General features: G+C 63.1%; 52 protein-coding genes, 5 tRNA genes and 3 rRNA genes (2 of these 60 cut by a window edge). 29 read left to right on the forward strand and 31 right to left on the reverse strand.

The window, feature by feature from the left end; genetic code table 11:
- Nucleotides 1–124, reverse strand: the beginning of a protein-coding gene (locus ACGHJ7_RS08005; RefSeq protein WP_390476300.1) for a class I adenylate-forming enzyme family protein. Its footprint begins 1,619 nt before the window's first position; only the first 124 of its 1,743 coding nucleotides appear in the window; it begins with the start codon at nt 122–124; the stop codon falls past the left edge of the window.
- Nucleotides 125–221: 97 nt separating this feature from the next.
- Between ACGHJ7_RS08005 and ACGHJ7_RS08010 the strand changes: the two genes are divergently transcribed.
- Nucleotides 222–1,466: a serine hydrolase domain-containing protein gene (locus tag ACGHJ7_RS08010; protein WP_390476170.1), complete on the forward strand. Its 1,245-nt coding sequence runs from the start codon at nt 222–224 to the stop codon at nt 1,464–1,466.
- A gap of 46 nt (nt 1,467–1,512) precedes the next feature.
- Nucleotides 1,513–3,549 carry a 3-hydroxyacyl-CoA dehydrogenase NAD-binding domain-containing protein gene (locus ACGHJ7_RS08015; protein ID WP_390476172.1) on the forward strand — a complete coding sequence of 679 codons (2,037 nt, stop codon included), beginning with the start codon at nt 1,513–1,515 and terminating at the stop codon, nt 3,547–3,549.
- Between the two features lie 219 nt (nt 3,550–3,768).
- Here the strand turns inward: ACGHJ7_RS08015 and ACGHJ7_RS08020 are convergent.
- From ACGHJ7_RS08020 to ACGHJ7_RS08045, 6 genes are all read right to left on the reverse strand, one after another.
- Nucleotides 3,769–3,845 (reverse strand) — tRNA-Met (locus tag ACGHJ7_RS08020).
- A gap of 102 nt (nt 3,846–3,947) precedes the next feature.
- Nucleotides 3,948–4,062, reverse strand: a 5S ribosomal RNA gene (rrf, locus tag ACGHJ7_RS08025).
- 116 nt (nt 4,063–4,178) lie between these two features.
- A 23S ribosomal RNA gene (locus tag ACGHJ7_RS08030) occupies nt 4,179–6,967 on the reverse strand.
- Nucleotides 6,968–7,234: 267 nt separating this feature from the next.
- Nucleotides 7,235–7,310: transfer RNA gene (locus ACGHJ7_RS08035), tRNA-Ala, on the reverse strand.
- 27 nt (nt 7,311–7,337) lie between these two features.
- Nucleotides 7,338–7,414 (reverse strand) — tRNA-Ile (locus ACGHJ7_RS08040).
- 203 nt (nt 7,415–7,617) lie between these two features.
- A 16S ribosomal RNA gene (locus ACGHJ7_RS08045) occupies nt 7,618–9,106 on the reverse strand.
- The 16S, 23S and 5S rRNA genes sit together here with 3 tRNA genes alongside, the layout of an rRNA operon.
- Before the next feature lie 587 nt (nt 9,107–9,693).
- On the opposite strand from ACGHJ7_RS08045, the gene ACGHJ7_RS08050 reads away from it, so the two are divergent.
- The 4 genes from ACGHJ7_RS08050 to ACGHJ7_RS08065 all read left to right on the forward strand — a co-directional run bounded on the left by ACGHJ7_RS08050 (nt 9,694) and on the right by ACGHJ7_RS08065 (nt 15,844).
- Nucleotides 9,694–11,187 (forward strand): lipopolysaccharide biosynthesis protein, encoded by a 1,494-nt coding sequence (locus tag ACGHJ7_RS08050; protein ID WP_390476174.1) that lies wholly within the window; start codon nt 9,694–9,696, stop codon nt 11,185–11,187.
- A gap of 67 nt (nt 11,188–11,254) precedes the next feature.
- The gene (locus ACGHJ7_RS08055; protein ID WP_390476177.1) at nt 11,255–12,259 is read left to right on the forward strand and encodes a retroviral-like aspartic protease family protein; all 1,005 of its coding nucleotides are present in this window, start codon (nt 11,255–11,257) and stop codon (nt 12,257–12,259) included.
- A gap of 94 nt (nt 12,260–12,353) precedes the next feature.
- The gene (locus ACGHJ7_RS08060; protein ID WP_390476179.1) at nt 12,354–14,198 is read left to right on the forward strand and encodes an ABCB family ABC transporter ATP-binding protein/permease; all 1,845 of its coding nucleotides are present in this window, start codon (nt 12,354–12,356) and stop codon (nt 14,196–14,198) included.
- A 152-nt stretch (nt 14,199–14,350) separates the two neighbouring features.
- Entirely contained in the window at nt 14,351–15,844 is a 1,494-nt protein-coding gene (locus tag ACGHJ7_RS08065) for a SulP family inorganic anion transporter (protein ID WP_390476302.1), read from the forward strand.
- Between the two features lie 95 nt (nt 15,845–15,939).
- On the opposite strand, the gene hslU is transcribed toward ACGHJ7_RS08065, so the two are convergent.
- The 3 genes from hslU to ACGHJ7_RS08080 form a co-directional block, all read right to left on the reverse strand.
- Nucleotides 15,940–17,241 (reverse strand): ATP-dependent protease ATPase subunit HslU, encoded by a 1,302-nt coding sequence (hslU, locus tag ACGHJ7_RS08070; protein ID WP_390476180.1) that lies wholly within the window; start codon nt 17,239–17,241, stop codon nt 15,940–15,942.
- A gap of 20 nt (nt 17,242–17,261) precedes the next feature.
- Nucleotides 17,262–17,819: an ATP-dependent protease subunit HslV gene (gene hslV, locus ACGHJ7_RS08075; protein WP_390476182.1), complete on the reverse strand. Its 558-nt coding sequence runs from the start codon at nt 17,817–17,819 to the stop codon at nt 17,262–17,264.
- 78 nt (nt 17,820–17,897) lie between these two features.
- On the reverse strand, nt 17,898–18,383 hold the full coding sequence (locus ACGHJ7_RS08080) for an outer membrane protein assembly factor BamE (RefSeq protein WP_390476184.1): 486 nt from the start codon (nt 18,381–18,383) through the stop codon (nt 17,898–17,900).
- Nucleotides 18,384–18,631: 248 nt separating this feature from the next.
- Here ACGHJ7_RS08080 and ACGHJ7_RS08085 point away from each other — a divergent pair, with 248 nt between their 5' ends.
- On the forward strand, nt 18,632–19,147 hold the full coding sequence (locus ACGHJ7_RS08085) for a ubiquinol-cytochrome C chaperone family protein (RefSeq protein WP_390476186.1): 516 nt from the start codon (nt 18,632–18,634) through the stop codon (nt 19,145–19,147).
- The gene (locus ACGHJ7_RS08090; RefSeq protein ID WP_390476188.1) at nt 19,144–19,689 is read left to right on the forward strand and encodes a YceD family protein; all 546 of its coding nucleotides are present in this window, start codon (nt 19,144–19,146) and stop codon (nt 19,687–19,689) included. The genes ACGHJ7_RS08085 and ACGHJ7_RS08090 overlap by 4 nt, the downstream gene beginning before the upstream one ends.
- Before the next feature lie 80 nt (nt 19,690–19,769).
- Here ACGHJ7_RS08090 and ssb read toward each other — a convergent pair whose 3' ends face one another.
- From ssb to ACGHJ7_RS08115, 5 genes are all read right to left on the reverse strand, one after another.
- Nucleotides 19,770–20,315 (reverse strand): single-stranded DNA-binding protein, encoded by a 546-nt coding sequence (ssb, locus tag ACGHJ7_RS08095; RefSeq protein ID WP_390476189.1) that lies wholly within the window; start codon nt 20,313–20,315, stop codon nt 19,770–19,772.
- Nucleotides 20,316–20,331: 16 nt separating this feature from the next.
- On the reverse strand, nt 20,332–22,176 hold the full coding sequence (locus ACGHJ7_RS08100; protein WP_390476191.1) for a ferrous iron transporter B: 1,845 nt from the start codon (nt 22,174–22,176) through the stop codon (nt 20,332–20,334).
- Nucleotides 22,177–22,189: 13 nt separating this feature from the next.
- Nucleotides 22,190–22,429 (reverse strand): ferrous iron transport protein A, encoded by a 240-nt coding sequence (locus ACGHJ7_RS08105; protein WP_390476193.1) that lies wholly within the window; start codon nt 22,427–22,429, stop codon nt 22,190–22,192.
- A 74-nt stretch (nt 22,430–22,503) separates the two neighbouring features.
- Nucleotides 22,504–23,166: a COQ9 family protein gene (locus ACGHJ7_RS08110; protein ID WP_390476195.1), complete on the reverse strand. Its 663-nt coding sequence runs from the start codon at nt 23,164–23,166 to the stop codon at nt 22,504–22,506.
- A gap of 3 nt (nt 23,167–23,169) precedes the next feature.
- Nucleotides 23,170–23,820: an ankyrin repeat domain-containing protein gene (locus ACGHJ7_RS08115; RefSeq protein ID WP_390476197.1), complete on the reverse strand. Its 651-nt coding sequence runs from the start codon at nt 23,818–23,820 to the stop codon at nt 23,170–23,172.
- Between the two features lie 119 nt (nt 23,821–23,939).
- On the opposite strand from ACGHJ7_RS08115, the gene ACGHJ7_RS08120 reads away from it, so the two are divergent.
- From ACGHJ7_RS08120 to ACGHJ7_RS08150, 7 genes are all read left to right on the forward strand, one after another.
- Complete coding sequence (locus ACGHJ7_RS08120; RefSeq protein WP_390476199.1) at nt 23,940–24,560, forward strand: SCO family protein; 621 nt, start codon at nt 23,940–23,942, stop codon at nt 24,558–24,560.
- Complete coding sequence (locus tag ACGHJ7_RS08125) at nt 24,548–24,991, forward strand: YcgN family cysteine cluster protein (protein WP_390476201.1); 444 nt, start codon at nt 24,548–24,550, stop codon at nt 24,989–24,991. The genes ACGHJ7_RS08120 and ACGHJ7_RS08125 overlap by 13 nt, the downstream gene beginning before the upstream one ends.
- Nucleotides 24,988–25,710: a M48 family metallopeptidase gene (locus ACGHJ7_RS08130; RefSeq protein ID WP_390476203.1), complete on the forward strand. Its 723-nt coding sequence runs from the start codon at nt 24,988–24,990 to the stop codon at nt 25,708–25,710. The genes ACGHJ7_RS08125 and ACGHJ7_RS08130 overlap by 4 nt, the downstream gene beginning before the upstream one ends.
- Nucleotides 25,711–25,761: 51 nt before the next feature.
- Nucleotides 25,762–26,598, forward strand: a complete 837-nt coding sequence (locus ACGHJ7_RS08135) for a DUF4402 domain-containing protein (protein ID WP_390476205.1) — start codon at nt 25,762–25,764, stop codon at nt 26,596–26,598.
- Nucleotides 26,599–26,667: 69 nt separating this feature from the next.
- Nucleotides 26,668–27,138 (forward strand): hypothetical protein, encoded by a 471-nt coding sequence (locus ACGHJ7_RS08140; protein WP_390476207.1) that lies wholly within the window; start codon nt 26,668–26,670, stop codon nt 27,136–27,138.
- Nucleotides 27,135–28,103, forward strand: a complete 969-nt coding sequence (ribD, locus tag ACGHJ7_RS08145) for a bifunctional diaminohydroxyphosphoribosylaminopyrimidine deaminase/5-amino-6-(5-phosphoribosylamino)uracil reductase RibD (RefSeq protein WP_390476208.1) — start codon at nt 27,135–27,137, stop codon at nt 28,101–28,103. The genes ACGHJ7_RS08140 and ribD overlap by 4 nt, the downstream gene beginning before the upstream one ends.
- Before the next feature lie 22 nt (nt 28,104–28,125).
- Nucleotides 28,126–28,743: a riboflavin synthase gene (locus ACGHJ7_RS08150; RefSeq protein WP_390476209.1), complete on the forward strand. Its 618-nt coding sequence runs from the start codon at nt 28,126–28,128 to the stop codon at nt 28,741–28,743.
- A 29-nt stretch (nt 28,744–28,772) separates the two neighbouring features.
- Here ACGHJ7_RS08150 and ACGHJ7_RS08155 read toward each other — a convergent pair whose 3' ends face one another.
- From ACGHJ7_RS08155 to ACGHJ7_RS08165, 3 genes are all read right to left on the reverse strand, one after another.
- Nucleotides 28,773–29,309 carry a GNAT family N-acetyltransferase gene (locus tag ACGHJ7_RS08155; RefSeq protein ID WP_390476211.1) on the reverse strand — a complete coding sequence of 179 codons (537 nt, stop codon included), beginning with the start codon at nt 29,307–29,309 and terminating at the stop codon, nt 28,773–28,775.
- A gap of 6 nt (nt 29,310–29,315) precedes the next feature.
- Nucleotides 29,316–30,509 (reverse strand): aromatic amino acid transaminase, encoded by a 1,194-nt coding sequence (locus ACGHJ7_RS08160; RefSeq protein ID WP_390476213.1) that lies wholly within the window; start codon nt 30,507–30,509, stop codon nt 29,316–29,318.
- 87 nt (nt 30,510–30,596) lie between these two features.
- On the reverse strand, nt 30,597–31,454 hold the full coding sequence (locus ACGHJ7_RS08165) for a DUF1134 domain-containing protein (RefSeq protein WP_390476215.1): 858 nt from the start codon (nt 31,452–31,454) through the stop codon (nt 30,597–30,599).
- 224 nt (nt 31,455–31,678) lie between these two features.
- Between ACGHJ7_RS08165 and ACGHJ7_RS08170 the strand changes: the two genes are divergently transcribed.
- Nucleotides 31,679–31,770 (forward strand) — tRNA-Ser (locus tag ACGHJ7_RS08170).
- Nucleotides 31,771–31,899: 129 nt separating this feature from the next.
- Here the strand turns inward: ACGHJ7_RS08170 and ACGHJ7_RS08175 are convergent.
- Nucleotides 31,900–33,912 carry a TonB-dependent receptor gene (locus ACGHJ7_RS08175; protein ID WP_390476217.1) on the reverse strand — a complete coding sequence of 671 codons (2,013 nt, stop codon included), beginning with the start codon at nt 33,910–33,912 and terminating at the stop codon, nt 31,900–31,902.
- A 145-nt stretch (nt 33,913–34,057) separates the two neighbouring features.
- Between ACGHJ7_RS08175 and ACGHJ7_RS08180 the strand changes: the two genes are divergently transcribed.
- The 3 genes from ACGHJ7_RS08180 to ACGHJ7_RS08190 all read left to right on the forward strand — a co-directional run bounded on the left by ACGHJ7_RS08180 (nt 34,058) and on the right by ACGHJ7_RS08190 (nt 39,476).
- Entirely contained in the window at nt 34,058–35,593 is a 1,536-nt protein-coding gene (locus tag ACGHJ7_RS08180) for a flavin-containing monooxygenase (RefSeq protein ID WP_390476220.1), read from the forward strand.
- A 54-nt stretch (nt 35,594–35,647) separates the two neighbouring features.
- The gene (locus tag ACGHJ7_RS08185) at nt 35,648–36,418 is read left to right on the forward strand and encodes a competence/damage-inducible protein A (protein ID WP_390476223.1); all 771 of its coding nucleotides are present in this window, start codon (nt 35,648–35,650) and stop codon (nt 36,416–36,418) included.
- A 73-nt stretch (nt 36,419–36,491) separates the two neighbouring features.
- Nucleotides 36,492–39,476: a DUF2339 domain-containing protein gene (locus tag ACGHJ7_RS08190; protein WP_390476226.1), complete on the forward strand. Its 2,985-nt coding sequence runs from the start codon at nt 36,492–36,494 to the stop codon at nt 39,474–39,476.
- A 27-nt stretch (nt 39,477–39,503) separates the two neighbouring features.
- Here ACGHJ7_RS08190 and ACGHJ7_RS08195 read toward each other — a convergent pair whose 3' ends face one another.
- The 3 genes from ACGHJ7_RS08195 to rplK form a co-directional block, all read right to left on the reverse strand.
- Nucleotides 39,504–39,674 (reverse strand): hypothetical protein, encoded by a 171-nt coding sequence (locus tag ACGHJ7_RS08195; protein ID WP_390476229.1) that lies wholly within the window; start codon nt 39,672–39,674, stop codon nt 39,504–39,506.
- 160 nt (nt 39,675–39,834) lie between these two features.
- The gene (gene rplA / locus ACGHJ7_RS08200) at nt 39,835–40,533 is read right to left on the reverse strand and encodes a 50S ribosomal protein L1 (protein WP_390476230.1); all 699 of its coding nucleotides are present in this window, start codon (nt 40,531–40,533) and stop codon (nt 39,835–39,837) included.
- Between the two features lie 2 nt (nt 40,534–40,535).
- Nucleotides 40,536–40,967 (reverse strand): 50S ribosomal protein L11, encoded by a 432-nt coding sequence (rplK, locus tag ACGHJ7_RS08205; RefSeq protein ID WP_390476233.1) that lies wholly within the window; start codon nt 40,965–40,967, stop codon nt 40,536–40,538.
- A 144-nt stretch (nt 40,968–41,111) separates the two neighbouring features.
- On the opposite strand from rplK, the gene ACGHJ7_RS08210 reads away from it, so the two are divergent.
- Complete coding sequence (locus ACGHJ7_RS08210) at nt 41,112–41,234, forward strand: hypothetical protein (protein ID WP_390476236.1); 123 nt, start codon at nt 41,112–41,114, stop codon at nt 41,232–41,234.
- 169 nt (nt 41,235–41,403) lie between these two features.
- Nucleotides 41,404–42,438: a retroviral-like aspartic protease family protein gene (locus ACGHJ7_RS08215; protein ID WP_390476239.1), complete on the forward strand. Its 1,035-nt coding sequence runs from the start codon at nt 41,404–41,406 to the stop codon at nt 42,436–42,438.
- Between the two features lie 23 nt (nt 42,439–42,461).
- On the opposite strand, the gene ACGHJ7_RS08220 is transcribed toward ACGHJ7_RS08215, so the two are convergent.
- The 3 genes from ACGHJ7_RS08220 to secE form a co-directional block, all read right to left on the reverse strand.
- Nucleotides 42,462–43,109, reverse strand: coding sequence for a septal ring lytic transglycosylase RlpA family protein (locus ACGHJ7_RS08220; RefSeq protein ID WP_390476241.1), 648 nt, complete (start codon nt 43,107–43,109; stop codon nt 42,462–42,464).
- 172 nt (nt 43,110–43,281) lie between these two features.
- Nucleotides 43,282–43,818 (reverse strand): transcription termination/antitermination protein NusG, encoded by a 537-nt coding sequence (gene nusG / locus ACGHJ7_RS08225; RefSeq protein ID WP_390476243.1) that lies wholly within the window; start codon nt 43,816–43,818, stop codon nt 43,282–43,284.
- A gap of 134 nt (nt 43,819–43,952) precedes the next feature.
- Nucleotides 43,953–44,183, reverse strand: coding sequence for a preprotein translocase subunit SecE (secE, locus tag ACGHJ7_RS08230; RefSeq protein WP_390476245.1), 231 nt, complete (start codon nt 44,181–44,183; stop codon nt 43,953–43,955).
- Between the two features lie 291 nt (nt 44,184–44,474).
- On the opposite strand from secE, the gene ACGHJ7_RS08235 reads away from it, so the two are divergent.
- A complete protein-coding gene (locus ACGHJ7_RS08235; RefSeq protein WP_390476247.1) occupies nt 44,475–46,010 on the forward strand; it encodes an alanine/glycine:cation symporter family protein in 1,536 nt (511 codons plus the stop codon).
- A 96-nt stretch (nt 46,011–46,106) separates the two neighbouring features.
- On the opposite strand, the gene ACGHJ7_RS08240 is transcribed toward ACGHJ7_RS08235, so the two are convergent.
- Entirely contained in the window at nt 46,107–46,256 is a 150-nt protein-coding gene (locus ACGHJ7_RS08240; RefSeq protein ID WP_390476249.1) for a hypothetical protein, read from the reverse strand.
- Between the two features lie 237 nt (nt 46,257–46,493).
- Nucleotides 46,494–46,569, reverse strand: a tRNA-Trp gene (locus ACGHJ7_RS08245).
- 114 nt (nt 46,570–46,683) lie between these two features.
- Here ACGHJ7_RS08245 and aat point away from each other — a divergent pair.
- A complete protein-coding gene (gene aat, locus ACGHJ7_RS08250) occupies nt 46,684–47,385 on the forward strand; it encodes a leucyl/phenylalanyl-tRNA--protein transferase (protein ID WP_390476251.1) in 702 nt (233 codons plus the stop codon).
- Here the strand turns inward: aat and ACGHJ7_RS08255 are convergent.
- The 4 genes from ACGHJ7_RS08255 to ACGHJ7_RS08270 all read right to left on the reverse strand — a co-directional run bounded on the left by ACGHJ7_RS08255 (nt 47,298) and on the right by ACGHJ7_RS08270 (nt 49,493).
- Nucleotides 47,298–47,894, reverse strand: coding sequence for a DUF2155 domain-containing protein (locus ACGHJ7_RS08255; protein ID WP_390476253.1), 597 nt, complete (start codon nt 47,892–47,894; stop codon nt 47,298–47,300). The two genes, aat and ACGHJ7_RS08255, sit on opposite strands and share 88 nt — an antisense overlap.
- A gap of 2 nt (nt 47,895–47,896) precedes the next feature.
- Entirely contained in the window at nt 47,897–48,319 is a 423-nt protein-coding gene (locus tag ACGHJ7_RS08260) for an NADH:ubiquinone oxidoreductase subunit NDUFA12 (RefSeq protein WP_390476255.1), read from the reverse strand.
- Between the two features lie 68 nt (nt 48,320–48,387).
- Nucleotides 48,388–48,903, reverse strand: coding sequence for a DUF192 domain-containing protein (locus tag ACGHJ7_RS08265; protein ID WP_390476256.1), 516 nt, complete (start codon nt 48,901–48,903; stop codon nt 48,388–48,390).
- Nucleotides 48,900–49,493 carry a regulatory protein RecX gene (locus tag ACGHJ7_RS08270; protein ID WP_390476258.1) on the reverse strand — a complete coding sequence of 198 codons (594 nt, stop codon included), beginning with the start codon at nt 49,491–49,493 and terminating at the stop codon, nt 48,900–48,902. The genes ACGHJ7_RS08265 and ACGHJ7_RS08270 overlap by 4 nt, the downstream gene beginning before the upstream one ends.
- Before the next feature lie 145 nt (nt 49,494–49,638).
- On the opposite strand from ACGHJ7_RS08270, the gene ACGHJ7_RS08275 reads away from it, so the two are divergent.
- The 6 genes from ACGHJ7_RS08275 to ACGHJ7_RS08300 form a co-directional block, all read left to right on the forward strand.
- Nucleotides 49,639–51,384, forward strand: a complete 1,746-nt coding sequence (locus ACGHJ7_RS08275; protein WP_390476260.1) for a fatty acyl-AMP ligase — start codon at nt 49,639–49,641, stop codon at nt 51,382–51,384.
- 81 nt (nt 51,385–51,465) lie between these two features.
- A complete protein-coding gene (locus ACGHJ7_RS08280) occupies nt 51,466–52,674 on the forward strand; it encodes a toxic anion resistance protein (protein WP_390476262.1) in 1,209 nt (402 codons plus the stop codon).
- Nucleotides 52,675–52,684: 10 nt separating this feature from the next.
- Nucleotides 52,685–53,455: a hypothetical protein gene (locus ACGHJ7_RS08285; protein WP_390476264.1), complete on the forward strand. Its 771-nt coding sequence runs from the start codon at nt 52,685–52,687 to the stop codon at nt 53,453–53,455.
- 4 nt (nt 53,456–53,459) lie between these two features.
- Nucleotides 53,460–53,762 carry a polyhydroxyalkanoic acid system family protein gene (locus ACGHJ7_RS08290; protein ID WP_390476266.1) on the forward strand — a complete coding sequence of 101 codons (303 nt, stop codon included), beginning with the start codon at nt 53,460–53,462 and terminating at the stop codon, nt 53,760–53,762.
- Between the two features lie 241 nt (nt 53,763–54,003).
- Nucleotides 54,004–54,513 (forward strand): hypothetical protein, encoded by a 510-nt coding sequence (locus ACGHJ7_RS08295; protein WP_390476267.1) that lies wholly within the window; start codon nt 54,004–54,006, stop codon nt 54,511–54,513.
- Nucleotides 54,510–55,693: the beginning of an HWE histidine kinase domain-containing protein gene (locus ACGHJ7_RS08300; RefSeq protein ID WP_390476268.1), read on the forward strand. The gene runs 1,375 nt beyond the window's last position; only the first 1,184 of its 2,559 coding nucleotides appear in the window; the start codon lies at nt 54,510–54,512; its stop codon lies beyond the right edge, outside the window. The genes ACGHJ7_RS08295 and ACGHJ7_RS08300 overlap by 4 nt, the downstream gene beginning before the upstream one ends.

The following is a 55,693-nucleotide window of genomic DNA, read 5'->3' on the forward strand; positions in this document are numbered from 1 at the left end:
CGTGTGTCTCCATCTCGAACGTCGCGCCCGGGGCGCAGAGAGCCGCTTCTATCTCTGGCATGGAACTGGCCGGCCAACCCGCAGGCGCCGTCCACTGCGCGCCGGCTGCTACCGTCGATGCGATCTCACTCAACTCGTCTCTCCCGATCGGGTATGTTTTATTGTGCAACCGATGCTAGGTCGGAATCAAAGCGCGCTCAAGCGCCAACCGGGGAGAGTTTATGCCGATACCCTTCGAATGTGCCGATGCGGCGGAACTGGGCTTTGATGCCTCACGATTGGAGCGCATCCCGCAGTTCCTGAAATCCGGGTATGTCGAAAACGGCCGCCTGCCCATGACACAGCTGATTGTCGCACGCGATGGCAGGCCCGTGTTCTATGACGCGCAAGGGACAATGGGCGAAGATCGCGAGGGATTGCGGGACGATGCGATCTTCCGGATCGCGTCCATGACGAAACCGGTGACCTCCGTCGCTTTCATGCAATTGGTCGAGCAATGCCGGATCGCCCTGGAAGATCCGGTCGCCAAGGTAATCCCCGAACTCGCCGACCTGCGCGTCTACGCAGGTGGCGGCGGGTCCGTGCCCTTCACGCCGGGCGAGCGGGCCAAGCCCATGCGGTTCGTCGACCTGCTCACCCATATGTCGGGCCTGACCTACGGCTTGCAGAACCGGACGAATATCGACGCCGTCTACCGCGACCATAATCTGGATTTCGCGAGAAACCGGCACGATTCCGACGAATATGTCGAGATACTGTCCACGCTCCCGCTTGAATTCGCACCGGGCCATGGCTGGAATTATTCGGTAGCGACCGATGTTCTGGGCATCGCGGTCGAACGCCTGTCGGGCATGCGGCTGGGGGAGTATTTCCGGCAGCATATCTTCGAACCGCTGGGCATGACCGATACGGCATTCGGAGTTGCACCGGATCAGGCGGAGCGGCTCGTCGACGCCTACCAGTACATCCCCGGCAAGGCACCGCGAATGATAGACGGCGGCAGGCAGAGCAGCCTGACACAGGACGGAAAATTCGACAGCGGCGGCGGCGGATTATGCGGAACGATCGCCGATTATCACCGCTTCGCCGCCATGCTTCTGAACGAAGGGACGTTGGGAGAGGCCCGGATCCTGAGCCCAAAGACCGTTCGCCTGATGCGCACCAATCACCTGCCCGGCGGCGCCGACCTGACCGAAATGTCGAGCAGCCTGTTTTCCGAGGCGAACAATGCCGGCACCGGTTTCGGTCTGGGTTTCGCCATGGTCATCGACCCGGCCAGGACCCTGATGCCTTCCAGCCCCGGCGAATTCTACTGGGGCGGTGCCTATTCGACCGCCTTCTTCGTCGATCCGCTGGAGGGGATCACCATGGTCTTCATGACGCAGGTCTACCCCTCCAGCATCTATCCCATTCGCCGCCAGCTGAAGACGCTGATCTATTCCGCGCTGACGGAAAGCCGCGCCTGACGCCTGACCCAGCACCTTTTCGATAACGAAACACAAGGAGAGACAAATGACTTCACCGATCCGCACAGTGCGACACGACGACGTCTTGGTCATCATATCGTACAATCCGCCGGTGAACGCGCTGGGCCAGAAGGTTCGCGAAGGCCTGAAACAGGGCATCGAGGAAGCCCTGTCGGACGACAGCGTGAAGGCGGTTGTCATCCGCTGCGACGGCCGGACTTTCTTCGCCGGCGCCGATATCACCGAATTCGGCAAGCCGCCCGTCGGCCCGAACCTGCCCGAAACGCTCAATGCGATGGAGGCCAGCGACAAGCCTGTAATCGCGGCGATCCATGGCACGGCCCTTGGCGGCGGCTGCGAGGTCGCGCTCGCCTGTCACTACCGCGTGGCGGTGCCCAGCGCGAAGCTCGGTTTGCCCGAGGTGAAACTCGGCCTGATACCCGGGGCCGCCGGCACACAGCGCCTGCCCCGCGTGGTCGGCGTGGAGAACGCCCTCCCCATGGTCGTCCAGGGAAATCCGATTCCGGCCGGCAAGGCACTGGATATCGGCCTGCTCGACAAGATCGTAAACGAAGACAGCCTCGAAGCGGACGCGATTGCCTTCGCCCGCTCGCGCATTGGCAGCCCCGTGCAGCGCAGTTCGGAAGGGACCGCGCATGAGGACGGGATCAAGAACCCCTCCCTTTTCGACGAGTTTCGGGCCAAGCATGCCCGGAAAATTCGCGGCGTCCATGCTCCGGAGGCGGCCATCCAGGCTGTGAAGGCGGCTACCGAGATGGACTATGCCGCCGCGGTCCGGAACGAACGGGAACTGTTCAGCGAACTGATGGTCGGCACGCAAAGTGCGGCAATGCGCCACTATTTCTTTGCCGAACGCGCAGCCAACAAGATCGACGACATCGATCCCTCCACCCGCCCTATCGAAATCGCAAAAGTCGGCATCATCGGCGCAGGTACCATGGGCGGCGGCATTGCGATGAACTTCCTTTCCGCCGGCATCCCGGTCACGATGCTCGAGATGAAGCAGGACGCGCTGGACCGGGGAACAGGCGTCATTCGCAAGAATTACGAACGCACGGCGGCCCGCGGACGGATGAAGCCGGAAGAGGTCGAAGAGGCCATGGGCCGGCTTTCGACGACGCTCGACTATTCCGATCTCAGCGAATGCGACCTGGTGATCGAAGCCGTCTACGAGAGCATGGACGTCAAGAAAGACGTCTTCGGCAAGCTTGACGACGTGATGAAGCCAGGCGCGATCCTTGCGTCGAACACCAGCTACCTCGATGTGGATCAGATTGCACAGGCGACGAAGCGCCCCGGATATGTGCTGGGCCTTCATTTCTTCTCGCCGGCCAACATCATGAAGCTGCTGGAAATTGTGCGCGGTGCAGAAACGCGCGACGACGTCCTGCTCACCGCCATGAAACTGTCCAAGACGATCGGGAAAGTGGCCGTCGTGTCAGGCGTGTGCCATGGCTTCATCGGCAACCGAATGCTCAGTCCGCGGCAGGAACAGGCCAATGCCCTCATCCTCGAAGGTGCGAATTACTGGGATGTCGATGATGTCCTGCTCGAATTCGGCTTTCCCATGGGACCGTTCCAGATGGCCGATCTGGCGGGCATAGACATCGGTTGGCACCGCGACCCGACCAAGGTCACGACCCTGCGCGAAGCGCTGTGCGCCGCAGAACGCTTCGGACAGAAAAACGGAAGAGGCTTCTACGACTACGACGAAGCGCGCAATCGCAGCCCTTCCGAAGAGGTACAGGCGATCATCAAGGATTTCGCCGCAAAAGCCGGCCACACCCAACGCGAAATATCGGCCGATGAAATTCGCGAGCGCCTGCTTTATCCGATGGTCAACGAAGGGGCGCTGATCCTGGACGAAGGCATGGCGCAGCGAGCAAGCGACATCGATGTCGTGTGGATCAACGGTTACGGCTGGCCGCTGACCACAGGGGGGCCGATGTTCTGGGCAGACAAGATTGGTCTCAACACGGTCGTCGCCGGGCTCGAGAAGCACCATCTGCCCGTAAGCGACTACCTGCGAGCGAAGGCAGAAGAGGGCGGAAGCTTCAACTGATACTCGAAGGCGATAGGCCGGGTTGGACCGATGTCCGACCCGGCTTAGCCTTTCCGCGCCTTCGTCTCAGGCGTCTCCCCTGCGAGCTGGCGCTAATCAAAGGGAGTGGGACAAAGCTCAACTGACGAACAGTTCTGCGATTAAAGCCTCGCCGGTCAAACGAAAAAAGCCCCACTGCGAACAGTGAGGCTACCTAGATGCTGCCAAACGAGACAACGGTGGTTGCGGGGGTTGGATTTGAACCAACGACCTTCAGGTTATGAGCCTGACGAGCTACCGGACTGCTCCACCCCGCGTCACCGGTTTATCAGCGTGCAGAGACGCCAAAAGGGCTGCCCTTGTGGGGTCAGCCCTTTGACTTGTGAATGGGTTTTGCAACCACGCCCGCAAGCTACAATGCCTGGCGGCGACCTACTCTTCCAGTGCTTGAGCACTAGTACCATCGGCGCTGTCTGGTTTCACGGCCGAGTTCGAGATGGGATCGGGTGGGTCACAGACGCTTTGACCACCAAGCAATGAAGCTTGCGTGCGGGTTTAATCGATGCACCTCTTTCGAGGGTAATCAGTGGGCGATCTGGCTGTGAGGATCCTCCTCAACAACAGCAGGGCTGTCATTGACAGTGCAGACTCTCAAGCGCGATCAGAACTATTAGGACTGGTTAGCTCCACGTATTACTACGCTTCCACACCCAGCCTATCAACGTCGTGGTCTACGACGGTTCGAAGATACCTTATCTTAAGGGAGGCTTCCCGCTTAGATGCTTTCAGCGGTTATCCCGTCCGTACATAGCTACCCAGCGGCACGCCTGGCGGCATGACTGGTACACCAGAGGTACGTTCACCCCGGTCCTCTCGTACTAGGGGCAACTCCTTTCAAGTATCGACGCCCACGGCAGATAGGGACCAAACTGTCTCGCGACGTTCTGAACCCAGCTCACGTACCACTTTAATTGGCGAACAGCCAAACCCTTGGGACCTGCTCCAGCCCCAGGATGTGATGAGCCGACATCGAGGTGCCAAACGATTCCGTCGATATGAGCTCTTGGGAATCATCAGCCTGTTATCCCCGGCGTACCTTTTATCCGTTGAGCGATGGCCCTTCCACGAGGGACCACCGGATCACTATGACCGACTTTCGTCTCTGCTCGACCTGTCGGTCTCGCAGTCAGGCAGGCTTATGCCATTGCACTCTCGCAGACGGTTTCCAACCGTCCTGAGCCTACCATCGCGCGCCTCCGTTACTCTTTAGGAGGCGACCGCCCCAGTCAAACTACCCGCCATAGAGGGTCCCTGATCCGGATAACGGACCTAGGTTAGACATCAGAAAACAACAGGGTGGTATTTCACAGGTTGGCTCCACTCGGACTGGCGCCCAAGTTTCAAAGCCTCCCACCTATTCTACACAATTCTTTCCTAATGCCACTCTAAAGCTGCAGTAAAGGTGCACGGGGTCTTTCCGTCTAACCGCGGGTACTCCGCATCTTCACGGAGAATTCAATTTCGCTGAGCATATCCTGGAGACAGTGGGGAAGTCGTTACGCCATTCGTGCAGGTCGGAACTTACCCGACAAGGAATTTCGCTACCTTAGGACCGTTATAGTTACGGCCGCCGTTTACTTGGGCTTCAATTCGGAGCTTGCACTCCTCCTCTTAACCTTCAAGCACCGGGCAGGCGTCAGACCCTATACGTCGTCTTGAAGCCGACTTAGCAGAGTCCTGTGTTTTTGATAAACAGTCGCTACCCCCTGGCCTGTGCCCCCTGAAAAGAGTTGCCTCGATTCAGGGCCTCCTTCTTCCGAAGGTACGGAGGCAATTTGCCGAGTTCCTTCAGGATACTTCTCTCAAGCGCCTTGGTATACTCTACCTGACCACCTGTGTCGGTTTCGGGTACGGTCTATATGAAGAGGCTATTTCCTGGATCTGCTTGGCAGCCCGTTCAATCCAATAAGAACGAACTACATCCACAAACCGTCACACATCTTCAGGCCCACGAATATTAACGTGGTTCCCATCGACTACCCCCTTCGGGCTCGTCTTAGGGGCCGGCTTACCCTGCGCCGATTAGCGTTGCGCAGGAACCCTTGGTCTTTCGGCGAAAGGGCATCTCACCCTTTTTATCGCTACTCATGTCAGCATTCGCACTTCCGATATCTCCACCGTCGGTTACCCTTCGGCTTCATCAACTTACGGAACGCTCCGCTACCGCTGCAGTAAACTGCAACCCTAAGCTTCGGTGCATATCTTTAGCCCCGTTACATCTTCGCCGCAGGAACCCTTATTTAGACCAGTGAGCTGTTACGCTTTCTTTAAAGGATGGCTGCTTCTAAGCCAACCTCCTGGTTGTTTTGGGATTCCCACATGCTTTCCCACTTAGATATGACTTGGGGACCTTAGCTGTAGGTTAGGGCTGTTTCCCTTTTGACGACGGACCTTAGCACCCGCCGTCTGTCTGCCAGACAAGACTCGATGGTATTCGGAGTTTGGTTAGGTTTGGTACCGCTCGCGCAGCCCTAGCCCATCCAGTGCTCTACCCCCATCGGCATACATCTGACGCTCTACCTCAATAGATTTCGCGGAGAACCAGCTATTTCCCGGCTTGATTGGCCTTTCACCCCTAAACACAGCTCATCCGAGAATTTTTCAACATTCAACGGTTCGGTCCTCCAGTGCATGTTACTGCACCTTCAACCTGGCCATGCCTAGATCGCCGGGGTTCGGGTCTAATCCAACATACTCATTCGCCCTATTCAGACTCGCTTTCGCTACGCCTACACCTAACGGCTTAAGCTTGCATGCTAGATTAAGTCACTGACCCATTATGCAAGAGGTACGCTGTCACTCCCTATGGAGCTCCAACTGCTTGTAAGCATTCGGTTTCAGGTACTGTTTCACTCCCCTAATCGGGGTGCTTTTCACCTTTCCCTCACGGTACTGTGTTCGCTATCGGTCATGCACGAGTATTTAGGCTTGGAGGGTGGTCCCCCCATGTTCAGACAGAATTTCACGTGTTCCGCCCTACTCAAGTCCTTTTCAATCACTTTTACATACGGGGCTGTCACCCGCTATGGCCACACTTTCCAGAGTGTTCTGTTAGTTCATGAAAAGGCACTGGCCTGGTCCCGGTTCGCTCGCCACTACTACGGGAATCTCGGTTGATGTCTTTTCCTCCGGGTACTGAGATGTTTCAGTTCCCCGGGTTCGCTTCACCAAGCCTATGTATTCAGCTCGGTGATACCTTGTCCACCTCTCTCAGATCACCAGAAGGTAACCGGAAAGAAATGGTGAAGGTGGGTTTCCCCATTCGGAAATCGCCGGATCAAAGTTTGCTCACAACTCCCCGACGCTTATCGCAGCGTGCCACGTCCTTCATCGCCTGTGCATGCCAAGGCATCCACCAAATGCTCTTACCTCACGCTTGAGAATCCACACCATCAACGACAGACCTGCATAAAAGTCTGCGCGCTTGAAGATGGCGCGGAGGATAATCTCAGCCAGATTATTACATCTGATAATGCAATGCAGCAGATTTCAGTCCCTATGGTCCTAAGACCAGCAGAACCGATTTCCGTGCATTACGGCATCGATTAAAAAACCCATTCACAATGTCAAAGACGGCGATCGAAATCGCCTACCCGCCAGATGCGGGATCCGCTTTCTTTTCATCCTGGAGATACTGTCGAATATCTGGTGGAGCCTATCGGGATCGAACCGATGACCCCCTGCTTGCAAAGCAGGTGCTCTCCCAGCTGAGCTAAGGCCCCTTTAGATACAGAGTGCTGCCTTGGCAATGGTGGGCCGAGGAGGATTTGAACCTCCGACCTCACCCTTATCAGGGGTGCGCTCTAACCAACTGAGCTACCGGCCCTCCGCGCCAACTGGCCGAACAGCGCCGGGCGGCGCCAAATCGGCCGAAGGCAGCAAGAACGCCAGCTCAGGCAAATACAGCAAACGCTTTGCAGCGAATGCTGATCTCCAGTGATGAAAGGACATGAGGACGACGGCAATGTTCTTTGGAACTTGCGAAGCACTTCCGATGGCTAGCATCGGCGCTTTCGCAAAAATCCTTAGAAAGGAGGTGATCCAGCCGCAGGTTCCCCTACGGCTACCTTGTTACGACTTCACCCCAGTCGCTGATCCCACCGTGGTTAGCTGCCTCCAGTAAACTGGTTAGCGCACTACCTTCGGGTGAAACCAACTCCCATGGTGTGACGGGCGGTGTGTACAAGGCCTGGGAACGTATTCACCGCGGCATGCTGATCCGCGATTACTAGCGATTCCGCCTTCATGCTCTCGAGTTGCAGAGAACAATCCGAACTGAGACATCTTTTGGAGATTAGCTAACCCTCGCGGGATCGCTGCTCACTGTAGGTGCCATTGTAGCACGTGTGTAGCCCAGCCTGTAAGGGCCATGAGGACTTGACGTCATCCCCACCTTCCTCCGGCTTATCACCGGCAGTTTCCTTAAAGTGCCCAACTAAATGATGGCAACTAAGGACGAGGGTTGCGCTCGTTGCGGGACTTAACCCAACATCTCACGACACGAGCTGACGACAGCCATGCAGCACCTGTCACTAGGTCCCCGAAGGGAAGGAATCTGTCTCCAGAAACCGTCCTAGGATGTCAAAGGCTGGTAAGGTTCTGCGCGTTGCTTCGAATTAAACCACATGCTCCACCGCTTGTGCAGGCCCCCGTCAATTCCTTTGAGTTTTAATCTTGCGACCGTACTCCCCAGGCGGATAACTTAATGCGTTAGCTGCGCCACCCAAGCTCTATGAGCCCGGACAGCTAGTTATCATCGTTTACGGCGTGGACTACCAGGGTATCTAATCCTGTTTGCTCCCCACGCTTTCGAACCTCAGCGTCAATACCTGTCCAGTCAGTCGCCTTCGCCACTGGTGTTCTTCCGAATATCTACGAATTTCACCTCTACACTCGGAATTCCACTAACCTCTCCAGGATTCTAGCCACCCAGTTTCAAGGGCAGTTCCGGGGTTGAGCCCCGGGATTTCACCCCTGACTTGAAAAGCCGCCTACGTTCTCTTTACGCCCAGTAATTCCGAACAACGCTAGCTCCCTCCGTATTACCGCGGCTGCTGGCACGGAGTTAGCCGGAGCTTATTCTCCAGGTACTGTCATTATCATCCCTGGTAAAAGAGCTTTACAACCCTAAGGCCTTCATCACTCACGCGGCATTGCTGGATCAGGCTTTCGCCCATTGTCCAATATTCCCCACTGCTGCCTCCCGTAGGAGTCTGGGCCGTGTCTCAGTCCCAGTGTGGCTGATCATCCTCTCAGACCAGCTATAGATCGTCGACTTGGTAGGCCATTACCCCACCAACTATCTAATCTAACGCGGGCCCATCCAAAGGCGATAAATCTTTGGTCCGAAGACATTATCCGGTATTAGCAGTCATTTCTAACTGTTATTCCGAACCTAAGGGCAGGTTCCCACGCGTTACGCACCCGTGCGCCACTCACTCCGAAGAGTTCGTTCGACTTGCATGTGTTAGGCATGCCGCCAGCGTTCGTTCTGAGCCAGGATCAAACTCTCAAGTTTGTGTCACACACCAGACAAGCACGGGGATAACCCCGTTAACCTGCTTGGCATGAGCTTCAAGGAGCCGATACCTGCACTGTCAAACGTAATGGATACGAATGAACATGCATCATCACAAACCACCTGTGGAGGTGATCAGGATGTGGCGTCGGCTTAAGTTAACCGGTTACCGGAGCCTTGAGGTCCCCGGACCGGGCGCCGTCGCCCACATGTCCCTTCATCAAAAACTAACAATGTCAAAGAGCCGACCAACATACTGTGGCGGACAGCGATTGGGCCCCCAATTTACACCGGGGGACCGGCTATCCGAATATGTTGGCGACCGGTTGCTGCGGGGCCGTTGAAGCGTCCTCGTTGCGTCCGGTTAGAGGGCATATATGGGGGGCTTTGATTCTGGTCAACACGGTTTTGCAATTTTGTTTCAAAAAAATCGAAAAAGCCCGGATTCCTGCGGGTTTCAGATGGCACTTTTCTGACAGCCCAAAGCACCGCGAATGGCCTGCCCCGCGACAATCGGCGCGAATCCGCCCGTGAATCGGTGAATCGGCTGCAAATCCTTCATCATTTTTGCCTAGTTCGGCCCCATTGTGATCGAGGCCGCGCCCCAAACAGAATCAGAAGACACCGGATTCGCCTCGCGAGTCCGTTCCGCCGTCGCATGGCGATGGGGCAGCCAGCTGATCGCGCAGATCATCGCCTGGACCTCCACCCTTATAGTGGTGCGGTTGCTGGAGCCCGGGGACTATGGCCTGTTCGCCATGACCCAGGTCGTGCTGGTCGCGCTGAACTTCCTCAACGGTCACAGCTTCGCGACATCGCTTATACAGGCTGACAAGGTGGACGAGCGCCGGATCGGCCAGGTCTTCGCCATGCTCATCATGCTCAATGCCGGGCTGGCGGTCTTCCAGCTGGTGATGGCTCCGGTTGCGGCCGACTATTACAACCAGCCGCAGGTCGACCCGATATTGCGGGTGCAGGCCCTCATCTTCTTCACCACGCCATTCATCGCGATGCCGACCGCCCTTCTCTCGCGCCGACTGGAGTTTCGCAGCCAGGGCCTGGCCAACATGACAGGCGCGATCACCGGCGCGGTAACTGCGCTGGGCATGGCGTGGCTGGATTACGGCGTATGGGCGCTGGTGGTGGCGCCGATCGTGGGCTTCGCATCGCGCGGCATCGTGCTGACCTGGGCAGCGCGCCTGCTGGTCTGGCCGGTGTTCGACATGAGGGGCGCGGGCGATCTTATCAGTTTCGGCGGTGCGCTGACGATCTGCCAGCTGTTCTGGATCGTCCAGAGCCAGAGCGACATCTTCATCGCCGGGCGCTCTTTCGACCTGCATGACCTCGGCCTTTATTCCGAGGCCCTGTTCCTGACGCTGATCGTGACGGGCCGGTTCCTGCCCCCGATCAACGAAGTGGCATTCCCCGCCTATGCCGAACTGCACAAGGCCGGCAAACCGCTCGGCCCGTTCTTCATCACGACGCTGCGGACCGTCCTGCTGGTGACCGCACCTATTTATATAGGGCTCGCCCTGACGGCGGACGAGGCGGTGTATACCCTGTTCGGTCCGAAGTGGACGGAGATGGCGCCGATCGTTGCCGGCCTTTCGCTGGCCATGCCCCTTATGGCGCTGCAGATCATATGCAGTCCGGCGACCAATGCGATGGGCAAACCTTCCGTCTATCTGGCGACGAACGGATTCGGAGCGCTTCTTTATCCCGCGCTGTTCCTCCTCGGCGTGTCGGCCGGGCCGATGGGCCTTGTCCACGCATGGTGGGCCGCGGCGCCGTCGCTTCTTATCGTAACGCTGGCGCTGACCTTGCCGAAGGTCGGCGTTGGCTGGCGGCAGCTTGCCGGGGCCCTCGCGCCCTGCCTGGCCGCGACGTTGGCCATGGCTCTTATAGTGATGTGGGCGAAGCCCGTGCTTCCGCCCCTGCCCCCGCCGGTTACCCTGCTGCTGGTCGGCGCGCTCGGTGCGTCTGTATATATAGGGGTGCTGCTCGTCATCGCGCGGCCGGCCCTGCAAGAGATCCGGACGTTCATCCTCCACCGGGAACTGGACCCCGCCGCCACGGCCTGACGGCCATATTTTGCCGGTCGACAGGCATGTGATATCTCTTGGCCGCGAGGGGTTGATGGAGAGAGTCATGGCGGGACGACTGCAAGGCACGGGCATTCGAGCATCTCTGACAGCAGCGGCCGCCCTCGCTCTGACCCCGATTGCTGCACAGGCGGCGCAGACCACGTCCGAAACCATCCGGTCCATCGAACAGCGGATGAGCATGATCGAAGGCGACATCGTGTCGCTGACCAGCGATCGCCATCGCCGCATGACCGTGCCGGTGACGATAGCAGGCGAGGGTCCGTTCGACTTCATGATCGACACCGGGGCGCAGGCGACCGTCGTGACGCCCGAACTGTCGGAACGCTTCGCCATGACGCCGGCCGGCACGGCAACCCTTGTCGGGATGAGCAGCACGGCAGAGGTCATGCTGGTCGACCTCGACGGGCTGGAATTTGCCGGACGGCAATTCGACAATCTCAGGGCGCCGCTACTGCAGGAACGTCATATCGGGGCCGACGGTATCCTCGGTCTCGATTCGCTGCAGGACCTGCGCGTCGTCATCAACTTCCGCAGTCGTACCCTGACGGTGGGCGACGCCTTTGAAGACGAAGCCGGCGATTCCTTCGAGATCGTCGTGCGTGCCAGGCGCAAACTTGGGCAAATGATCATTACGAATGCGCGCGTCGATGGCGTGCGTACCGCCGTCATCATCGACACCGGGGCCCAGAGCTCGGTCGGGAACCTCGCGCTCAAACGAAAGATAAGGAGCAGGGCCGCCGGGCAGAGCGTGGCAACCGATGTGAACGGGGTGACCACCACCAGCGATTATTCCTTTGCGCGAAAGGTGCGGATTGCCGACCTCGAACTGTCGCGCGTGCCGCTCAATTTCGCGGACGGCCCGGCCTTCGCGGCGCTGGGCCTCGCCGACAAGCCGGCGATCATCCTGGGAATGGGAAGCTTGCGGAGTTTCGATCGGGTGGCGATCGACTTCGCGACAAGGGAAGTCCTCTTCGACCTGCCGGGCGCGGCAGGTCCGCGCAAGAGGGTGCGGCCCAACTCGCGTGCCACGCGAATTGACCACATCTAGCCACGCCATCCCTGCACCCGAACCCGCACCCGCACCGGCGTCTCGCACGAACGGCCCATTGTCGCAGCGGCGCCTGCACACCACATAGCGCCCCGTGCCTCCCGATACCGCTCTTCCTAACGATCGCCCCCCGGCCGACGGCTGGGCGACCATACGTCGCTTCCTCCCCTACCTCTGGCCGAGCGACCGACCCGACCTGAAGCGCCGCATCATCGGCGCGATGGTGATGGTCCTGCTGGCGAAAGGCGTCGTGCTCGCCACGCCGCTGGCGATGAAATACGCGGTCGATGCGATGGCGGGTGCAGACGATACCGGGCGCGATGCGCTCTGGCTCGTCGCGACCGGATTCGTCCTAGCCTATGCAGGGGCCCGCTTCCTGTCGGTGGGGTTCGACAATATCCGCAACGTGATTTTCGAGCGGGTCGGGCAGGTCGCCACCACCGATCTTGCAGAGGACGTCTTCCGGCGCCTGCACCGGCTTTCGCTCCGCTTCCACCTGTCGCGCCGGACGGGCGAGGTGACGAAGACCATCGAACGCGGAACGAAGACCATCGATTCGATGCTCTATTTCCTGCTGTTCAACATTGCACCGACGATCATCGAGCTGATCGCGGTGGGCATCATCTTCTACACCCTGTTCGGGGCCGAGCTGGTGATTGCCACTGCGGCCGTGGTCGTCGTCTATATCGCGATCACCCGCTGGATCACCGAGTGGCGCACCAAATTACGCGCGCAGATGAACGCGATGGACGGCACGGCGCTTGGCCGCGCGGTCGACTCGCTGCTGAATTACGAAACCGTGAAGTATTTCGGTGCCGAATCGCGCGAGCAGGACCGCTATGCCAGCGCCGCGCGCGAATATCAGCAGGCTGCCGTGAAGAGCGAAAACTCGCTCGGCCTGCTCAACATCGTCCAGTCGTTCATCACCAACGCCCTGATGGCAGGCGCGATGGCCTTCGTGGTGTGGGACTGGAGCCGCGGGAACCTGACGGTCGGCGACCTGACGGCGGTGAACATGTATCTGATGCAGCTGTTCCGTCCGCTCGACATGCTGGGCTGGGTCTATCGGACGATCCGGCAAGGCCTCGTCGACATGGCCGAGATGTTCCGCCTGATCGATACGGAAGTCGAGGTCGAGGATGTCCCGGGCGCGCCGGCCCTCACCCCCTCCCCGCCGACCATCGCGTTCGAAAACGTGGTCTTCGGCTACGATCCGGAACGCACGATTCTTCACGGGCTGAGCTTCGAGGTCGCCGCCGGTTCGCGCACCGCGATCGTGGGTCCGTCGGGCGCGGGCAAGTCCACTATCGGGCGGTTGCTCTTCCGCTTCTACGATCCGCAGGGGGGCCGCATCCTCGTTGCCGGACAGGATATCGCCAAGGTTCGGCAGGACAGCCTGCGCCGTGCCATCGGCATCGTTCCGCAGGACAGCGTGCTGTTCAACGACACGCTGGGCTACAACATCGCCTACGGGCTCCCGAGCGATCTTGGCACGGCGAGCGAGCAGCAGATTATCGATGCCGCCCGCGACGCCGCGATCCTGCCATTCATCGAACGCCTGCCCGGAGGGATGGATACGCAGGTCGGTGAGCGCGGCCTGAAACTTTCGGGCGGTGAGAAGCAGCGCGTGGCCATCGCCCGCACGCTGCTGAAGGACCCGCCCATCCTGCTGTTCGACGAAGCGACGAGTGCGCTCGATTCGCGGACCGAGCAGGAAATCCTCGCCACGCTCGACCGGGTCAGCCGCGACCGGACGGCACTGGCGATCGCGCACCGGCTGTCCACCATTGCCGATGCGGACGAGATCCTGGTCCTGAACGAAGGCCGCCTCGAAGAGCGGGGGACGCATGCGCAATTGCTGCGCCGCGACGGCCTGTACGCAGAGATGTGGGCCCGGCAGCAATCGGACGGGGACGCGCGCGCCGAAGCGGCGGAATAGCATTCTCCTTCGCGGTCGCCGGCGGACCCGAATTGGCGAAACCTTGTGCTGCAGTGCAGCGAAGCGTAGGGCGCGGGCGAACCATATCCTGCCCCTGCCACCTGACGGCATGGCGGCTTCCAAACGAAAATCCGGGAAACATCATGACCGCAATGGCTGCGACGTCTTCGTTCAAAGACGACTGGTTCGGCAACATCCGCAAGGACGTCCTGGCCGGCATCGTCGTTGCCCTTGCCCTGATCCCCGAAGCCATCGGCTTCTCGATTATCGCCGGCGTCGATCCCCGGGTCGGCCTTTACGCCTCGATCGCGATTGCCATGGTCATCTCCTTCACCGGTGGGCGCCCCGGCATGATCAGTGCCGCGACAGCCGCGGTCGCCGTCGTCGTGATCCCGCTGGTGCAGGAATACGGGGTGGAATACCTCTTCGCCGCGACGATCCTGATGGGTATCTTCCAGGGTATCGCCGCCATCCTGCGGCTCGACCTTCTGATGCAGTTCGTCAGCCGCAGCGTTATTACCGGCTTCGTCAATGCGCTGGCGATCCTGATCTTCATGGCGCAGGTGCCGCAACTGGTCGGTGTCGGCTGGCAAACCTATGCAATGGTCGCCGCCGGCCTCGCGATGATCTATCTGATTCCGCGCGTGACGACCGCCGTGCCCAGCCCGCTGGTGGCGATCATCGTTCTGACGGTTCTGTCGATCTGGCTGGATGCGCCGGTCAACACGGTCAGCGACATGGGCGAATTGCCCGAAGGGTTGCCCTATTTCATCGTTCCGGATGTGCCGCTGACGCTGGAGACGCTGCAGATCATCCTGCCCTATTCGCTGACAATGGCAGCGGTCGGCCTGCTCGAATCGCTGCTCACCGCGCAAATCGTCGACGACATGACGCATACGGGCAGCAACAAGCAGCGTGAAAGCGCAGGGCAAGGCGTGGCCAACGTGGTCGCGGCGTTCTTCGGCGGCATGGGCGGCTGCGCCATGATCGGCCAGTCGGTGATCAACGTGACCAGCGGCGGCCGCGGACGCCTGTCCAGCTTTATCGCGGGTCTATCCCTGCTGATCCTGCTGGCCGTGCTGGGACCGATCGTCGGACAGGTTCCCATGCCGGCGCTGGTCGCGGTGATGATCATGGTCAGTATCGGGACCTTCAGCTGGAACTCGATCCCCAACCTAACGCGCCATCCGTGGCAGAGCAGCGTCGTCATGCTGGCGACCGTCATCATGGTGGTGTGGACCCACAACCTTGCGCTGGGCGTGCTGGTCGGGGTGCTGCTGTCGGGAATCTTCTTCACCGGCAAGGTGCGCAGCATGTTCGGCGTGGTCCGCACGCGCGAGGCGGACACTGCGACCTATGTCGTGACCGGCCAGATCTTCTTCGCCAGCGTCGATCGGTTCAGCGAATCCTTTGGGCGCGAAAGCGCGCGGCCCGACCCCGCCGATCACGTCATCATCGACGTCAGCCGAGCCCATTTCTGGGATATTTCGGGTGTCGATGTCCTCGACAAGGTGGTCGAGCGCATGCGCCGCAACGGTCGCAGTGTGCAGGTGGTCGGACTGAACGAGGCGAGCGCGGATCTGGTCGACAGGTTCGCCATGACGGACAAGACCGGCGTGGAGATCGGCCTGGCTCCGCATCCCTGAGCAGGATTTCGGGGCTGCGTGCCTTCTGGCATCACCCTCAAATTGGAAATTCGTGACCCGTCCGGCGCGTTTTCGCGCCGGACGGGTCAATCGTATCAGAGTATGTACTTGCTGAGGTCCGTATCCTCGGCGAGGTCCTTGAGCCGCTCGCGCACATAGGCCGCATCGACCGTCACGGTCTCGCCCGCATGATCCTCGGCATCGAAGCTGATGTCTTCGAGCAGGCGCTCCATCACCGTCTGCAGGCGGCGTGCGCCGATATTCTCGACGCCTTCGTTCACCTGCGCGGCAATGCGCGCGACTTCACGGACCGCGTCTTCGGTGATGTCGAGGGTGACGTCCTCCGTCCCGATCAGCGCCTTGTACTGAGCCACCAGGTTCGCCCGCGTTTCGCTGAGGATGGCGACGAAGTCTTCCTCCGTCAGCGCGCGCAATTCCACGCGGATGGGCAGCCGGCCCTGCAATTCAGGGAGCATGTCGGACGGCTTGGCGACATGGAAGGCACCGGAGCCGATGAACAGCACGTGGTCGGTCTTCATCGGCCCGTGCTTGGTCGACACGGTCGTTCCCTCGATCAGCGGCAGCAGATCACGCTGCACGCCTTCGCGGCTGACGCTTCCGCCGCGCACATCGCTGACCGCGATCTTGTCGATCTCGTCCAGGAACACGATGCCATTGGTTTCGGCATTCTCCAGCGCGACGCGGGCGACGTCGTCCTGGTCCATGCGCTTTTCCGCTTCCTCGTCGACGAGACGGTCCCATGCTTCGGGAACCTTGAGCTTGCGACGCTTGGTCGGCTTCTTGCCCATCGCCTTGCCGAACATGTCGCTAAGGTCGATCATGCCGACATTGCCGCCCATGCCGGGAATATCCATCGGCATGGAGGGAGCGTCCGTCACGTCGATCTCGACCTCCACGTCGTTCATCGCGTCGTCGGTGATCCGCTGGCGGAAACTCTGGCGAGTCGCCTCGCTGGCATTGTCGCCCACCAGAGCGTCCAGCAGTCGCTCCATCGCGGCTTCGCTGGCCGCTTCGCGCACGGCATCGCGGCGGCGGTCCTTCTCCAGCCGGATCGCGTCCTCGACCAGGTCGCGCGCGATCTGTTCGACATCGCGGCCGACATATCCCACCTCGGTAAACTTGGTCGCCTCGACCTTCACGAAAGGGGCGTCGGCCAGCTTTGCCAGCCGGCGGCTGATCTCGGTCTTGCCGCAACCGGTGGGTCCGATCATCAGGATGTTCTTGGGCGTCACTTCATCGCGCAGATCCGCGCCGAGGCGCTGGCGGCGCCAGCGATTGCGAAGGGCGACGGCAACGGCGCGCTTGGCGTCCTTCTGCCCGATGATGTGTTCGTCCAGAGCGGCGACGATCGCCTTGGGGGTCAATGCTTCGGTCATGAAATTCGAAAAGTTCCTGATCAGACGGTCTCTAGAGTGACCTGGTCGTTGGTGAAGACGCAGACCTCGGCGGCCACGGCCATGGCCCGGCGCGCGATCTTCTCCGCGTCGTTCTCGTAATCGGAAAGCGCCCGGGCAGCGGCCAGCGCATAGTTCCCGCCGCTCCCGATCGCGGCAATTCCGCCCTCGGGCTCCAGAACGTCGCCATTGCCGGTCAGGACCAGAAGCGTGTCCGCATCGGCCACGATCATCAGGGCTTCGAGATTGCGCAGGTATTTGTCGGTCCGCCAGTCCTTCGCCAGTTCGACCGCGGCACGCATGAGCTGGCCGTTATACTGGTCCAGCTTGCGCTCCAGCCGTTCGAACAGGGTGAAGGCATCGGCAGTCGCGCCCGCGAATCCGGCGACGACCTTCCCGGCTCCGATGCGGCGCACCTTGCGGGCGTTCGGCTTCATCACCGTATTGCCCATGGAAACCTGGCCGTCGCCGGCAACGACAATCTTGTCGCCACGCTTGACGCCGATGATGGTGGTGCCGTGCCACGGCGTCAGGCCGTGGGCTTCGTGTGAACTGCTCATGCCCCGCGATATGGGGCGCAAGGCTTCCGTATCAAGCCGGACGCCAGCGGAAAGGCCGGCCGTCCCGCAGGCTAAACCTCAGTTGCCGGGACCGACCGGCGCATTGACGGTGCCGATATTGCCGAACAGGTCTTCGAAGAAGCTACGTTCGCGGCCCAAGGTCGGCGTCTCGTCGCCATCCGGCGAGAGATAGACGACGTCTTCGATGCCCGAATTGTCGACCGATACGACATTGCCCGCTTCGTCGAACCGGACGGCGAGCACGTTATGCATCTCGATCCGCGGACGGACGAAGGGTTTGCGGCCCGTCGTGCTGGAAACGTAATACCAGATCGGCTCCCCGAACTGGCTGGTGAAGCTGGGCCGGCCCAGCGTCGATTCGACCGAACGACGATTGTCGATCCCCGGCTGGATGGAACTGGTGAGCTGTTCGCTGGCGATATAGCCCGCGCCTTCTGTGATGGAGGTGCAGCCACCCAGGCCGAGGGTCAGCGTTGCCATGGCCAGTACAGGCGCCAGGGCAGGCTTGGCAGAATTCCGCCGGCGCGCGTTGGACAGCTTCATCACTCTCGATCCTTCAAATTCTTCCGGTCTTCCGACCTGCCTGCCAAGGTCCGCCTTTAAGCGGGTCTTGCCGGGCCTATATAGGTTGCACTCCGCCTTACGGGCGTGCAGCGCTGCTGGCAACTTGTGGTTGCCCCGGACGGTATCCGGCCGGGACTTGGGCCACACGGCAGCCACCGCGTCTCACTGGCGCGCACGCATTGAATTGCGGATGAACATTCACGCCACTCGCGGAGCTTCGAACAGCGATGTCCCTCTTCTCCAGAATCTTCAACCGGCAGCCCGATCCGAAGGAAGAGATACGCCCCCTGTGGCACCGGCTCGTGGGATTGGCGCGGGACCCTGCCTGGTATGCCGAATGCGGCGTGGCCGATACGCTGGAGGGCAGGTTCGATATTCTCAGCACGATGGTCGCGCTCGCCATGCTGCGGTTCGAACAGGATCCGGCCACGATCCCGTCCAGCGCCCGCCTGACGGAACTCTTCGTGGAGGACATGGAAGGCCAGCTGCGCGAGGCGGGTATCGGCGATCCCACCGTCGGCAAGAAAGTCGGCAACCTCGTCAGCGCGCTTGGCGGCCGGACCGGCGCGCTGCGCGAAAGCCTGGCGGAAGGCGATGCGGCGCTTGCAGCGGCGATGGAGCGCAATGTCACCTTCATCGAAGGCGGATCGCCGGAATGCGTGGCGCGCAAGGTAAAAAATCTCGCCGTCGTCATGACGGGCATGCCCTACGAGCATCTGCTGGACGCGGAGCTACAGCTATGAGCACCCGAGCGCCTGACACGCCCGAATTGTCCCGCCCGGTCCGCCTTCGCCAGGTGGATGCGAAGCCGGTGCGGATCGAGGCGAACGAAAGCGAACGTGCCGCGCTGGCGAAGCGGTTTGCCATTCCGTCGATAGAGAAGCTGGAAGCTGACCTTGCGCTGGATTCCGATGGAGACCGGGTTCGCATCCATGGCGAAATGATAGCTGCGGTCACGCAGGACTGCTCCGTGTCGGGCGAACCCTTCGCCGTTGATCTGAAAGAGCCGATCCTGCTTGTCTTCGTCCCCGCCGGCGAACAGGCGACCGAGGACGAGGACGGCGAAATCGAGATCGAACTGGAACGCGAAGAACTCGACGAGATCGAGTATGACGGCGACGCGATCGACCTTGGCGAAGCGGTCGCGCAGACGCTGGCGCTTGCCATCGATCCCTATGCCGAGGGACCGGACGCCGACCGTTTCAGGGAAGAGAACGGCCTCCAATCCGAAGGGAGCGAGGACGGGCCGATGGCGGAAATGCTGGCAGCGCTCAAAAAGAGTTAGGCAGGCTGACAAACGAAAAAGGCCGGCACGCTGCTCACATGCCGGCCCTTTTTCCTGTCCGCTGTCGGTAGAAAGCCTGATCAGAAAGGAATGTCGTCGTCGAGGTCGTCGTAGTTCGAGCCGCCGCCCGAACCGCCACCATTGGAACCACCGCCGGAGCCGCCTCCGCCCTGGTTCCATCCGCCGCCGCCGGAACCTCCACCCGAAGCACCGCCGCCATAGCCGCCACCGCCGCCGTAGCCACCGCCACCACCGCCGCCTCCCTGGCCGCCGCCAGGACCATCCAGCATGGTCAGCGTGCCATTGAAGCCGCGCAGCACGACTTCGGTCGAATAGCGGTCATTGCCCGACTGGTCCTGCCACTTGTGGGTCTGCAGCTGGCCTTCGATAAAGACCTTGCTGCCTTTCTTCAGGAAACGCTCGGCCACGTTGACGAGGCCTTCGGAGAAGATCGCGACCGTATGCCATTCGGTCCGTTCCTGCCGCTCGCCGGTATTGCGGTCTTTCCACTGCTCGCTGGTCGCGATGCGAAGGTTGCAGACCTTGCCGCCATTGCTGAAGCTGCGCACTTCCGGGTCGGCGCCCAAATTACCGATCAGCATTACCTTGTTGAGTGACCCGGCCATGTATCTTCCTCTTTCGCTACAATCCTAGGGCGAGCGCGCCCCAGTACGTGATTCCCGCGAATATGTAGGCCAAGGCGAACAGATACCCCAGCATGAATAGCGGCCATTTCCACCCATTCGTTTCGCGGCGCGCCACGGCGGTGGTCGAAAGGCAGTGCGGGGCGAACACGAACCATGCGAGGAAGGCAAGCGCGGTCGGCAGGCTCCACCGCGCGGCAATCTGGTCGCGCAAGGCCGCTTCTGTCTCTTCCTCGTCCTCTGCATCGACCGCATAGGTCGTCGCGAGGCTGGCTACGGCAACCTCGCGCGCGGCCATCGCCGGGATGAGCGAGAGGGTCATTTCGCGGTTGAAGCCGACCGGTTCGAAAGCCGGCTGGATGGCGGTCGCGATCTGGCCTGCGAAACTGGCGTCGAGCTGGCTCTCGCCCGGGTCGGCCTTAGGGAATGTCAGCAGGAGCCACAGGATCACGGTCGCGGCAAAAATGATCGTACCGGCGCGGCGCAGGAACACCCAGGCCCGCTGCCAGAGGCCGATCAGCAGGTCCTTGATCGCGGGAAGCTGGTAGCGCGGAAGTTCCATGATGAAGCCCGACGCCTGCCCCTGCGCGACCGTGCGGCGCAGAACCAGCGCCATGATCATCGCGCCGACGATACCGGCAATATAAAGCGCAAACAGGACCAGTCCCTGCAGGCCGATGCCCGGCCCGACCGTGGTCGCGGGAATGACGGCCGCGATGATGACGGCATAAACCGGCAGGCGCGCGGAACAGGTCATTAGCGGGGCGATGAGGATAGTGGTCAGCCGGTCCTTCGGATCGGAGATCGAGCGGGTCGCCATGATGCCCGGAATGGCGCAGGCGAAGCTGGAAAGGAGCGGGATGAAACTGCGCCCCGACAAGCCCACCCCGGCCATCAACCTGTCCATGAGGAAAGCGGCGCGCGCCATGTAACCGGTCGATTCCATGACCAGGATGAAGGCGAACAGGATGACGATCTGCGGCAGGAACACCACCACCGAACCGACGCCGGCGATGACGCCTTCGGTGACGAGATCGCGCAGGAACCCGCCCGGGAACGTCGCGACGACCCATGCCGCCGCCGCTTCCGTCGCGCCCTCGATCAGGCCGATGAACGGGTCAGCCCAGGCGAAGACCGCCTGGAAGACGACGAAGAGAAGGCCGAACAGGATGACCGGACCGAGCCACGGATTGAGCAAGACCTTGTCGAGGCCAGAACGCATCCGGTAGCCAGCGCTTTTTCCGACCACTGCGCCCTTGGCGATGTTGCGCGCGGCAAGGCGTCGCTCGGTCAGGTCGAGATGGGGGCGGGTGTGGAGCTCGGCGTCACCGGTAAGCGCTTCTTCGATGGCAGAAGAAAGCTCGTCCAGCCCCTTCCGCCGCACGGCCACGGTCGAGATTACCGGTACGCCCAGCGCCTGCGACAGCGCGCCTGCGTCGACGCTCAGTCCGTCGCGGTCGGCGAGGTCCACCATGTTGAGCGCGACGACGGTCGGCCGTCCCAGCTCCAGCACTTCCTGTGCGAAGACGAGGTGTTGTTCCAGATTCGCCGCATCGAGGACGAGGATCAGCGCGTCAGGCGCAGCTTCGCCCGGAAACTCGCCGTGAACGACCTTGCTGGTAACTTCCTCGTCGGGGCTGGACGCGTCGAAGGCATAGCTGCCGGGCAGGTCGATCAGTTCGACCGGTGTTCCTGACGGCAGGGCCATGCGGCCGGCCTTCCGCTCGACCGTGACACCGGGATAATTCGCGATCTTCTGGCGCGCCCCGGTCAGTTTGTTGAATAGCGCGCTTTTGCCCGCATTCGGGTTTCCGACAAGGGCGACTCGGCGCATCTCGGTCATGGAAAACCCGCGCTCAGGACGGCGTGACGGACATGGCAGCGGCGTGAACGCGCCGCAGGGCGACGGTCGTGCGCCCGATCGTTACCGCCAGCGGGTCCGCGCCGCCGAATACGCCGCGAAACTCGACAGCAACTTCGGCGCCGGCATCGAGGCCCAGCGCACGCAGCCGCTTGGCATCGCCGGGCGCCACGGCATCCCAGTCCACGCCGGTAATCCTGGCCGGACGGCCCGTCTTCAGGGTAGCAAGGTTCATGGCCCGCCTGCTCGCATGCAGGACGCCATATTGCAAGTGATTATCAATAAGAGTTTGCGTGCAGCGCGCAGCGCTTATCGCGCGGGATACCGCAACCGGCCGAGGAAGCGGGTCACGCTGAACCGCTCCCGGTCATTGCCGAGAAATTGCGATTTTACCTTCTCGAATTGCATCACATTGTCGATACGGCGATCGAGGAACGCCATGGTATCGGCCTTGCCCTCGCTTTCGTCCCCGACGAACACGGCAAGGACAGACGCGTAAAGCGCCGCCAGTATGGTGCGTTTCGTATAGTGGTTGTAGTCGGTCGAGACATCGCCGGCGAGCCGCCACATCAGGTCTGCACTACGCCAACCCGTGCGCAGGGAAACGCGCGCGTTTTGCGGCATTGCCATGATCGACAGGGCGCGCCTCAGGGCTTCTTCCTGTCCCGCGACCGCTTCCAGCCGGTAAGCGACCAGCGCACGGATGCGCTCCCGTATCTTCAGGGCGGCGAGTTCTTCCGCCGGCATGTCCCGGACCATTCGCGCATCGATCGAGTCGATCCATGCAGTGATCATCGCCATCGTCCCGCCCTTGAATGCAAGGCGGGCGACGTCGGGATCGACGCCCTCGATCTCGGCCGCCATCAGCAGCGCGTCGTCGCCCCAGCCATCGAAAATGGCCGAGTCGGCAATGGCCGGAGCCAGTGCGATCCGGAGTTCGTCGAGCGTCAGGTCCTGCGGATTATCGATCATGGATCAGAAACTGGGCCCGTAGCTCTGTTGTTCCCCGGCGGCTTCCCGCGCCTCGTCGGCGGCGATAAATTCGTCGAGCAGCTGCCTGGAGCCGGTCATCTCGGCATAATTGCGTGCCGAGCGGCCCGAATTATCGTTCCGGTCGGGATTGGCACCGTGTTCGAGCAGGAGACGCACAAGCGCGACGTCGCGGCGGTGCACGGCACCGATCAGCGGGGTTTCTCCAGCAGAGCTGGCCACATCCACCTGAGCGCCCGCCTCGATCAGCTTCTCCACCCCCTCGATATGGCCGAGATTGGCGGAAATCATGATCGGGGTAACGCCCTTCACATTGGCGATATTCGGATTGGCTCCGCGATCGGTCAGGAATTCAATCCACACGGCGTCACGGCGTTCGGCCACGATATGAACGGCCGTATCGCCGGTCGTGATGTCGCGCGTGTTGATGATGGTCTGCCCCGGCGCATCGAGGATATTGGTGACCTTCTGCCCGTCGCGGTCCTTGACCAGTTTCAGGAAGGCATAGCCGTCGGAGAAAAGCGCCTGCGCCGCAGCCGGAGCGGGCAGCGCGGCGCCGCCTGCTGCCATCATCGACAGCGCTGCCAGGGCTGTGCCGCCGGCCCTGATTTTCGCGAAAGGCCCGTGACCCATCATTGTAACTCGCTCCGCTTTCGACCACATATCGTGTCATACGCATTCCGGGATTTGTCGCAGCCGGGCTGCGCCTGTCCCATCTCGACAACAGCGATTAGCAAAGCCTGAACCCTACCGCCATGACCAACACGATTTTTCGTCGCCCGGCCCCGTTGATGCTCGCCTTCGGGCTGGTGTTGGCAGGGTGTTCCGCCGAACCGCAAGCGCAGGGAAGCGGCAATGATTCGCTGCCGCCGCTGGCAGGGGCAGCCATCGGCGGCGAATTCGAACTGGTTTCGGAAGATGGCGAGACTGTCCGTTGGTCGGATTTCGACGGGCAATACCGGACGGTCTATTTCGGCTATGCCTATTGCCCCGATATCTGCCCGACCGACAACCAGCGCGCGATGGCGGGCCTGCGCGCCTTCGAGCAAGCCAACCCCGACGCGGCAGCGCAAATCCAGCCGATCTTCATCAGCATCGATCCCGAACGCGACACGCCCGAAGTGGTTGGCGAATTCACCGACGCGTTCCATCCGCGCCTGATCGGCCTGACCGGCTCTGCCGAACAGATCGAGGATGCCGCATCCAGCTTCGCCGTATTCTACGCCCGGGGCGAGGACAGCGACGGCGGCGGTTATCTGATGGACCATTCCAACGTGACATATCTGTTCGGCCCGAATGGCAAGCCGATCGCCACCCTGCCCACCGATGAAGGCGCCGAGGCCGTCGCCGAAGAGCTGGCGAAATGGGTCAGCTGAGGGACCGGTTCTGGGAACGCCCCCTGGCCGACCTGAGCACCGCCGAATGGGAGGCGCTGTGCGACGGCTGCGGCCGGTGCTGCCTGCACAAGATGGAGGACTGGGATACCGGCGAGATAGAGGACACCAATGTGTCCTGCACGCTGCTCGACACGCGGACTGCGCGCTGCCGCGACTATCCCAACCGGAAGGCGACCGTGCCGGATTGCCTGCGCCTTACGCTGAAAATCGTGGAGGATGTGCGCTGGCTTCCCTCTACCTGCGCCTATCGCAGGCGCGCCGACGGCGATCCGCTGCCCGAATGGCATTATCTGCTGAGCGGCGACCGCGAAGCGGTGCATTTGCGCGGGGCAGGCGTGGCTGGCCGTGTCGTGAGCGAGGACGACGCCGGGCCATTGGAGCATCATGTCGTCGACTGGGATGACCGGTGATCGACTGGCTGCGGCGTGACCCTGATGGCGAGGTGCTGCAAATCGCAGGGCGAACGCTGCCTCTGGCGATCGTGCGCCACCCCACGGCCCGGCGCATGGTCCTGCGCCTGTCACCGGACGGACAGAGCGTCAGGGTAACGATTCCCCGCTGGGGCCGCACGGCAGATGCAGTGGACTTCGCGCGGTCGCGTTCGGACTGGCTGGCAGGGCAAATCGAAAAGCAGCCTGGCCGCCGCAGCGCGGTCCCGGGCGAAACCATCGCTTTTCGCGGGCGTGACCTGGCCATCGAATGGTCACCCTCCGCCCCGCGCCAGCCGCGCGCCGATCACGAGCAGGTCTATCTGGGCGGGCCCGAAGACCGGGTCGAGGCCCGTCTGAGAAAATGGCTGCGTGACGAGGCGATGCTCCTCTTCCGGGCCGACGCTGCCGAGTATGCGGCAAGGATCGACCTGCCGCCGCCCCGCCTGTCGCTCAGCAATGCGCGTCGCCGCTGGGGCAGTTGTTCCAGCGATGGAACCATGCGGATCAACTGGCGACTGGTGCAGGCGCCCGATTTCGTCCGCCGGTCGGTCGTGGCCCACGAGACGGCACACCGTGTCCATTTCGACCATTCAAAGGCATTCCACGCCGTGCTGGCAGAACTGTTCGGGCCCGAACTCCCCGCCGCAGACCGCTGGCTGAGGGAACGCGGTCGGGAGCTTTACGCGACCTTCCCATAGGGTGTCGCGGCCTTTAAACCCTCGTTTACCTTGTTCGGCGATAATCGGGCAATGCTCCGCCGCTGCGTCCTCCTGCCTGCCCTTCCCCTGGCACTCCTGATAACCCCTGCCGCCCTGCAGGCGCAGCGCGAATGCCTGAACTGCGGACCGCAGGCCGAAAGCGAGCCGGATCTGCCCGCCGCGCTGCGTAAGCCGGACGACCGCGCGCAGGCGAAAGGCGACAATAACGGCAACGGGAAAGGCGGCGGCAACCGTGGTAACGGCAAGGGAAACGGGGGTAGCAATCGCGGCGATCCCGACCCGGCTACCGTCCCGGGCGATGGCGACCAGCCGGTTGAAGCCGATCCGATCGATGGCTGCGGCAATGGTGCGGGCGGAGGTTCCGGCAACGGCACGCGCGGGAACGGCAACGGACAGGCCTGCGGTGACGGATCGGGAAATAATGGCGGCGGAAACGGGAACGGCAATGGCGGAGGCACCGCTTCGGGCCCACCGGACCTGTTCATCCAGAACGAAATCAATTTCGGCCGCCTGATCCTGCTCGGCAATGGGGATTCCAGCGTCCTGCTCGACCTCGAGAGCGGGCAGAAGATCACGGCCGGAAACCTCGACGATTATGGCGGCGTCACGATGGTGGGCCGCGCGACCGTGACGGGTCGTCCCAACAGCGAAGTTCAGGTGACCTTCCCGGACCGCATCACCATGCGCGATCCGCGCGGGGGCATTGCAGAACTGCGCGAGTTTACCACCAGCCTGCCCATCGTGCCGCGACTGGACGATACAGGCACGCTGGAATTTTCCTTCACCGGCAAGCTCGCCATTACCGATACAATCGGCGATGGCGGCGACCTGCGCGGACGGGTGCCGATCACCGTCGAGTATAATTAGCGGCGAATATAGCCGGGGGCAGAAAGGCCGTACTGGCGCAGGCGCGGATAAAGCCCTATCTTCCGGCCCATGTCCTTCATCTCCCGCTTCAATCCCAAACCGGCCGTGGCCGATTTCTGGACGGAGTTCAGCCGGCCCCAACCCTACCGCGTGCCGATCCTGCTGGCGTCCTGCGCGGCGACCGGCCTGCTGATCTTCTCCTTCACGCAGGAAAAGGTGGTCCTTCCTCCGGAGCGCCCGGAAGTGACTTACATCACTTCGTTTGCGCCCGGACGGACCGACGAGGAAATTCGCGCCGCGAACGTCGCCAACCAGGAACGGCAGGATGCCATTGCCGCAGCGATAGAAGCGCGCGAGGAGCGCAAGCGGGAACTTTACCGGGCGCTGGGCCGTGCATCGGGCATGGATGTCGACGCCATGGAAGCGGAGATCGAGGCCGAGCGGGCCGCCGAAGCTGCGCGTGAAGAGGCAGGCACGTCGCCGGAAACGAGCGCGCCGGACACCGCCGCTAACGGTGATGCGGATACCGGTCCCCGGTGACGGCCGAAGGCGACGAACGGTGGCTGGAGGCAGCGGCAAGGCTGTCCCTGCGCGGACGACCGGCCAGTTTCCCCAACCCCTCCGTCGGCTGCATCATCATAGATGACGGGCACGTAGTGGGGCGCGGATGGACCCGATCCGGCGGCCGCCCCCATGCGGAGGCCGCCGCCCTCGAACAAGCCGGCGATCGGGCCCGCGGCGCCTGTGTATATGTAACGCTGGAGCCTTGCGCCCATCCCTCCCCCCGGGGGCCGAGCTGTGCCGACCTGCTGGTCGCGGCGGCACCTGCGGGGGTCGTCATCGGCCACCTCGACCCCGACCCCCGGACGGCGGGAGAAGGGGCAGAGCGCCTCCGCGGTGCAGGCATAGCGGTAGACGTTGTGACCAGCTCACAGAGCGCCCGCAGTCTTGCAGGTTACCTGACCAGGGCAGCCCATGGCCGTCCGCACGTCACGCTCAAGCTGGCGATGTCGCTCGATGGCTGCATCGCGCTTTCCAGCGGCGAAAGCCAGTGGATTACGGGAAGCGAAGCCCGCGCCCATGTCCACGCGCAGCGGGCGCTCGCCGACGCCATTCTCGTCGGCGGGGCGACGTGGCGGGAAGACCGTCCGCGGCTGGATGTCCGGCTACCCGGCCTCGAGGAAAGGTCGCCTCGAAAAGTGCTGCTGACACGCGGCAACCCGCCCGACGGCGTGAAGGTCATCAACACGCCGGAGCATATCTCCAGGCTCGATGCGCAATATCTTTATGTCGAGGCAGGCGCGCGCACGGCGGCCAGTTTCCTGCAGGCGGACCTCGTCGACAGCCTGCACATCTATCGCGCGCCCATTGTGATCGGCGGCGGCACGGGTTCGGTTGGCGATATCGGCCTGGGTAGCCTTTCCGGGGCGCATGGACGCTGGATGCTGGACCAGCGCCGCCAGCTTGGCAGCGACACCTTCGAAGCCTACAGCCGCCTGCGCTGATCATATTCACGAAAGCGACGCCATGTTCACCGGAATCATCACCGCCATCGGCCATATCGAAAGCGTGGAAGAGCGCGGCGACCTGCATGTCCGCATCGCCTGCCCCTATGCCCCCGAAGCCATGGCGATCGGTGCCTCGATTGCGTGTTCCGGCGTCTGCCTTACCGTAGTGGAACGCGGCGGGTCGGAGGGCGATGCATGGTTTGCCGTCGACGTATCCGCAGAAACGGTTGCCTGCACGGCGCAGGACCAGTGGTCCGAAGGCCGCAGGCTGAACCTCGAACAGGCGCTGAAGCTGGGAGAGGAACTGGGGGGCCACCTGGTGACCGGCCATGTCGATGCGGTTGGCACGGTCGCCCGCATGGAACGCGAAGGTGGATCATGGAGGCTGGACATTCGCGCCCCGGCCGACATCGCCCCCTTCGTCGCGGAAAAAGGCTCCATCACGGTCGACGGGGTGTCCCTGACCGTCAATTCGGTCGAGGACGAACCGGATGGCCAGTTCGTCTTTGGATTGAACATCATCCCCCACACCGGCGAGGTAACGACACTCGGTACGCTGGCGGCAGGCGACAAAGTCAATCTCGAGATCGATGTTCTGGCCCGTTACCTCAAACGCATGGAAGCCTTGCGACGCTGATCACCGCGCCAACTTAAGCGGGGCGGGCGTCAGCCGGGATCGAAATCCTCTCGCGCCATGGCGTATATCAGGTGGACGACGCGGCGGCCCTGATAGCGGTCGAGATCATATTCCGCGGTCCTGTGCGCGCCGATCGCCTCCAGCGCGTAGCGCGAACGGTGATTGGTATCGCCGACGCGGAACCGCACGGTTCCCACATGGGCGAACGCATGGACGAGCATGGCACGTTTCATTTCCGGATTCAGCCCCTTCCCCCAACAGGCGCGCTTGAGGAAGGTGTAGCCGATCTCTACCGAACCCCCATCCTCGTCTTCCGGATCGTAGGCCGTGTAGCGGGTCGAACCGATGATGCTGTCATCGCTCTTGCGAATGACGGTCAGCGCGCCGCCGCTTGCCAGCCCCTGGTCGAAAAAAGGGTCGAATACCTCTCGCCGCCAGCGGTCGTGGATCGGATGCTGTTCCCAGACCATCGGGTCGGAAGCCACAGCGAACAGCGGCTCCCTGTCCGCTTCCTCGAGCGGACGCAGCACCAGCCGCTCGGTATCGAGGGTGGGCTGCAGGTCCATGGCGGATCAGTTCGCGGTCACGTCCGACAGGGCGTCGATGAACTTCTCGATATTGCCGCTAGTCAGGCCTGCGGCATTGATGCGGCCCGATCCGGCCATGTAGATCCCGTGATCGTCACGCAATTTCGCGATCTGGTCCTTATCCAGCTTCAGGATTGCGAAAAGACCGTTCTGATCGGCAAGTTGCGCAAGGTCGAGACCGGGGACACGGTTGTCTGCCGCGGCCAGCGTTTCGCGAACCTGGCGCAAACGCGCACGCATTTGCGTCAATTCGTCCTGCCATTCCTTCACCAGCGCCTCGTCGCCCAGGATGATGCGAATGGCCGCACCGCCATGGTCGGGCGGCATGGACCAGTTGGCACGCGCCAGGGCGTTGGCGTTCGACATGATGGCATCCAGCTGGCTGCCATCTTTCGCCATGACGTAGAACGCGCCGACACGGTCGCGGTACATCCCGAAATTCTTGTCGCAGCTGTAAGCGACCAGGGCTTCGGGCACGGCAGCCAGCACGGTGCGCAGCCCTGCCACGTCCTCTTCCATGCCGTCGCCAAGGCCGTGATAGGCACTGTCGATGATCGGCAGCAACCCGCTCTTCGCCAGTGCTGCCGCGATACGTTCCCACTCCGCAGGGGAGTAGTCGACACCGGTCGGGTTGTGACAACAGGCGTGGAGAAGGACCACGTCCCCCTGCCCTGCGCCCTCGATCACGGAAAGCAGCGCATCGATATTCGCGCTGCCATCGGCGTTGGCGTGGTCGAACAGGACGGGCTCCAGTCCGACATCGGCCAGGATCTGGACATGGTTGGGCCAGCTGGGGGCGCCCATGTGGACGCGGCGTGCACCGGCCTGCTTCGCCAGCGATACGGCCAGCCGCACGGCGCCCGTGCCGCCCGGCGTCTGCATTCCGGCGATGCGGCCGCCCATGTCCGCCCGTCCGTCGGACCCGGCGCCGAAAATATAGGGCATCAGTGCCCGGACGAACTCGCTGTCGCCTTCCGGCCCCAGATAGCTCTTGCTGTCCTGCGTTTCGATCAGGCGTTTTTCGGCCTGCTTGATCGCACGGAAAACCGGGGTCGCGCCATCGTCGGTACGATAGACCCCGACACCGAGGTCGATCTTGTCCGCGCGCTCGTCGGCGGCATACATCTTGATCAGCGCGAGCAGCGCGTCAGGCGATTGGGCTTCTAGACGGTCAAGCATGGCTTCAGCCTTTGCCGCGCCGCCTGCGTGGCCGCAACCCTGTATCGTGCGGCAAAGCCGCGTTCTGCCGTAGCTTCTCTTGGGCTGCTAGAAGGGCAGCCAGCGCTGTTTCTTGGAAAACTTCATGTAGCCGGCGTTCACGCCCAGCCGCAGTCCCGCACCCACGCGAATCGGGATCAGCACGGTATCGCCCTTGCGAAGGTAGCTGGCCGTCATGCCGCCCAGAGCATAGATCTGCCCCTCCCCGGCGGGAAACCGTTCGTAGAGCTGCTCTGTGTCGTAAAGATTGTAGACCAGCACGAAGGTGTTCCCGGCATTCGCGCCCGCATCGAAACCGATCGAAGGTCCGGTCCAGTAGACGGGACGCTCGCCCTCTACCTTGTGATAGAGCGTGCCCGAACCGTAGCGCGCACCGAAGATGAAGGCGCCGCCCGCTTCGCGCCCGACGATGTAGGCATTGGGCTCGCCCTGCTTCTCCAGCAGGTCCTCGATCAGCTTTGCAAGACCCTCGGCGCCGTCACCGAACACGCCCTGCGCCGCGCCGATGAGGTCGTCCTGCTTGTAGGTGGAACCCTGGGCGGCAGCGACCTCGGGGTTCGAGGCAGCTTGCGACGCTGCGGTTTCCGCATCGGGCGCCGTGGCGACGGGATCTTCCCACTGGTAGGCCACTTCCGGACCGGCAACGCTTTCTTCGGGGAAGGCTTCCGCGACGCCGCCCTGCGGATAACCGGGCTGCTGGTCGTCCGGCTGGCGAACCGGCTGTTCGTCGGCATAAACCGGACCGTCACCGGGGGATTCGGAAAGATCGCCGTCGATGCCGGAGCCGAAATCGGCACTCGGATCGATGGTCTGGACACCTTGCGCGGAAACCGGGCTCGCCAGCAGGGCAAATCCGGCGCCCAGCGTCACGAGCGCGTTTCGTAAGTTCGCAATTCCCATCGTCATCGTCCGTCCCATCCATACCGGCAGCCGGAGCAGGCCGCGTGCCGCCCTTAAAAGAGTCGCCCGGCCCTGAAGCGGCAATGAACCCGCGACGAATCGAATCCAAAACACGGCGAGGCGAGTCCGAAACGCCGCTGATCCGGGCATTTGCGGCCTCTGCGAGACGAGCCTTGCCCCCCGCCGGACTGCCCGCTATAGCCCGCCGCCTCGCCGCAATCAGGCGTTCCGGAGACGTGGGTGAGTGGCTGAAACCAGTTCCCTGCTAAGGAACCATACTCTTTAACGGGTATCGAGGGTTCGAATCCCTCCGTCTCCGCCATTTCCCAGCCGTTCGACTACGTTTTTATCGACGCAATGGCGGACCAACTGCGCGCTGGAATGAGCCGCGTCCGGTCCCGCCTTTCGAAGCCCGACGTGGTATTGCTCGCTATCTGAAGCGCCTTTTCTTCTAGAAGCCGTATCGAAGGCCGCCCCACACCGTTCGCGGCACACCGAGGTCGATGGCGCCGTTCGCATTGCGCGTGACGATTTCCTCGTCGAAGATGTTCTCCGCCCGGAAAACCAGTCCCAGCCTGTCGGTCAGCGGGAAACTGGCAAAGGCTCCCAACGTGGTCGCGGCTGGGAGGACCCCGGTTTCGTCATCGCTTTCGAACTGCTTGCCGACATGGCGCAGCGTGGCTGCAATCTTCAGCCCCTGGCGCGGCTCGAATGACAGTGTTGCCGATGCCGTCCATTCCGGCGTCTGGGGTGGACGATTGCCGTCGAGGGAAAGCGATGCACCCTCCCCGTCGATACGCGCATCGGTGTAGGCGATCGTCCCGTCGAACCGCCACGCCCCGCGCGTAATCCTTGCCCCTGCCTCTACCCCTTGCGCGTCGATTGCCGGCAGGTTCTGCCGCTGTCGTTGGGTCGGCGTCAGGGTGACGTTCGCAATCGCGTTCTCCACGCGATTGTCGAAGGCTGTCACGGTCAGTTCGACATTGCTGGCCGGTCGCCAGTCGATACCGGCTTCGTAGCCCACGAGTTCCTCGTTCTCGAGCTCGGCATTGGCCGAAGTAAAGACGGGGAAGACCACGAAAGGCCGGTAGAGCTCATTGAGCGTGGGCAGTCGCAGCCCGCTATAGGCAGCCGCGCGCAGGGACAGCGCGTCCGACGCCTCGAATACGAGGCCGCCGCGCCCGGTCACGGTACAGTCGCTGCGATCCGCGAACCGGTTCTCGAAAACGACTCTGCCGGCAGGATCGCTTTCCCTGAAGAAACCGCCGGTCACAGTGGTGCGATCGGCGCGAATACCGCCCGTCAGGACCAGCGGACCGCGCGCCCAGTCATGCTCTGCGAACAGCCCCAGATCGGTCGTCGTACCTCCGGCACGGCGCCTCGCGGTCAGATTGCCGCTAAACGCGCTGAAGGGCTGTTCCTGCAACTCGCCCTCGCTGCGGCGGTAATCCACGCCAAGCCGCAGGACATTGTCCGGGCCAACCGGAGGCCGCACTTCCAGCTGGCCGCCCAGCCCGGTCGAGGGCGTATTGCTCTGGTCGAGTACCTTCACGAAGCGGGTCGAGCTGATAACGACATTGGAGAAGTTGCGCGCCTGGACATAGGCCAGGGCATCGAACTGCCAGTTGCCGCGCCCGACCAGCCGGACGCTCGCATCCTGCCCGCTTGCAGAGCTGTCCGCACCATCGAACCGCAGGGTCCGGTTGTCCTCGAACGCAAGAACGCGCGCCTGCAGGTCGACGGTTTCGGCAACAGGGAAGACGGCCCGTATTTGACCGGACCGCGCATCGAAGGCCGCCCGCGCGGTCGCAGGCACGCGCTGGTCTTCGGGCGTAGTGAAGAAGCCCTGCCCCCGGTCCCATCGCCCGGTCAGGGTGACAAACCCGGCGCCGAGCTCGGCAAGTCCGGTTGCAGCGGCCTCGGTCTCTGCGCGGTCGTTCACCAGCAGCGACGCGGTTACGGGTCCGAGGTCGCCCGGTCCTGCGCTCTGCATAGCGATCGTCCCCGCCAGAGCGCCCGCGCCGAATGGACCGGACCCGCCGCCGCGCGTGACCGCAATGGCAGACAGCTGCTCGGGCACCAGCGCGGCAAAGGGCGTGTAGCCGAAGAACGGGTCGTTCATCGGCACCCCGTCCAGAGTCACAAGCGCCCGGCTGGTCGCGTTTCCGCCCAGCGCCCGCAAGGTCACCCCCTGCGCCGTAGGGTTCGACGAACGGCTGTCCGAACGGCGGAATTGCTGAAAACCGGCCACGGAAGACAGCGCGTCCTCGATGCGGCCCGATGCCGTCGTCGCGATTGTTTCGCGTTCGATCGTGCGGGTGGCGTAGGCCGGCGTCGATGGCGTCTCCGGCAGCCCTTCGCCGATGACCACGATCTCGGCCGTTGTTTCGTCCGGATTTTCCTGGGCCAGCGCCGGAGCGGAGGCGAGAACGACAAGCGAAGCGGAAGCGAGGTAACGGGTCATGCGGCCCGACTAGCCCAGCAATGCGAAGGCGTCAGCCATTAAAACCGCCCGGAATTTCCGGTCGATATGGCCTTCGGCACAGGGGACTCGCCAATCGGTCATGCGTCCCTTACACATTGTTCGGTTGCAAGAGAGGACCGAACCAATGGGCACAGAAAAGACCCAGGCCAGTCGCGACGAGAGGAAAACCGATTTCGACGTCCTGATCGTCGGTGCCGGAATTTCCGGGATCGGCATGGCTGCACACATGGAAATGCAGTGCCCGGGGCATGAGTACGGCATCCTGGAAATGCGGGAGAATCTGGGCGGGACGTGGGACCTGTTCCGGTATCCCGGCATACGGTCCGACAGCGACATGCACACGCTGGGTTTCTCTTTCGAACCCTGGAAGCACGAGAAGACCATTGCCGATGCCCCGGCCATCATGGAGTACCTGAACCGGATCGTGGACGAGCGCGGCATTCGTCAGCACATCCGCTATGGCCACCGCGTGGTCTCGGCCGACTTCGACAGCGCCGATGCGCGCTGGACCGTGACCGTCGAAACGCCGGACGGGGAACGTAAGCGCCTGACGGCGAACTGGCTGTATCTGGGCTCCGGCTATTACGACTACGACGAGCCCTATGACCCCGGATTCGAACTGGGCGATTACACGGGGCAGGTCATCCATCCGCAATTCTGGCCCGACGATCTCGATTACAGCGGCAAGAAAGTGGTCGTCATCGGGTCCGGCGCGACCGCCGTCACCATCGTTCCGTCGATGGCGGACAAGGCCGCACATGTGACCATGTTGCAGCGCACGCCGACCTGGATATTCTCTCGCCCTGCGAAAGACTGGCTGGCCAATACGCTGCGCAAGATTTTGCCGGAAAAGACCGCGTATCGCATCACCCGGTTCAAGAACATCCGGATGCAGGATTTCGCCTTCAAACTGGCGCGCAACAAGCCGGAAAAGGTCAAGGAAGGCCTGCACAAGCGGATCGAGAAAGCGCTTGGGCCGGATTACGATAAAGCCACCTTCACCCCGCCTTACGATCCTTGGGACCAGCGCCTGTGCCTCGTTCCCGATGCCGACCTGTTCGATGCGATGAAGGCCGGCCGCGCCAGCATCAAGACGGGTCGCATCGCACGCTTCGTGGGAGGCGGTGTGGAGCTGGAATCGGGCGAGCGCCTCGATGCCGACATCATCGTGACCGCAACCGGACTGAAACTGGCCGTCTGCGGCAAGATCGCCATCAGCGTGGACGGCAGCGCCGTCAATTTTGCCGAACGGTTCTATTACAAGGGCTGCATGTTCTCCAACGTACCCAACCTTGCCGTCGTATTCGGCTATCTCAATGCCAGCTGGACCCTGCGCGCCGACATCAATTCCGAATATGTCTGCCGGGTCCTGAACCATATGAAGAAAACGGATACGGACATTGCCGTGCCCAGCCTGTCCCGGCAGCAGGAAGCCGCACTCGAGGAAGACGACATCTTCGATTTTTCCTCCGGCTATATCCAGCGTTCGAAGCATATCATGCCGAAGAACGCGGTGCAGTATCCCTGGCGGCTGAACCAGGAATACGTGCTCGACAGGAAGCGCATGGAAACGGACCCGGTCGATGACGGGCTTCTCGTTTTCAGCCGCGCCCGCGGCAAGGCCGACCGGCAGGAAAACCGGCTGGAAGCAGCGGAGTAGCATGGGCGAAAGGGCAAGCTGGCCAACAGCTTCGCCCTCCCCTAATCGCACCACATGAGCGCAACAGGCAGCAACCGGATATGGACCGCGGGTCTCGTCGTGATCGGCGACGAAATCCTGTCGGGCCGCACGCATGACAAGAACATCGCGCAGGTCGCAAGCTGGCTGCAGGTGCAGGGCATCAGGCTGGCCGAAGTCCGCGTCGTCCCCGACGTGGAGGACCGTATCGTCGACGCGGTGAATGCCCTGCGCGAGGCGAACGACTATCTCTTCACCACCGGCGGAATCGGGCCGACCCACGACGACATCACCGTCGATGCGGTGGCCCGCGCGCTGGGCGCGGGCGTCGTCATCCATCCCGATGCCCGCGCTTTGCTGGAACGCTATTATGCCGACAAGCCGGGAGGACTGACCGAGGCCCGTCTGCGCATGGCACGCGTGCCCGACGGGGCGGACCTTATTCCCAACCGTATGTCCGGGGCGCCCGGCATCCGGATCGACAACGTCTTCCTGATGGCGGGCGTGCCGCACATCACGGCTGGAATGCTCGATGCGCTTACCGGGACGCTGGAAGGCGGAATGCCGCTGAAAAGCGAGACCATCGGCTGCTGGACTTCCGAAAGCGAAGTCGCCGATATCCTGCGCGAGACGGAAGCCGCGCACGAACAATGCCAGATCGGCAGCTACCCTTTCTTCCGCGAAGGCAAGGTAGGGGCCAATTTCGTGATCCGGTCCGTCGATGCCGATGAACTGTCGAGCTGCGTCCATACGCTTTGCGATGCGCTGGGCACTGCCGGGCTCGATTTCACGCCGGGCGGTATCTGAACCCGCCGCGAGGCGGCTTGACTTCCTGCCCGCCTGCATTCCCTAGTGGTTGGGCAGTGGCGAAGGGGGCCGTGTGGAAGTTCTGATCATACTCGCCCTTGTGGGCGCGGTCGGCTGGCTCATGAACCAGGTCCGCGATCTCAAGCGCCGCTTGGAACTGCTGGAAGACCGGCTACTGGCCAGCGACCAGTCGGATGCCGCGAGTGCACCGCCTTCCGTTACTATTGTCAGCAGTGAACAGCCGGCGGGCACCATTCGCTCCGAACCCCTGGAGCGGCCGACCGAACCGGAAGCGCCGGACTCGCAGCCAGAGCCTGTTCCCGACACGGATGAAGTGCCGGCCTCCCTGCCCGGCAGCGTCCCTGCGTCTCCGGAGCGCGCGCAGGATGACGCTTTCTTTAGCGATGCGGACGAGTCTGAAAAAGAGGCCGAACCGGCCCGAAAGCCACGCTTCGACATCGAGGACATTTTCGGTCGCAAGCTGCCGATCTGGGTTGGCGGCATCACCCTGGCCATCGCGGGCATCCTGCTCGTGCGATATTCCATCGAAGCTGGACTGGTCACGCCTTCGGTGCGCGTCGCCATGGCTTTTGTTTTCGGGCTCGGCCTGCTTGCAGGGGCGGAGTTTTCCTATCGCAAGCCCGACCTCGTCGGGGATCCCCGGATACGTCAGGCGCTTGCCGGGGCAGGTCTGGCGACGCTTTATGCCGGGTTTTATCTCGCCGGGACGCAATATGGTCTGATCGGGCAGACATTCGCCTTTATCGGTCTGGCAGCGGTGACCGCAGGCGCGATTGCCTTGTCCTTCCGCTTTGGCTTGCCATGCGCGATCCTCGGACTGGTCGGCGGGTTTGCGGCTCCATTGCTGGTCGGCGGGGAAGAGGCGAACCTGCCGCTCCTGACAATCTATCTCGGCCTCGTGACCGCGGGCCTGTCGCAGGCTGGCAACCGCCAGGGCCGTCCTTGGCTGTCGATGGCGGCTTTGGTCGCAGGGCTGGGCTGGGGCCTGCTGTTGCTCCTGGCGGAAGATTTCGGGACCGCAGAGGTGCTGGCCCTCGGCATCTATCTCGTCACGCTCGGCGCGGTCCTGCCCGCGCTGATGGCGGGCGGGTCATTCGTGCGCCCTGTCCGTCTCGCCTCTGCCTTTCTCGCCAGCCTTCAGCTTGCCCTCCTGGTCGACCGGGCAGGTGACGGAGCGCTGGCGTGGGGCCTTTACCTGCTCATGGGTGCAGCGCTGGCGGCGCTGGCATGGACGCGGCGCGAATTGCGAGAGGCGAGCGCCGTCGCCATGGTGATCGCGGTCGGCTTGCTTACCCAGTATGGCCTGCCGATTACTCCGATCTTCCATGTAATCGCAGCATCCGTTGCCGCGATCTTCATGGTGATCCCGCTGGTCCATATCGCTCGGCAACCCGCCGAACTAGCCGATTTCGGGAAGGTTGCCGCAGGCCCCATTGCGCTGGCCGCGGGTATTTATGCAGTCACCGGCCAGCCTGCCGCGGATATCGTCGAGCCATTGCCCGCGCTCTGGTGCCTTGCGCTGGCGGCCATACCTGCCACCGGGACCTGGCTGATCCGAGCCGATCAGAGCCGGACCGTGTGGTTCGCGAGCCTCTCCGCATCTGCCATCCTGTTGCTATTCGGTGGGGCGTTGCTGGTCACCCCGTCATGGATTTCGCCCGTCTTCGCTGCCTTGGCGCTCGCCGGTGCGGTTGCGCTGACACATCGCCGGACCGACAGGCCACCCGGTATTCTTGCTGCGGGCTTCGCGTCTCTGGCCGTCATCGTCCTGCTCGTGTCGAACGGGACCGCGAGCGAGATCCTTCGCCTCAGTGCGGGGAACGACGACGGTGTCGACCTGCGGGCCATGCTCCGCTGGTGTTCCGTTTTTGCCGCGCTTGCCCTGTGGGCGTGGCGTGCGCGGCAGCCCATCGCACGTACCGCGCAAGGCATTGCTGCAGCGGCAGGGTATGGGCTGATCGCGCAAATCCTGCCGGATAGCGTGCTGCCCTGGGCCGTCGCTGTGGCCGCAGCGGGACTTTCAGCGGCTCGTTTCGACAGCTTTGCAGGCCGTGCGGTGCTGGTGGCGATCTGCGCGCTCTGGGCACTCGGCCCGGTGGCGGACTGGCTTGCGACCGGTATGGAGGCCGCCGCCGGCCTTGCTCCGCTGGCATTCGACTGGCCAGACTGGCGGACCGGTCTGCTGAAAATCCTGCCCTTCGCCGTTGCAGCGCTGGCATTGAAAAGGGGCTTGAAACTGCCTTCCTCGGTTCCGGCCAATCTACCGGCATACCTGGCAGCCGCTACGCTGCTCATCGTGCTGCACATCGTGTTCAAGCACCTCTTCAACATCGAGACACGGACCGCCTTCGTGGAGCAGGCACTGGCGGAGCGCACGCTCTGGCAGGCGATTTTGCTGGCCATTGCGATCGCCCTGTCGCGCCCACTGCCGCGTATCGGCGCGCAGCCCATGCTCAGGACCGCCGTGGCGGCGCTGTCGCTGGCGCACTTCGCGTGGTTTACAGGCGGAGTGCACAACCCGCTTCTGACAGCGCAGGCGGTCGGCCCCGTTCCGATCGCCAACCTTGCCCTCGCCGCAGGCACTGTGGCCCTTGCTGCGACCTGGATCATCCGGCGTGCAACTGTCGGCAGAGCTCAAGTCCGACTGCGGCAGGCACTCGATGCGGTAGCGATGATCATCGTCGTTGCCGTCGCCCTTGCGCTGCTGCGACAGATGTTCGCCGGGTCGGTGCTGACCTCGCAGCCCCTCGGCCAGAGCGAGGACCTGCTGCGTTCGTTGCTGGGCATCGTCCTCGCCATTGCATTCCTCATCGCCGGGCGGATGCGCGACGAACAGAGCTGGCGCATCGGTTCGCTGGTCCTGATGGTGCTGGCCGTGGCGAAGGTGTTCCTGGTCGATGCCGCTGCGCTGGAGGGCCTGCTGAGGATTGCCAGCTTCATGGCGCTGGGCTTCAGCCTGCTCGGCATCGGTTGGCTCTATGCCCGGCAATTGGGCACACGGAAAACCGCCGCCGAGGATGAAGGACAGGCCGGTTAGGCCCGCCCCTCCAAATCAAACTTCCGTTCACACAGGCGTCTGGTCCCGCTCGATCTCGTCCTGCAGCTTCTGAGCGCCGCGATCGGCCTTTGCGATCGAATCGCGCGAGGCATCGCGGTTGTTTTTCCAGGCGAAGACGATGATGCCGATCAGCAGGATCGGTCCGATGATGGTGACGGCTGTCCAGAGGGCGCCCATGGTATTTTCCTTTCGATTGCTTTCCCCTTCAACGCCCGGGAGAGGCAATCTTTCCGCCCGCGCCCGTCCCGCCTGCCGCAGGGCCCATGAGAAAGGGGCCGGAGGATCGCTCCCCCGGCCCCGTAATCCATGTGTAGTCCTGTAGGACAGCCTGAAAGTATCAGGCGCCTTCGATGCTGCTGGTGTCGATCTTCAGGCCCGGACCCATGGTCGAGGTGATCGACAGCTTGCGAAGATACTTGCCCTTCGCGCCCGAGGGCTTCGCCTTGACGATCGCGCTGGTGAAGGCGTCGAAATTCGTCTTCAGGTCGGCATCCTTGAAGGACAGCTTGCCGATGCCCGAATGCACGATGCCCTGCTTCTCCACGCGGAATTCGACCTGGCCGCCCTTGGCGTCCTTCACGACCTGTTCCACGTTCGGCGTCACGGTGCCCAGCTTGGGGTTCGGCATCAGGCCCTTGGGACCCAGCACCTTACCGAGGCGGCCGACGACACCCATCATGTCGGGGGTGGCGATCACGCGGTCGTAGTCGAGATTGCCTGCCTGCATGTCTTCCATCAGGTCTTCCGCGCCGACCTTGTCGGCACCGGCGGCCAGCGCCTTGTCGGCGTTGTCGCCCTTGGCGAAGACAGCGACCTTCACGTCCTTGCCCGTGCCGCTCGGCAGGGCGACCATGCCGCGAACCATCTGGTCGGCATGACGCGGGTCGACGCCCAGGTTCATCGCGATCTCGACGGTTTCGTCGAACTTCTTGGAACCGTATTCGCGCAGCAGGGCCAGCGCGTCTTCGAAGCTGTAAACGGCTTCCGGATCGAGCTTCTCGGCCCGCGCCTTCTGTGCCTTGGTCAGTGTCGCCATGATCAGCCCTCCACCACTTCGAGGCCCATGGAACGGGCGCTACCGGCGATGATCTTCGTCGCCTGTTCGATGTCGTTTGCGTTGAGGTCCTTCATCTTGGCCTCTGCGATTTCGGCAAGCTGGCTCGTCTTGATCGAACCGATGATGTCCTTGCCCGGCTCCTTCGAACCCGATTTGATCTTCATCGCCTTCTTGATCATGTAGCTGGCCGGCGGCGTCTTGGTCTCGAACGAGAAGCTGCGGTCGGCATAGACCGTGATCTTGGTCGGGATCGGGGCGTTCTTCTCGAGATCCTGCGTGGCGGCGTTGAACGCCTTGCAGAATTCCATGATGTTGACGCCGCGCTGACCCAGCGCAGGGCCGATCGGCGGGGACGGGTTTGCGGCGCCGGCGGGCACCTGAAGGTTTATGTAACCTTCGATCTTCTTGGCCATGATGGCCTCCTTTTCTCACTGTTGCCTGCCGCACGGCGGCTGCAGGCTCATGGTAAGCGGTCAGGCGGTGCATCCTCGAACACACCTCCCGCAGCGGTTTTCCAAAGCTTTGCCGTGGAAGCGCGCCATATAGTCGGCGGGGCCATGAAAATCAACCGATTCGGCCATGGCCGGCCCGCAGCCTTGGCGAAGTTGACAATGTTGACACGGCCCGATCCCACCCAAGCCATACAAACCGTTGAAAACAATCCGGAAATCCACGATTGAGAAGTTGACACATCCTCGGGTGGCGACGCGAAAACACCCTCATCTCCTGCCAAACGCCATGACCGGCAAAGCGCGTGTAGGACAGCGTTTTCTCATGGTGCACCGAAGGAGAGTGGGCTGCCATCCCGGGCCATTCCCGGTTCATACCCCGCGTGATACCGATCCCCCCATGCCAATTTTCCGTCCCCTTTCCGGCCTTCTCGCCGCGCTGCTGCCCGCCATTGCGCTCGCGCAGGACGCCCCGGCTGCGACATCGGAGCGCCTGCAACCGCCCACCCCGGCCCTGATCGACGAGGCGCTGGAAATCGGCGGCGAGGAAATCGAGGCGCGCAAGCTGCGCAGCCGCATGACCGTGGTCACTCATGTGAACGGCAAGGGGCCCTATCGCTTCGTCGTCGACAGCGGCGCCGACACATCCGTCATCGGCCGGAAACTGGCAGGCGAACTGGAACTCGAGGACGGCACGCCCGTGCTCCTGCACGCCGTCACGGAAAGCAAGGTGGTGGACCGCGTGCTGGTGGACGAGCTGCGGCTGGGGCCGACGGTCACGACCGACCTCGAATTGCCCGTGCTTGAAGAAAAGGATTTGGGCGGGGACGGGATGATCGGGCTGGACGCGCTGGTCGAACAGCGCCTGATGCTGGATTTCGAGAAACGTATCATCACGGTGGATGACGGGGCCGGACGCGCAGGCTTTGTCGACCGCGACGGCATCATCGTCGTCACCGCGCGAATGCAGCGCGGACAGTTGATCCTGACCGAGGTGAAGGCGGGCCGCGAAGCGGTCGACGCCGTGGTCGATACCGGGACCGAGGTCACGATCGGCAATTCGCTGCTGCGCGAAAAACTGAAGGCACGCCGCCCGCGCGACCTGCGAACCGCCACCGTCTACGGCGTGACGGGCAAGGCGATCGAAGTCGAGTTCGCCATCGTGGACAAGCTGAAGATCGGCCCCATCACCCTGACGAAGGTTCCCATCGTCTTTGCCGACATCCCTCCATTCGAGGTGTTCGGCATCGCCGATAAGCCGTCATTGCTGCTGGGCACGGACCTGATGGAACAGTTCCGCCGCGTATCGCTCGATTTCGGAGAACGCCGCGTTCGTTTCCAGCTCAAACGATGCGAGGCGCGCGGCGTCACCCTGCGCACCAACACGATCGCCACCCGCATCAAGAGCGAGGAAGAAACCGCCTGCGTCCGCTAGGGCGCTCGCAGGCGAGAAAACCGTCAGTCGAGCAGGAGTGCAAGGTTCACGCGGCCGGTCCCGGAACGGATGAGGCCGATGGTCCGCGCCGCTGCGGTCGAAAGGTCGATGACGCGGTTGCCATGGAAGGGGCCGCGATCGTTGATGCGAACGACCACGCTATCGCCATTGCGCGGGTTCGTGACCCGGACCTTGCTGCCGAGCGGCAGGGTGCGGTGGGCAGCGGTCAGGCGTTCGGGATCGAATATCTCGCCGCTGGCCGTGGGATTGCCGGCCAGTTCCTGCCCGTAAAAGCTCGCCTCGCCATCGGCCATCGGGCTTTCCGATGCGCTCGGCGCGGGATCTGCATTTGCCTGCGTTTGCGCGAGCGGCGACGGATCGAGCGCGGCAACGGGTTCTGCCTCCACGCTGGCCATCCCCTTGCCCAGCTTCACGACGTCAGGCGACGCGCTTTCCTGCCACAGGCCTGCACCGAGGCCGCTGGCCAACAGTCCAACGGCTGCCAGACCGCCGAGCAAATATCGACGTTGCGATTTGAGTTGCATGAAAGCGCGCAGCCGTTCGCGCCGGCTCGGCATGGAATGGCTGGCCGGGAACTGATCCGCCGAACCGTCGGTCCGGGGGCCGGTATGGGCGGTAGAAAGGGCGGCTTCGCTTTGAAAAGGTTGCATACCTGTTCAGCGAGTAGACAGCCCCGCACGTTCCGGTTTTATCCGAAAACGCCAGAATGTTCGGATGAAGGTCCGCCTGCCGCAACATTCATGCGGCAGGCTGGTTTCAGCGGTCAGATGCTTGGAAAGCAGGCTTTGGTCGCAAGGACGCTTCGCCCCATTGCCCGCCGGGTTACTTGACCAGTTCGACCTGTTCGAAGTCGAGTTCGACCGGGGTCGCGCGGCCGAAGATGGACACGCTGACCTTGACCTTCGCCTTGTCGAAATCGAGCTCTTCCACCACGCCGTTGAAGCTGGCGAAGGGGCCGTCGAGCACCTTGATCTGGTCGCCGATTTCGTAATCGACGCTGATGTCTCTCTTGGGCGCGTTCTTCGCTTCCTCGACACCGCCGAAATAGCGTGCGGCCTCTTTCTCGGAAATGGCCTGCGGCTTGTTGTTGGTGCCCAGGAATCCGGTCACCTTCGGCGTGTTCTTGACCAGGTGATAGACATCGTCGGTCATGTTCAGCTTGGCCAGCACGTAGCCCGGCATGAACTTGCGTTCGACCTGCACCTTCTTGCCGCGCTTCACCTCGGTCACGGTTTCGGTCGGCACTTCGACCTCTTCCACGCCGTCGGACAAGCCCAGCCGTTCGGCCTCCGTGAGGATAGCCTCGCGCACCTTGTTCTCGAAACCGGAATAGGCGTGGATGATGTACCAGCGTGCCATGTGTATCAGTCCGTTGTGTCTTGTGAGGATGTGTCTTGTGGGAATTGCGTGCCTGAAAGGTCGCCTGCCCGTGAAGTGCGTAAGCCCGGCCGGATCGCCCCCCGGATCAGGCCGTTAGGATCAGGCCCCCGGGATCAGGCCAGCGTGAGCAGCCAGCTGACGATCGCGCCAAACAGCGAATCGACGCCGAGGAAGAACAGCGACATGACCACCACCATGATCCCGACGAAGATCGCGGTCGTGACCGTTTCCTGCCGGGTGGGCCACACGACCTTGCTGCTTTCGGTCCGCACCTGGCGGATGAATTCGCCCGGCGTCGTCTTGCGCTTTGCCGGGGCGCTTGCCTTCTGTGTGTCTTCGGCCATCGGTCCTGCCGCTTTCGCTCTTCGTTGAACTCTCGCGTCTCTTCCGGGTAGGGCCTCGCGCCGCCCCGAACGATGGTCCGGGAGGGCTGGGAAGCTTTTCGATGTCGGAAAAGACCCGCTCGCATCTAATGGGACCGCCCCCCAAAAGCAAGCCGAGTGAACGCCGCGCGACAGAAAGCCCGCCGGGCTGCCCGGAATCGTCCCAGAAACCCGTTGCAGGTGAAACGGGCGCGCTATAGCACGGCAGCGGCCTTGGGCGCCGAACGGGATCCTTTGGGGGAACAAGAGATAATGACTGCACCTGCACCCGCACCAGCCGAATTGCCGCTAGGCGAACGACTGGTCGCACCTGTCACCAACGTGTCGGATTTCATCTGGGCGGGGACATGGAACGGTGTGGAGGTCCTGCCCTTCCCGCCGATGACGATCATCCTGCTGGGCATCGGCCTGTGGATCATGGTCGGCCTGCGCTTCTATCCCATCGTCAAGCTGGGCAGCGCCTTTGCCGGCCTGTTCAAGAGCCGCAAGGGTGCGGGCGACGGGGAAATCTCTCCCTTCGCAGCGCTCTCGACCGCGCTGTCCGGACAGGTGGGCACGGGCAACCTCGCGGGCGTCGCCACGGCCATCGCGCTGGGCGGACCCGGCGCGATCTTCTGGATGTGGGTGACGGCGCTGTTCGGCATGGCGCTGGCCTTCGCGGAAGGCTCGCTCGCCATCCGCTACCGGGAGAAAACCTCGGACGGCGTCTATCGCGGCGGTCCGATGACCTACATCATGATGGGCCTTGGTCCGAAATTCACCTGGCTTGCCATCGTCTTCTGCCTCGGCACGCTGTTCAGCGCGCTGGTCACCGGCAATTCCATCCAGGCCAATGCCATGGCCGACGGGATGAACGAACTGTTCGGCCTGCCGGAAATCTGGGGCGGCGCGATCACCGCCGTGCTGGTCTTCATCGTCATCATCGGCGGCATCAAGTCGATCGGACGCGTCGCCGAAAGCATCATTCCCTTCATGGCCGCGTCCTATATCGTCATGGCCGCCATCGCGCTGATCCTGAATGCGGGCGACCTGCCGGAAACCTTCTCGCTGATCTTCAACGGCGCCTTCAACCCGCAGGCGGCGACCGGCGGTTTCGTCGGTGCGGCTCTGATCATCGCAATCCGGGCAGGCGTGGCGCGCGGCCTGTTCTCCAACGAGGCGGGACAGGGTTCCACCCCGATCGCGCACGCCGTGGCGCAGACCAACGATCCCGAACAGCAGGGCCGCATGGCTATGCTGGGCACGTTCATCGACACGCTGGTCATCTGCACCATGACCGCGCTCGTCATCCTGACCGTGCGCGGCGAATTCGTGGGCGGCGGCGAGGCGGTGGCCCATGCATGGCAGTCCGACCGCGTCGGCTTCGAGATGACCAGCGGCGCCTTTGCCGCGGCCTTCCCGCTCGACGTGCTGGGCGTTCCCATCGGCGTGCTAATTGCCAGTGTCGCGCTGATCCTGTTCGTCTTCACCACCCTGCTGACGTGGAGCTATTACGGCGAACGCGCCATCACCTTCATCTACGACCGCATTCCGGGTTCCAGCCGGGGCGGCGAGAAGAAGCTGCACATCGCCTGGCGCGTGCTGTGGTGCATCGTGATCTTCCTGGGCGCCGCGCAGCCGAGCGAACTGGTCTGGCGCCTGGGCGACATTTCCAACGCCGCGATGGCGCTGCCCAACCTGCTGGCGCTGGCCCTGCTGTCGGGCGTGGTGTTCAAGCTGGCGCGCGGCCAGAAGGATGCCGGTCCGACACACACCGCCGACACGCCGGAAGAGCCCGAGGAATACTGAGGGCCGACACCGCTTCTCCGCTAAGCGGCGGCACGAACGAAGAAGGGGCCGGATGCACGACGCATCCGGCCCCTTCTTGCGTGTATCAGGCTGTCTTCAACGCTGACCGAAAAGGCGGGAGAAAAAGCCCGGCTCTTCCATCGGCTGCACGGGCCCGTGCTGCATATACCGCAGCGAGGCGTCCTGGTGGGACCGCGGGCTGACCCACTTGTCCGGACGGCTGCTGCGGAAGGACAAACTCGACATGGAAACCTCCATCAAAAAATGCCCCTCCATCCGGCGACCATAATGCACGAGTGGGCGCAGCGGTTCCCGCGGGCGCAAGTGGGGTCGGCGTGGGGCAAACGAGGCAACTGCAGTGAGTGTGGCTTTCATGCACCGGCCATGATTGCACCAACGCCAACGATCAAACCAACGCCTATCGCGCCCGCGCCATTAAGGGCGGGGCGAACGGGAAAACGATGCGGACCGGAAAAACGGCCCTGGCAGGGGTGACAGGATTCGAACCCGTGGCCCTCGGTTTTGGAGACCGATGCTCTACCAACTGAGCTACACCCCTGCAGGGCGGCCTCGCCTCTAGTGTAGCATTGCCCCCTTTCGCAAGAGACAATGCACACGCCTGCCGATGAATTGATCGCTTGCCGCCTTTGCCGGGCGGCGGCATCATGCCGTGGTGCACGCTCCCCTGCCCTCCATCATACCGCCCGACCTGCTGCTGTCGGCATACCGCCAGGGCATCTTCCCGATGGCCGATGCGCGCGACGACAGCGAGGTTTTCTGGGTCGAACCGCGCGAGCGGGCGATTATCCCCTTGGACGGTTTCCACCTGTCCCGCTCGCTTTCCCGCACGATCCGGCGGGGCCGGTTCGAGGTCACTTGCAATACCGCCTTTCGCAATGTCGTGCGCGAATGCGCAGGGCCGCGCGACGATGCCGAGGGGACTTGGATCAGCCGGCGCATCGAACAGAGCTATGCCGGCCTGCACGAGGCGGGACACGCGCACTCCATCGAATGCCGGGAGGATGGGAGGCTGGTCGGCGGGGTCTACGGCGTCGCCTTCGACAGCGTGTTCTGCGGCGAAAGCATGTTCAGCCGCACCACCGATGCCTCGAAGGTTGCGCTGGCATGGCTGGTCGGCCTGCTGCGCCGCGCGGGCTGCCGGGTCTTCGACTGCCAGTTCATGACATCGCACTTGAAATCGCTGGGGGCGGTCCCGCTATCGCAGGCGGACTATCTGAAGAAAATCGCAGCCGCCCGCATTCCCCAGCGGCAAAGCCTGGTCGAGGCTTACGAATCGCTGCTGGACGATGCGGCAGCCGATCCCTCTTCCTCGCCGGGGAAGCTCATCGCGCAGTCCTTGACCCAGACGTCGTAGACCGGGTGCTCCACGACATTGACGCTGGGCGTCTGCTTGAACAGCCAGCCGGAGAAGATGCGGGCCCACTCGTCCTCGTTCTCGGCATTCTGCACCAGCACCTGGACGAATGCGCCCGTCTCGCGCGGCAATTCCCACGGTGCGGTCCGCTCGCACGCGGACAGGCGGATGATGATATTGCCGATGCGGCGCGATTCGCCGGGGCTCAGCTCGATATCCTGCGAGACATTGTTACGCTTGTTCAGAAGGCCCAGCGTCGCGACACGCTCTTCCATCGGACTGCCGATCTCGGCTGCGCGCGCGACGTCTGCCGACACCACCGTCTCGTCCACGTCCTCGCCCGCATCGGTTCCGTCTTCCGACAGGATGGCATCCTGATCGGCGTCGGTCGTCTGCAGGTCGTCGGGGATTTCCGTTTCCAGCGCGCCCGGCTGGGGCGCCTCGTCGGAACACGCGGCCAGGCCGAGCGCGGCAACAAGGACCGGGAACAGCGGGCGGGCAATCCCCATGATCAGTCGCCGGGGGTCCACGCTTCGTAATCGCCGACCGCGCGGGCACGCTTTCCCCCGCGCTCCAGCGCGCCTTGCGGGCGATAGGCGCCCGCCGTGCCGGTCGCGTTGGGCGTGTAGTCGGTTTCCCAGATCTTTGCCGGCGGCAGGTGGCTTTCGGGCACGCCGTCGAACGATCCGTGCAGCCAGCCATGCCATTCGGGAGGCACGCGGCTGGAATCGTTCGCGCCGTCATAGATGACCCAGCGCCTCTCGCGGCCGGAATAGGACCCGCCGGTGGGAAGGTCGGACCGCTTGTTCTTCGCGCGGTAGTACTTGTTGCCCTGCGCATCGGTGCCGACGTGCTCGCCGCGGCGCGCGGTGAACAGGCTGGTGCCGATGGTGGCACCGTCCCACCAGGTGAAAATCTTGCCAAGGAAGCTCATGGCGCCAGCCGATAGCGTCTAGCCACGTGGCGAGGCAAGCAAATGCTTGTGGCGGGCATCGCCCCCTGTCACCATTCGACGCGGTCGCCGGCCTCGATTCCCAGTTCCTCCGCCAGGCCGCCGCGAATTTCCAGCACCGCAGCCGTGGGACCGATCGCGGAAACCGATTCGAGCGAATAGGGCGTCGTCATCGCCGCGATGTTCAGGATGCGGCGGTCCTGCCCGATGAAGATGATGTCGAGCGGGATAGGCGTATTCTTCATCCAGAAACTGGCGATGCCGAGGTCGCTGCGCGGAAACAGCATAGCCTCGTCGTCGGCCAGTTCGGTGCGGAACATCAGGCCCTGTGCCTGCGCCTCCGGCGTGGTGGCGACTTCCGAGGTGAAGACATGCGCCTCGCCATCCGCCGTTACCGTCACCGGCACCAGCGGCAGGTTGGAAACGGGATGGCGCATCTGGGTTGCTGCAGCGGGCGTCGCTTCGGCCGCCGGCTGGGGCGAGCAGGCGGCAAGGGCGAGGGCAGGCGCTGCAAGGACCAGCGACAGGCGCCGCCGGGTGCCCCCGGTAACGCGCGCGGCGATCATTCTTCCCATTCGGTCAATTCGTCCAGCCATGCGTCCAGTTCCTCTTCGCTGCCGGCATCCAGCACGCGGCGCGTTTCGGAAAAACCATGGCCTGCCCTTAGCATGGCGGCAAGATGCTTCTCGCGGGTCCTGGGATCGGCTTCGTCCAGCGCGAAGGGGCCGATGCGTTTCTTGCGTGCCATCAGGATCGCGGCCTTCGCCCGCGCGGGCGCGCCCGTGTCCATGTCCTCGCGGATGGTTTCCGCCACGCCGGCCTCGCGCAGGGCCTCGCCTACGCGGCGGGGGCCGTATCCGCGGCGCAGCAGGTCGCGCTTGCGCATCCGGGCATAGGCCTCGTCGTCGAGATATCCGCGCGCGGCGAAGCGTTCGGCGATTTCCGCAGGATCGGCAGGTTCGCCCCCGCTCGCCTCAAGGTCCCAGCCGCGGGCATGGAGCTTGCGATCGAGATAGCGCACCAGTTTCGCCTTCGTCGTGGCGTAGCGCGAGACATAATGCAGGGCGAGTTCTTCCAGCCGGTCGCCGTCGAGGGGCTTTGGCGGCCTCTTCTCGCGGTGCGTCTTGCGGTCTGTCTGCGGTCGCTGGCCGGGCACGGCTGACCCCCTTTCGCCTTATTCGTGCCACACTCGGCATCAAATGGGAAAGTGTGACGGTGCGATTACAACAAAAGAAATGTATGCACCCCGCAGGGGATGCGCTGCGATGGCGCGCTATATACGGGTTTCGCCTTTTCCTGACATGACTGACACCACGCCGACCGCCGATCTCGTTCCGACGCCGAACGACTGCCCGCTGCCACGCAAGCTGGCCGATTTCGCGACCTTCAACGACGCCGTCGATTACGCGGCGCGTAGCGAGAAGGGGCTGAATTTCCACGACATGCGGGGCACGCTGGTGCGCCCCTATCCCTATGCCGAAATGCGCGAGGACGCGCTGGCCATGGCCTATCGCCTGATCGCGAGCGGGGTGGAGAAGGAAGACCGCATCGCCCTGATCGCGGAAACAGGCCCCGATTTCGCCGCCCTGTTCTGCGCCTGCAGCTATGTCGGCGCATGGCCGGTGCCTCTGCCCCTGCCCACCACTTTCGGCGGGCGCGATTCCTATGTCGAGCAATTGTCGAACCAGTTGCAAAGCTCCGATCCGAAAATGCTCATCTATCCGCCGGAAATCGGCGAGATGGCTGCTGCGGCCGCGCAGGCACAGGGATGCGAAGGCATCGACTGGGCAACGCTGGCAATGCGCGACGGACCGGTGGTGGAGCTGCCGCAGGCCAGCCCGGACGACATCTGCTACCTGCAATATTCCAGCGGCTCGACGCGCTTTCCGACCGGAGTCGCGGTCACCCACAAGGCGCTGCTGCACAATCTCTACGGTCACGCCGCATCCATGGCGGTCGGCCCCGGCGACCGTGTGGTCAGCTGGCTGCCGTGGTATCACGACATGGGGCTGGTCGGCTGCTTCCTGTCGCCCATCGCCAACCAGGTCTCGATCGACTATCTCAAGACCGAGCATTTCGCGCGCCGACCGCTCGCGTGGCTGGACCTGATCAGCCGGAACCAGGGCACGACGCTCAGCTATTCGCCGACCTTCGGCTACGACATCTGCGCACGCCGCATTTCCAGCCAGAGCAATGTGGCCGAACGGTTCGACCTGGCGCGCTGGCGCACGGCGGGCAACGGCGCGGACATGATCCGTCCGGACGTGATGCAGCATTTCATCAACGCCTTTGCCGATGCCGGCTTCCGGGCCAGCGCCTTCACGCCGAGCTACGGACTGGCCGAGGCGACGCTGGGCGTCACCGTCATGCCGCCGGGCGAAGGTATCCGCGTGGAACTGGTGGAGGAGGAGCGCCTGTCGGGCAGCCCGCGCAATCTCGACCGCCCGGCCCGCTACCGCGCGATCGTCAATTGCGGCAAGCCGATGCCCGACATGAAGGTCGAGATCAGGGACGAACGCGGCAATGTGCGCGGCGATCACCAGATCGGCACGGTCTGGTGCGCCGGGCCCAGCATCATGCACTCCTATTTCCGCAATCCCGAAGCCACCGCCGAAGCGCTGGTCGACGGATGGCTGGACACCGGGGACATGGGCTACATGGCGGACGGCTATCTCTATATCGTGGGCCGCGCCAAGGACATGATCATCATCAACGGCAAGAACCACTGGCCGCAGGATATCGAATGGGCGGTGGAGCAGCTGCCCGGTTTCAACCACGGCGATATCGCGGCCTTCAGCATCGAGGACGAAGGCGGCGAGGAAGCGCCGGCCGTGCTGGTCCATTGCCGCGTTTCGGAAGAGGAGGAGCGCGTTCGCCTGCGCAATACCATCCGCGAGAAGGTGCAGGCGGTCACCGGCATGAACTGCGTGGTGGAACTGGTGCCGCCCCGCACCCTGCCCCGCACCTCGTCCGGCAAGCTGAGCCGCGCGAAGGCCAAGCGCCTCTACCTTTCGGGCGAGATCGAGCCTTACGAGCTGGCTGCTTGAAAAGCGTGTCTTAGCCCCTTAATACAGTTGTATGCACGGCCCATCCCCGGGCGGTGACGAGGAGGCTGGACAGACGCGCATATGGCGACGAACGAGACGACAACCCAGACGAAGCCCGCATTCGACCTGACACCGCCCGACCCCGTGCCCGACATCGCGCCGGAAAAGGCCGCCGGCCTGGTGCCCGTGTCGGAAGAGGTGAAGGACAAGCTGGCGCAAAAGGTCGAAGGCTTCGTCGCGGATCTCGTCTCGGCCGATGCCAATTCCCCCGAATTCGGGGAAAAGGTCGACCAGCTTACCAATATGGGCCGCAAGGAAATCATGGCGGCGGCCTCGCATTCCAACCGCTTTCTCGACCGGCCCGTGCGCGCGATGGACAAGGATAACGGCGTCGGCGCCGACCTTGCCGAACTGCGCAGCGTGGTGGAACAGCTCGATCCCGGCAAGAAGGGCAAGCTGAGCAAGGGGCGCAAGCTGCTGGGCATCATCCCGTTCGGCAACAAGCTGAACGGCTATTTCCGCAGCTACCAGAGCGCGCAGACCCACATCCAGTCCATCCTGGAGAACCTCGCCAGCGGCAAGGACGAGCTGCTGATGGACAATGCCGCCATCGATGTGGAGCGCAAGAAGCTGTGGGAGGCGATGGGCAATCTGGAACAGATGATCCACATCTCCAAGACGCTGGATACCCGGCTGGAGGAAAAGGCGAGCGAACTCGACGCGGTCGACCCGGCCAAGGCCAAGGCCGTGCGCGAGACCGCGCTGTTCTACGTCCGCCAGCGCACGCAGGATCTGCTCACCCAGATGGCGGTCAGCGTGCAGGGCTATCTGGCGCTGGACTTGGTGAAAAAGAACAATGTCGAGCTGGTGAAGGGTGTCGACCGCGCCAGCACCACCACCGTCGGCGCGCTGCGCACGGCCGTGACGGTGGCCGAGGCGATGACCAACCAGAAACTGGTCCTGGGGCAGATCACCGCGCTTAACGACACGACGGCGGGCATCATCGACAGCACGTCCACCCTGCTGCGCGACCAGACCGGCAAGATCCACGAACAGGCCGCCAGCAGCACCATTCCGCTGGAGACGCTGCAGCGCGCCTTCCAGAACATCTACGACACGATGGACGAGGTCGATTCGTTCAAGCTGCGCGCGCTCGACAGCATGAAGCAGACGGTCGACACCCTGTCGGACGAGGTCGAGCGGTCGAAAGGCTACATCGCCCGGGCCGAAGGGCAGGCGCAGGCATCGCGGCAGGTGGCCACCAGCGACCTGCTGAGCATCGAAGGCTGAGCGCGGAAGGATGAACGACCTCACCCGCAATTCCGACCGGCTGATCCAGGAAGCCCGCATGGTGCGCGACGACAATCGTTCGGGCGGCCGGCACAGGCGTGAGTCCATCGGCCAGGGATCGCGCCGGATAAAGCGCGCGAACTGGGTGAAGCGCATCCGCAACGTGCTGATCGCGGTCTTCGCCATCTGGGTCGCGGGCGGCATCGCCGGGGCGATCCTGAACGGCATCGGTTTCATCGGCGTGATGAGCGTGCTGCTCGCTACCGTCATCGCCATCGCCGTCTTCTCCAGCTTCCCCAAGGTGAAGGTCCCGGGCCGGGCCGACATCAGCGCATCTGCGGCGAAGGGCGATGCGCGCCAGCTGGTCGGCAGGACCGAGCTATGGCTGGAAAGCCAGCGCCCCGCCCTGCCCCCTCCGGCCGCGAAAATCGTGGCCGATATGGGCGTGCAGCTCGACGCGCTGGGCATGCAGCTGGAACGGGTTCCGGCGGACCATCCCGCCACGCGCGAGGTGCGGCAATTGGTGGGCGAGACGCTGCCCGACATGATCGACAGCTATCGCGGCATCCCCGACCACCTGCGGCGCGAGGAGAGGGCCGGGGCCACGCCGGACCGCCAGTTGACCGAGGGACTGGGCAAGATCAGCAAGGAAATCGACCACGTGACCCGGCAACTGGCCGAAGGCTCGCTGGACGACCTTGCCGTGAAACACCGCTATCTGGATTACAAATACGGCGATCCTGCCGATCCCGTCGCTGCGGACCCGGCGAAGGAAGGCTGAGACCATGCGCGTCCCGATCCCCCATTCGCTTCCCAAGGAAGAAGTCCGCCGCCGCCTGCGCGAACGCAGTCATGAACTGGCCGACCATATACCGGGCGGCATGGCCGAGGTCGAAACGGGCTGGCCCAGCGAAGACCGGATGACCCTGTCGGTCGGCGCGATGGGGCAGACCGTGGCCGGTTTCGTGGAAATCGAGGATGCCCGCGTGGTGGTGGACCTGACGCTGCCGGCCGCCCTGTCTTTCTTCGAACCGATCGTGAAGGGCGCCTTGCAACAGAAGGGCCAGAAGCTTCTCGGCCCCGTCTAACATTTGTTAGGCATCACAAAACCTTGGTTTCGTGTGCCGGGTATGGTTGTCGGCACTTCGGGGCTTGCGGCAGGACCGACCTTTCGCCATTGGAGTCCCTGGAGGCCCGGCCAAGGGTCGAAGGGTGCGTGACCATGTCGCGTATTGGCGGAGATTCGACGTAAGCATAGACAGACGAGCTCCGACGCTTCGTTCGCGCCTGAAAGCCGCGACGCGGGCGGAGCATGACCTGCTCGATGCCATGCTGGGCGCTCTCGAGCTGGCCGATTCCGCACAATATCGCACGTTCCTCCAGGTCCAGTACGCAGCGCGCCGCCCGGTCGAAGACTGGCTGGCGACTTACGAAATGTCGATTCCGGTACCGCCTGCCATGTCCCCGCTCATCGCGGCCGACCTCGGCGAATCGGGGGAAACGCTCGCGAACCCGCAAGGCGGCACTGTCCCCGCATTTTATCCTACTGCCGGTGCCGACCCGCTGGGCGCGGCATGGGTCTTGGCCGGATCGTCGCTCGGCAACCGGGCAATGCTCGCCGACCTCGGCAAGCGCGATGCTCTGCCAGCTGCAGTCCGTTTCCTGTCTTCGCCCGACATGGTCGCCTATTTTGCCGAACTGCGACGCGCCATCGAGGTGCCTTGCCCGGATCCTGCGGACGCGAGCGCCGCGATAGCAGGCGCGGCGGCGTGTTTCGGCCACTTCCGCGCCGTGTGCGAGGCCATGCTGCCTGCCCGCATCCGCGAGATGGCAGCATGATCCAGCGCTATCCCAAGGTCGACCTGACCAATTGCGACCGCGAGCCCATCCACCTCATCGGCTGCATCCAGCCATTCGGCGCCCTGCTGGCCTTTGCCGATGACTGGACCGTCAGCCATGCGAGCGCCAATGCCAGTGAAATGCTGGGCAAGGATGGCCCGGTCGCTCTGGGCACCCCGCTCAGCCAGGTCATGACCGAAGAGGTCTTTGCCCGGCTGCGCACCATGTCCGCCTCGATTTCGGGCGATATCGTGGAGCGGATTTTCGGTGTCGACCTGACGGGCAATGGCGAATTGTTCGATGTCGCGGTGCATGACAGCGCATCCACCATCGTCGTCGAATTCGAGCCGCATTCCGATAACGACGTGTCCGGCCCGTCATCCCTGCGCCCGCTGCTTTCCCGCTTCGAGAAGACTGCGAACTTGCAGGACCTGCTGGAGGAAGGCACGCGCCAGGTGCGCGCCATCCTCGGCTATGACCGCGTCATGCTCTACCGCTTCCATCCCGACGGCAGCGGCGAAGTGGTCGCGGAGCAGCGGCATTCCCAGGTCGATTCGTTCCTCGGGCTGCGATACCCCACCTCAGACATTCCGCAGCAGGCCCGCGCCCTTATGGTGCGCAACCGGTTCCGCGTCATCGCCGACATGGAAGCGGAAGAGGTTCCCGTCCTGCCCGAACGATCGGTCGACGGAACCGTGCTGGACCTGTCGATGAGCGTGCTGCGCGCGCATTCGAAGATGCATGTCGAATACATGCGCAACATGAACGTCCGCGCTTCGCTCACGATCTCGCTGGTGATCGACGGGCAGCTGTGGGGCATGTTCTCGTGCCACCACATGACGCCGCGCCTGCCGGGTTTCGACCAGCGCACGATGGCGGAGCTGTTCTCCGAACTGTTCTCGCTTTCGGTAGAGCGGCTGCTCAATGCCGAGGCGCGCGGGGTCCAGACACTGGGTGACGATTTGCGCCAGCGCCTGCTGCGCAGCGTCGCCGATGGCGGCAATCTGAGCGAACAGCTGTTCGCCCTGCGGCAGCCGATCAACAAGGCCATCCCGCATGACGGCATCGCCTATTTCGTGGACGGCGAATACCGGCTGGAAGGGCATGGCCCGAACGAGGAAGAGTTTCGCGCAATCCTGCCCGCGCTCAATGCCAGCAATGGCGGCCGCGTCGTGGTCAG

Origin of the sequence: Altererythrobacter sp. MTPC7 (assembly GCF_042851395.1) — a bacterium.
Taxonomy (GTDB): Bacteria; Pseudomonadota; Alphaproteobacteria; order Sphingomonadales; family Sphingomonadaceae; genus CAJXSN01.

Excerpts from the sequence above, each read along its gene's own strand:
- ACGHJ7_RS08160 (WP_390476213.1), bottom strand. The coding sequence starts at position 30,509 with ATGCTTGACCGTCTAGAAGCCCAATCGCCTGACGCGCTGCTCGCGCTG.
- ACGHJ7_RS08150 (WP_390476209.1), top strand. The coding sequence starts at position 28,126 with ATGTTCACCGGAATCATCACCGCCATCGGCCATATCGAAAGCGTGGAA.
- ACGHJ7_RS08120 (WP_390476199.1), top strand. The coding sequence starts at position 23,940 with ATGACCAACACGATTTTTCGTCGCCCGGCCCCGTTGATGCTCGCCTTC.
- ACGHJ7_RS08240 (WP_390476249.1), bottom strand. The coding sequence starts at position 46,256 with ATGTCGAGTTTGTCCTTCCGCAGCAGCCGTCCGGACAAGTGGGTCAGC.
- ACGHJ7_RS08165 (WP_390476215.1), bottom strand. The coding sequence starts at position 31,454 with ATGACGATGGGAATTGCGAACTTACGAAACGCGCTCGTGACGCTGGGC.
- ACGHJ7_RS08100 (WP_390476191.1), bottom strand. The coding sequence starts at position 22,176 with ATGACCGAGATGCGCCGAGTCGCCCTTGTCGGAAACCCGAATGCGGGC.
- ACGHJ7_RS08080 (WP_390476184.1), bottom strand. The coding sequence starts at position 18,383 with ATGAAGCTGTCCAACGCGCGCCGGCGGAATTCTGCCAAGCCTGCCCTG.
- ACGHJ7_RS08290 (WP_390476266.1), top strand. The coding sequence starts at position 53,460 with ATGCGCGTCCCGATCCCCCATTCGCTTCCCAAGGAAGAAGTCCGCCGC.
- ACGHJ7_RS08115 (WP_390476197.1), bottom strand. The coding sequence starts at position 23,820 with ATGATGGGTCACGGGCCTTTCGCGAAAATCAGGGCCGGCGGCACAGCC.
- ACGHJ7_RS08265 (WP_390476256.1), bottom strand. The coding sequence starts at position 48,903 with ATGATCGCCGCGCGCGTTACCGGGGGCACCCGGCGGCGCCTGTCGCTG.
- ACGHJ7_RS08185 (WP_390476223.1), top strand. The coding sequence starts at position 35,648 with ATGAGCGCAACAGGCAGCAACCGGATATGGACCGCGGGTCTCGTCGTG.
- ACGHJ7_RS08275 (WP_390476260.1), top strand. The coding sequence starts at position 49,639 with ATGACTGACACCACGCCGACCGCCGATCTCGTTCCGACGCCGAACGAC.
- ACGHJ7_RS08255 (WP_390476253.1), bottom strand. The coding sequence starts at position 47,894 with ATGGGGATTGCCCGCCCGCTGTTCCCGGTCCTTGTTGCCGCGCTCGGC.
- rplK (WP_390476233.1), bottom strand. The coding sequence starts at position 40,967 with ATGGCCAAGAAGATCGAAGGTTACATAAACCTTCAGGTGCCCGCCGGC.
- ACGHJ7_RS08210 (WP_390476236.1), top strand. The coding sequence starts at position 41,112 with ATGAAAATCAACCGATTCGGCCATGGCCGGCCCGCAGCCTTGGCGAAG.
- hslV (WP_390476182.1), bottom strand. The coding sequence starts at position 17,819 with ATGAGCAGTTCACACGAAGCCCACGGCCTGACGCCGTGGCACGGCACC.
- ACGHJ7_RS08215 (WP_390476239.1), top strand. The coding sequence starts at position 41,404 with ATGCCAATTTTCCGTCCCCTTTCCGGCCTTCTCGCCGCGCTGCTGCCC.
- ACGHJ7_RS08180 (WP_390476220.1), top strand. The coding sequence starts at position 34,058 with ATGGGCACAGAAAAGACCCAGGCCAGTCGCGACGAGAGGAAAACCGAT.
- ACGHJ7_RS08055 (WP_390476177.1), top strand. The coding sequence starts at position 11,255 with ATGGCGGGACGACTGCAAGGCACGGGCATTCGAGCATCTCTGACAGCA.
- ACGHJ7_RS08110 (WP_390476195.1), bottom strand. The coding sequence starts at position 23,166 with ATGATCGATAATCCGCAGGACCTGACGCTCGACGAACTCCGGATCGCA.
- ACGHJ7_RS08175 (WP_390476217.1), bottom strand. The coding sequence starts at position 33,912 with ATGACCCGTTACCTCGCTTCCGCTTCGCTTGTCGTTCTCGCCTCCGCT.
- ACGHJ7_RS08285 (WP_390476264.1), top strand. The coding sequence starts at position 52,685 with ATGAACGACCTCACCCGCAATTCCGACCGGCTGATCCAGGAAGCCCGC.
- ACGHJ7_RS08140 (WP_390476207.1), top strand. The coding sequence starts at position 26,668 with ATGTCCTTCATCTCCCGCTTCAATCCCAAACCGGCCGTGGCCGATTTC.
- ssb (WP_390476189.1), bottom strand. The coding sequence starts at position 20,315 with ATGGCCGGGTCACTCAACAAGGTAATGCTGATCGGTAATTTGGGCGCC.
- hslU (WP_390476180.1), bottom strand. The coding sequence starts at position 17,241 with ATGACCGAAGCATTGACCCCCAAGGCGATCGTCGCCGCTCTGGACGAA.
- ACGHJ7_RS08260 (WP_390476255.1), bottom strand. The coding sequence starts at position 48,319 with ATGAGCTTCCTTGGCAAGATTTTCACCTGGTGGGACGGTGCCACCATC.
- ACGHJ7_RS08105 (WP_390476193.1), bottom strand. The coding sequence starts at position 22,429 with ATGAACCTTGCTACCCTGAAGACGGGCCGTCCGGCCAGGATTACCGGC.
- ACGHJ7_RS08125 (WP_390476201.1), top strand. The coding sequence starts at position 24,548 with ATGGGTCAGCTGAGGGACCGGTTCTGGGAACGCCCCCTGGCCGACCTG.
- ACGHJ7_RS08010 (WP_390476170.1), top strand. The coding sequence starts at position 222 with ATGCCGATACCCTTCGAATGTGCCGATGCGGCGGAACTGGGCTTTGAT.
- ACGHJ7_RS08015 (WP_390476172.1), top strand. The coding sequence starts at position 1,513 with ATGACTTCACCGATCCGCACAGTGCGACACGACGACGTCTTGGTCATC.
- ACGHJ7_RS08220 (WP_390476241.1), bottom strand. The coding sequence starts at position 43,109 with ATGCAACCTTTTCAAAGCGAAGCCGCCCTTTCTACCGCCCATACCGGC.
- ACGHJ7_RS08280 (WP_390476262.1), top strand. The coding sequence starts at position 51,466 with ATGGCGACGAACGAGACGACAACCCAGACGAAGCCCGCATTCGACCTG.
- nusG (WP_390476243.1), bottom strand. The coding sequence starts at position 43,818 with ATGGCACGCTGGTACATCATCCACGCCTATTCCGGTTTCGAGAACAAG.
- rplA (WP_390476230.1), bottom strand. The coding sequence starts at position 40,533 with ATGGCGACACTGACCAAGGCACAGAAGGCGCGGGCCGAGAAGCTCGAT.
- ACGHJ7_RS08085 (WP_390476186.1), top strand. The coding sequence starts at position 18,632 with ATGTCCCTCTTCTCCAGAATCTTCAACCGGCAGCCCGATCCGAAGGAA.
- ACGHJ7_RS08090 (WP_390476188.1), top strand. The coding sequence starts at position 19,144 with ATGAGCACCCGAGCGCCTGACACGCCCGAATTGTCCCGCCCGGTCCGC.
- ACGHJ7_RS08155 (WP_390476211.1), bottom strand. The coding sequence starts at position 29,309 with ATGGACCTGCAGCCCACCCTCGATACCGAGCGGCTGGTGCTGCGTCCG.
- ACGHJ7_RS08295 (WP_390476267.1), top strand. The coding sequence starts at position 54,004 with ATGCTGGGCGCTCTCGAGCTGGCCGATTCCGCACAATATCGCACGTTC.
- ACGHJ7_RS08135 (WP_390476205.1), top strand. The coding sequence starts at position 25,762 with ATGCTCCGCCGCTGCGTCCTCCTGCCTGCCCTTCCCCTGGCACTCCTG.
- ACGHJ7_RS08195 (WP_390476229.1), bottom strand. The coding sequence starts at position 39,674 with ATGGGCGCCCTCTGGACAGCCGTCACCATCATCGGACCGATCCTGCTG.
- ACGHJ7_RS08235 (WP_390476247.1), top strand. The coding sequence starts at position 44,475 with ATGACTGCACCTGCACCCGCACCAGCCGAATTGCCGCTAGGCGAACGA.
- secE (WP_390476245.1), bottom strand. The coding sequence starts at position 44,183 with ATGGCCGAAGACACACAGAAGGCAAGCGCCCCGGCAAAGCGCAAGACG.
- ACGHJ7_RS08065 (WP_390476302.1), top strand. The coding sequence starts at position 14,351 with ATGGCTGCGACGTCTTCGTTCAAAGACGACTGGTTCGGCAACATCCGC.